Source organism: Limibacillus halophilus, from assembly GCF_014191775.1.
GTDB lineage: Bacteria > Pseudomonadota > Alphaproteobacteria > Kiloniellales > CECT-8803 > Limibacillus > Limibacillus halophilus.
Map to the genome: position 1 here is coordinate 1 of NZ_JACHXA010000012.1, position 53,116 is coordinate 53,116.

The 53,116-nt window shown below is 59.8% G+C and carries 49 protein-coding genes, 1 other RNA gene and 1 pseudogene; 22 read left to right on the forward strand and 29 right to left on the reverse strand.

The features are described from left to right. Positions 1-243 precede the first annotated feature (243 nt). Both FHR98_RS16065 and thyX read right to left on the reverse strand, forming a co-directional pair. Complete coding sequence (locus FHR98_RS16065; protein WP_183417761.1) at positions 244-666, reverse strand: SRPBCC family protein; 423 nt, start codon at positions 664-666, stop codon at positions 244-246. Between the two features lie 84 nt (positions 667-750). After that, positions 751-1,689: an FAD-dependent thymidylate synthase gene (thyX, locus tag FHR98_RS16070; protein WP_183417762.1), complete on the reverse strand. Its 939-nt coding sequence runs from the start codon at positions 1,687-1,689 to the stop codon at positions 751-753. A 166-nt stretch (positions 1,690-1,855) separates the two neighbouring features. Here thyX and ssrA point away from each other — a divergent pair. The 5 genes from ssrA to FHR98_RS16710 all read left to right on the forward strand — a co-directional run bounded on the left by ssrA (position 1,856) and on the right by FHR98_RS16710 (position 5,479). Beyond that, positions 1,856-2,233, forward strand: a transfer-messenger RNA (tmRNA) gene (ssrA, locus tag FHR98_RS16075). A 193-nt stretch (positions 2,234-2,426) separates the two neighbouring features. Further along, entirely contained in the window at positions 2,427-3,044 is a 618-nt protein-coding gene (locus tag FHR98_RS16080) for an SspB family protein (protein WP_183417763.1), read from the forward strand. Positions 3,045-3,066: 22 nt separating this feature from the next. After that, the gene (locus FHR98_RS16085) at positions 3,067-3,696 is read left to right on the forward strand and encodes an alpha/beta family hydrolase (RefSeq protein ID WP_183417764.1); all 630 of its coding nucleotides are present in this window, start codon (positions 3,067-3,069) and stop codon (positions 3,694-3,696) included. Between the two features lie 93 nt (positions 3,697-3,789). After that, positions 3,790-5,193, forward strand: coding sequence for a class II fumarate hydratase (gene fumC, locus FHR98_RS16090; RefSeq protein WP_183417765.1), 1,404 nt, complete (start codon positions 3,790-3,792; stop codon positions 5,191-5,193). 25 nt (positions 5,194-5,218) lie between these two features. Next, positions 5,219-5,479 carry a ribbon-helix-helix domain-containing protein gene (locus FHR98_RS16710; RefSeq protein ID WP_183417766.1) on the forward strand — a complete coding sequence of 87 codons (261 nt, stop codon included), beginning with the start codon at positions 5,219-5,221 and terminating at the stop codon, positions 5,477-5,479. Here FHR98_RS16710 and FHR98_RS16100 read toward each other — a convergent pair. Continuing rightward, the gene (locus tag FHR98_RS16100; RefSeq protein WP_183417767.1) at positions 5,466-9,479 is read right to left on the reverse strand and encodes an AsmA family protein; all 4,014 of its coding nucleotides are present in this window, start codon (positions 9,477-9,479) and stop codon (positions 5,466-5,468) included. The genes FHR98_RS16710 and FHR98_RS16100 overlap by 14 nt on opposite strands. A gap of 540 nt (positions 9,480-10,019) precedes the next feature. Between FHR98_RS16100 and FHR98_RS16105 the strand changes: the two genes are divergently transcribed. After that, positions 10,020-10,613 (forward strand): cell wall hydrolase, encoded by a 594-nt coding sequence (locus FHR98_RS16105; protein WP_183417768.1) that lies wholly within the window; start codon positions 10,020-10,022, stop codon positions 10,611-10,613. A gap of 48 nt (positions 10,614-10,661) precedes the next feature. Here FHR98_RS16105 and FHR98_RS16110 read toward each other — a convergent pair whose 3' ends face one another. The 4 genes and pseudogenes from FHR98_RS16110 to FHR98_RS16120 all read right to left on the reverse strand — a co-directional run bounded on the left by FHR98_RS16110 (position 10,662) and on the right by FHR98_RS16120 (position 13,372). Beyond that, positions 10,662-12,056, reverse strand: coding sequence for an FAD-binding oxidoreductase (locus tag FHR98_RS16110; RefSeq protein WP_183417769.1), 1,395 nt, complete (start codon positions 12,054-12,056; stop codon positions 10,662-10,664). 100 nt (positions 12,057-12,156) lie between these two features. Beyond that, entirely contained in the window at positions 12,157-12,612 is a 456-nt protein-coding gene (locus tag FHR98_RS16715; protein ID WP_246377951.1) for a DUF8757 domain-containing protein, read from the reverse strand. Between the two features lie 90 nt (positions 12,613-12,702). Continuing rightward, a pseudogene (locus FHR98_RS16870) lies at positions 12,703-12,942 on the reverse strand (DUF8758 domain-containing protein); the annotation flags it as partial. Beyond that, entirely contained in the window at positions 12,857-13,372 is a 516-nt protein-coding gene (locus FHR98_RS16120) for a DUF488 domain-containing protein (RefSeq protein WP_183417771.1), read from the reverse strand. The gene FHR98_RS16120 and the pseudogene FHR98_RS16870, both read right to left, overlap by 86 nt. A gap of 194 nt (positions 13,373-13,566) precedes the next feature. Between FHR98_RS16120 and FHR98_RS16125 the strand changes: the two genes are divergently transcribed. Continuing rightward, positions 13,567-14,310: a sulfite exporter TauE/SafE family protein gene (locus FHR98_RS16125; RefSeq protein WP_183417772.1), complete on the forward strand. Its 744-nt coding sequence runs from the start codon at positions 13,567-13,569 to the stop codon at positions 14,308-14,310. A 4-nt stretch (positions 14,311-14,314) separates the two neighbouring features. Here the strand turns inward: FHR98_RS16125 and FHR98_RS16130 are convergent, their stop codons facing one another. The 6 genes from FHR98_RS16130 to FHR98_RS16155 all read right to left on the reverse strand — a co-directional run bounded on the left by FHR98_RS16130 (position 14,315) and on the right by FHR98_RS16155 (position 19,550). After that, positions 14,315-14,722, reverse strand: coding sequence for a nuclear transport factor 2 family protein (locus FHR98_RS16130; RefSeq protein WP_183417773.1), 408 nt, complete (start codon positions 14,720-14,722; stop codon positions 14,315-14,317). A 73-nt stretch (positions 14,723-14,795) separates the two neighbouring features. Next, positions 14,796-15,809 (reverse strand): lipid A deacylase LpxR family protein, encoded by a 1,014-nt coding sequence (locus FHR98_RS16135; RefSeq protein ID WP_183417774.1) that lies wholly within the window; start codon positions 15,807-15,809, stop codon positions 14,796-14,798. Continuing rightward, positions 15,806-16,645, reverse strand: coding sequence for an HTD2 family dehydratase (locus FHR98_RS16140; RefSeq protein ID WP_183417775.1), 840 nt, complete (start codon positions 16,643-16,645; stop codon positions 15,806-15,808). The genes FHR98_RS16135 and FHR98_RS16140 overlap by 4 nt, the downstream gene beginning before the upstream one ends. Next, positions 16,642-17,259 (reverse strand): histidine phosphatase family protein, encoded by a 618-nt coding sequence (locus FHR98_RS16145; protein ID WP_183417776.1) that lies wholly within the window; start codon positions 17,257-17,259, stop codon positions 16,642-16,644. The genes FHR98_RS16140 and FHR98_RS16145 overlap by 4 nt, the downstream gene beginning before the upstream one ends. Further along, positions 17,256-18,380, reverse strand: coding sequence for a CaiB/BaiF CoA transferase family protein (locus FHR98_RS16150; RefSeq protein WP_183417777.1), 1,125 nt, complete (start codon positions 18,378-18,380; stop codon positions 17,256-17,258). The genes FHR98_RS16145 and FHR98_RS16150 overlap by 4 nt, the downstream gene beginning before the upstream one ends. Before the next feature lie 3 nt (positions 18,381-18,383). Next, the gene (locus tag FHR98_RS16155; RefSeq protein ID WP_183417778.1) at positions 18,384-19,550 is read right to left on the reverse strand and encodes an acyl-CoA dehydrogenase family protein; all 1,167 of its coding nucleotides are present in this window, start codon (positions 19,548-19,550) and stop codon (positions 18,384-18,386) included. Between the two features lie 118 nt (positions 19,551-19,668). Between FHR98_RS16155 and FHR98_RS16160 the strand changes: the two genes are divergently transcribed. The 4 genes from FHR98_RS16160 to FHR98_RS16175 all read left to right on the forward strand — a co-directional run bounded on the left by FHR98_RS16160 (position 19,669) and on the right by FHR98_RS16175 (position 23,043). Then, positions 19,669-20,769, forward strand: coding sequence for an aminotransferase class I/II-fold pyridoxal phosphate-dependent enzyme (locus tag FHR98_RS16160; protein WP_183417779.1), 1,101 nt, complete (start codon positions 19,669-19,671; stop codon positions 20,767-20,769). Between the two features lie 62 nt (positions 20,770-20,831). Then, the gene (locus tag FHR98_RS16165) at positions 20,832-21,533 is read left to right on the forward strand and encodes a class I SAM-dependent methyltransferase (protein WP_183417780.1); all 702 of its coding nucleotides are present in this window, start codon (positions 20,832-20,834) and stop codon (positions 21,531-21,533) included. A gap of 3 nt (positions 21,534-21,536) precedes the next feature. Further along, positions 21,537-21,851 (forward strand): hypothetical protein, encoded by a 315-nt coding sequence (locus FHR98_RS16170; protein WP_183417781.1) that lies wholly within the window; start codon positions 21,537-21,539, stop codon positions 21,849-21,851. Positions 21,852-21,924: 73 nt separating this feature from the next. Then, positions 21,925-23,043, forward strand: coding sequence for an aminotransferase class V-fold PLP-dependent enzyme (locus tag FHR98_RS16175; protein ID WP_183417782.1), 1,119 nt, complete (start codon positions 21,925-21,927; stop codon positions 23,041-23,043). Here the strand turns inward: FHR98_RS16175 and FHR98_RS16180 are convergent. Further along, entirely contained in the window at positions 23,040-24,425 is a 1,386-nt protein-coding gene (locus FHR98_RS16180; RefSeq protein ID WP_183417783.1) for a DUF8689 domain-containing protein, read from the reverse strand. The two genes, FHR98_RS16175 and FHR98_RS16180, sit on opposite strands and share 4 nt — an antisense overlap. A 186-nt stretch (positions 24,426-24,611) precedes the next feature. Beyond that, the gene (locus FHR98_RS16185) at positions 24,612-26,393 is read right to left on the reverse strand and encodes a gamma-glutamyltransferase family protein (protein WP_183417784.1); all 1,782 of its coding nucleotides are present in this window, start codon (positions 26,391-26,393) and stop codon (positions 24,612-24,614) included. Positions 26,394-26,553: 160 nt separating this feature from the next. On the opposite strand from FHR98_RS16185, the gene dgcN reads away from it, so the two are divergent. The 3 genes from dgcN to FHR98_RS16200 are packed head-to-tail and all read left to right on the forward strand — an operon-like array spanning position 26,554 to position 29,810. Beyond that, on the forward strand, positions 26,554-27,552 hold the full coding sequence (gene dgcN / locus FHR98_RS16190; protein WP_183417785.1) for an N-acetyltransferase DgcN: 999 nt from the start codon (positions 26,554-26,556) through the stop codon (positions 27,550-27,552). Positions 27,553-27,555: 3 nt separating this feature from the next. Then, positions 27,556-28,542 carry an N-acetyl-D-Glu racemase DgcA gene (gene dgcA / locus FHR98_RS16195; protein WP_183417786.1) on the forward strand — a complete coding sequence of 329 codons (987 nt, stop codon included), beginning with the start codon at positions 27,556-27,558 and terminating at the stop codon, positions 28,540-28,542. A gap of 47 nt (positions 28,543-28,589) precedes the next feature. Beyond that, entirely contained in the window at positions 28,590-29,810 is a 1,221-nt protein-coding gene (locus tag FHR98_RS16200) for a threonine synthase (RefSeq protein WP_183417787.1), read from the forward strand. Here FHR98_RS16200 and nhaA read toward each other — a convergent pair. Next, positions 29,807-31,015 carry a Na+/H+ antiporter NhaA gene (gene nhaA, locus FHR98_RS16205; RefSeq protein ID WP_322091273.1) on the reverse strand — a complete coding sequence of 403 codons (1,209 nt, stop codon included), beginning with the start codon at positions 31,013-31,015 and terminating at the stop codon, positions 29,807-29,809. The genes FHR98_RS16200 and nhaA overlap by 4 nt on opposite strands. A 136-nt stretch (positions 31,016-31,151) precedes the next feature. Between nhaA and FHR98_RS16210 the strand changes: the two genes are divergently transcribed. Together FHR98_RS16210 and FHR98_RS16215 are read left to right on the forward strand one after the other, a co-directional pair. Continuing rightward, positions 31,152-32,519, forward strand: a complete 1,368-nt coding sequence (locus FHR98_RS16210; RefSeq protein ID WP_221205942.1) for an MATE family efflux transporter — start codon at positions 31,152-31,154, stop codon at positions 32,517-32,519. 1 nt (position 32,520) lies between these two features. After that, positions 32,521-33,420 (forward strand): NAD-dependent epimerase/dehydratase family protein, encoded by a 900-nt coding sequence (locus tag FHR98_RS16215; protein ID WP_183417788.1) that lies wholly within the window; start codon positions 32,521-32,523, stop codon positions 33,418-33,420. 7 nt (positions 33,421-33,427) lie between these two features. Here FHR98_RS16215 and dusA read toward each other — a convergent pair whose 3' ends face one another. Continuing rightward, entirely contained in the window at positions 33,428-34,441 is a 1,014-nt protein-coding gene (gene dusA, locus FHR98_RS16220; protein ID WP_322091274.1) for a tRNA dihydrouridine(20/20a) synthase DusA, read from the reverse strand. 196 nt (positions 34,442-34,637) lie between these two features. On the opposite strand from dusA, the gene FHR98_RS16225 reads away from it, so the two are divergent. Further along, a complete protein-coding gene (locus FHR98_RS16225; RefSeq protein ID WP_183417790.1) occupies positions 34,638-35,030 on the forward strand; it encodes a GFA family protein in 393 nt (130 codons plus the stop codon). Positions 35,031-35,127: 97 nt separating this feature from the next. Here FHR98_RS16225 and FHR98_RS16230 read toward each other — a convergent pair whose 3' ends face one another. Continuing rightward, positions 35,128-36,039: a PLP-dependent cysteine synthase family protein gene (locus FHR98_RS16230; RefSeq protein ID WP_183417791.1), complete on the reverse strand. Its 912-nt coding sequence runs from the start codon at positions 36,037-36,039 to the stop codon at positions 35,128-35,130. A 123-nt stretch (positions 36,040-36,162) separates the two neighbouring features. On the opposite strand from FHR98_RS16230, the gene FHR98_RS16235 reads away from it, so the two are divergent. Beyond that, entirely contained in the window at positions 36,163-36,540 is a 378-nt protein-coding gene (locus tag FHR98_RS16235; RefSeq protein WP_183417792.1) for a winged helix-turn-helix transcriptional regulator, read from the forward strand. Between the two features lie 44 nt (positions 36,541-36,584). On the opposite strand, the gene FHR98_RS16240 is transcribed toward FHR98_RS16235, so the two are convergent. Then, positions 36,585-37,406 carry a sulfotransferase domain-containing protein gene (locus tag FHR98_RS16240; RefSeq protein WP_183417793.1) on the reverse strand — a complete coding sequence of 274 codons (822 nt, stop codon included), beginning with the start codon at positions 37,404-37,406 and terminating at the stop codon, positions 36,585-36,587. Positions 37,407-37,603: 197 nt separating this feature from the next. Between FHR98_RS16240 and FHR98_RS16245 the strand changes: the two genes are divergently transcribed. After that, on the forward strand, positions 37,604-38,086 hold the full coding sequence (locus tag FHR98_RS16245; protein WP_246377960.1) for a copper chaperone PCu(A)C: 483 nt from the start codon (positions 37,604-37,606) through the stop codon (positions 38,084-38,086). 31 nt (positions 38,087-38,117) lie between these two features. Here FHR98_RS16245 and hpnE read toward each other — a convergent pair whose 3' ends face one another. The 9 genes from hpnE to FHR98_RS16290 form a co-directional block, all read right to left on the reverse strand. Continuing rightward, entirely contained in the window at positions 38,118-39,368 is a 1,251-nt protein-coding gene (hpnE, locus tag FHR98_RS16250) for a hydroxysqualene dehydroxylase HpnE (protein WP_183417795.1), read from the reverse strand. Then, the gene (hpnD, locus tag FHR98_RS16255) at positions 39,365-40,210 is read right to left on the reverse strand and encodes a presqualene diphosphate synthase HpnD (RefSeq protein WP_183417796.1); all 846 of its coding nucleotides are present in this window, start codon (positions 40,208-40,210) and stop codon (positions 39,365-39,367) included. Before hpnD ends, hpnE begins: the two co-directional genes overlap by 4 nt. Beyond that, positions 40,207-41,061: a squalene/phytoene synthase family protein gene (locus FHR98_RS16260; RefSeq protein WP_246377962.1), complete on the reverse strand. Its 855-nt coding sequence runs from the start codon at positions 41,059-41,061 to the stop codon at positions 40,207-40,209. The genes hpnD and FHR98_RS16260 overlap by 4 nt, the downstream gene beginning before the upstream one ends. A 41-nt stretch (positions 41,062-41,102) precedes the next feature. Continuing rightward, positions 41,103-41,708 (reverse strand): YfbR-like 5'-deoxynucleotidase, encoded by a 606-nt coding sequence (locus tag FHR98_RS16265; RefSeq protein ID WP_322091275.1) that lies wholly within the window; start codon positions 41,706-41,708, stop codon positions 41,103-41,105. A gap of 2 nt (positions 41,709-41,710) precedes the next feature. Further along, positions 41,711-42,487, reverse strand: a complete 777-nt coding sequence (gene cysQ, locus FHR98_RS16270; RefSeq protein WP_183417798.1) for a 3'(2'),5'-bisphosphate nucleotidase CysQ — start codon at positions 42,485-42,487, stop codon at positions 41,711-41,713. Continuing rightward, the gene (locus FHR98_RS16275; RefSeq protein ID WP_183417799.1) at positions 42,484-44,838 is read right to left on the reverse strand and encodes a xanthine dehydrogenase family protein molybdopterin-binding subunit; all 2,355 of its coding nucleotides are present in this window, start codon (positions 44,836-44,838) and stop codon (positions 42,484-42,486) included. The genes cysQ and FHR98_RS16275 overlap by 4 nt, the downstream gene beginning before the upstream one ends. Positions 44,839-45,075: 237 nt before the next feature. Further along, on the reverse strand, positions 45,076-46,671 hold the full coding sequence (locus FHR98_RS16280) for a right-handed parallel beta-helix repeat-containing protein (protein WP_183417800.1): 1,596 nt from the start codon (positions 46,669-46,671) through the stop codon (positions 45,076-45,078). Between the two features lie 311 nt (positions 46,672-46,982). Continuing rightward, the gene (locus tag FHR98_RS16285; protein ID WP_183417801.1) at positions 46,983-48,116 is read right to left on the reverse strand and encodes a carboxylate-amine ligase; all 1,134 of its coding nucleotides are present in this window, start codon (positions 48,114-48,116) and stop codon (positions 46,983-46,985) included. Further along, a complete protein-coding gene (locus FHR98_RS16290) occupies positions 48,085-48,966 on the reverse strand; it encodes an N-formylglutamate amidohydrolase (RefSeq protein ID WP_183417802.1) in 882 nt (293 codons plus the stop codon). Before FHR98_RS16290 ends, FHR98_RS16285 begins: the two co-directional genes overlap by 32 nt. 104 nt (positions 48,967-49,070) lie before the next feature. On the opposite strand from FHR98_RS16290, the gene FHR98_RS16295 reads away from it, so the two are divergent. The 3 genes from FHR98_RS16295 to FHR98_RS16305 all read left to right on the forward strand — a co-directional run bounded on the left by FHR98_RS16295 (position 49,071) and on the right by FHR98_RS16305 (position 50,885). Continuing rightward, positions 49,071-50,075 (forward strand): 4-hydroxyproline epimerase, encoded by a 1,005-nt coding sequence (locus FHR98_RS16295; RefSeq protein WP_183417803.1) that lies wholly within the window; start codon positions 49,071-49,073, stop codon positions 50,073-50,075. A gap of 72 nt (positions 50,076-50,147) precedes the next feature. Continuing rightward, a complete protein-coding gene (locus FHR98_RS16300; RefSeq protein WP_183417804.1) occupies positions 50,148-50,450 on the forward strand; it encodes a DUF1244 domain-containing protein in 303 nt (100 codons plus the stop codon). 189 nt (positions 50,451-50,639) lie between these two features. Then, complete coding sequence (locus FHR98_RS16305; RefSeq protein ID WP_183417805.1) at positions 50,640-50,885, forward strand: DUF2312 domain-containing protein; 246 nt, start codon at positions 50,640-50,642, stop codon at positions 50,883-50,885. Positions 50,886-51,685: 800 nt separating this feature from the next. Here the strand turns inward: FHR98_RS16305 and FHR98_RS16310 are convergent. Continuing rightward, positions 51,686-53,116 (reverse strand): hypothetical protein (locus FHR98_RS16310; protein WP_183417806.1); only part of this gene is annotated, 1,431 nt, incomplete at its 5' end.

A 53,116-nucleotide genomic window follows, 5' to 3' on the forward strand; every position in this document is an offset into this window, starting at 1 on the left:
GGGGCCATAGCATAACGTCAAGCCTCCCTTATAGGCGTATTGCTGCCCCCTATATTCTAGCATTGATATGGCAAGAAAAAGGCGTGAAGGCGCGGATCGCACAGGGTTCGGCCAAGCTGATTGCCACCCGGCCACCACCTCTGACCTGGACGAACGGACCTTCGTCCAGGCGCTCCTCAACAAAGCCCTTGTTGATCCTTTATGGGGTCTTGCCTGTGCCAGCGCGGCTAGGGCCCTAAGACGTCAGCCTGCGCCGAACATCTTTCTGAGATTGGCAAAGCCCGCCTCATACACGCCGCGAACGGCCGCGACAGCATCGCCTTCCGCTGCGCCCTTGGCCTCAAAATCGCTTGACCATTCGACTTCGCAGCCACTGCCCTTGCTGTGTACCGTGATAGTCGCCTTGTAGTTAGCGATCGGCAGCGGCCCCGGCGAGAGTATCTCGTAACTATAACTGCGCGCACCGCCGTCATGGGTCGTCTGGCGCTCGACGATGGATCCGCCGCCGGCCAGCGCCAGATGACGGATTGTTTCACCATCCTTGGTTTCGATCTCACACTTTTCGACTGCGGGATGCCAATCCGGCACGCCATTGAATTGGCCGATCAATCCCCAAACGATATCGGCTGGCACCAATAGGGGCTGCTTCAGGTTTACACTTGCCATTGCTTGGTCCTCCCTTGGCTTTTCTATTTCACCAAGGGTGAGCCTCCTGGGCCCTGATGGCAAGCATCCTCGGCCACCTGGCCTTCAGACCTCGCGTCCCAAGGTCTGCATAAGCTCTCGCCACTCGCGCGGAGACAAACCGGTGTCGGCAGGGTCAACCGTCTCCCCCGCCAACAGGCGTTGCACGACGTCCAGGGCGCCTCGCGAAAAGGTCACTGCCCCGACCACGTAATCCTCGAAGGCTTCGTAACTTGCGGGGACCCAGCGCTTCAGCGTCTCCAGCATCGCCTCCGCATAAACCCGAATCTCATACTGAGCATGCGGGTCGGCACGCAGCGACAGGAAATGCAGCAGATTATGGAGATTCACCTTCCAGTACCACTGGGTGTAGAGGTTGAGCGTCAGATTCATACGCGCCAGTTCACGCGCCAAGCCCTGCCGGTTTGGATCGATCGTCTGGCCGTCCGATGTTTCGTTCAGCAACATCTGATAGTCGGCATAGCAGCGTTCGGCATCCTCGCGCAGAATACGCAGCGTTTCCTCGGCCTCCGCGCCCTCCAGAACGTCGCCGCGGCCTTGCCGATTGCTTGCCGACTGCGCGGCCAATTGCTCGCGCGGCGGGACATAGAATTCCTTGTCCAGGATCGAATAGCGCGCCGAGTATTCGTTCACGTTAGCGGTCCGATGCCGAATCCACTGCCGGGCAACGAAGATCGGCAGTTTGACATGATACTTGATCTCGCACATCTCGAAGGGCGTCGTATGCCGGTGGCGCAGAAGATAGCGGATCAACCCACGGTCCTCCCGCAATTGCTTGGTGCCCTTGCCGTAGGAAACGCGAGCGGCCTGCACGATGGCGGCATCATCGCCCATATAGTCGATAACCCTGACGAACCCATGGTCGAGAACGGGAATGGCGTCATAGAGAATTTCTTCCAACGCCGGGACGACAGCGCGGCGTGTGGCTTGAGTCTGCCCTTTAAGGGCTTCGATCTCCTGTTTCTGCTCCGGCGTGAGCGACATGGCGGGTTGCTGCCTCCTATATGCGAATCGACCGTCGTATCGTGGCGACGGTAGCGCCTGACGCGCCCTATCGCCAGCGCCTTGGACAAACTATTGAAAGCAAAGGCTCCCTGGTCGCCCTGCCGCTCTCCCCTGCCCCTACCTTCATCGGCAAACTAAAACCACACCCCTTTTGTTTGGACGGGACTCGGCCTATATTAGAGACGTCTCCTCGGAGACTATGGCGATAAACGCCGTTCGTAATAGGCAGAGCGGACCCGGGGGCAGTACCCGGCGCCTCCACCAGTTTCGTCCGCCCCAATGGTTTCTCGTTAGAGACAGGGGCGGACTTTAAGGGGGCGAACCAGGATCGACGCATGTTGAAAGGGACGATTTTCGCTCGGCATGGCACCACCGTTATCGGGCCATCGCAATAGTTGCCAACGACAACTTTGCTGAGGCTCGCGCAGCTGCTTAATGCAGCCTAGCGACCTGAACTGAATCCCTGCCGTTTTGCAACGTCAGGTGGGGTCTGTCGGGCACCTAGCAACAGAAGCCCGGCATTTCCTTTTCGCGAGCCCCGGTCCTTTTCGCAAACCCCGGCATTATCCCCCGACCGCCACCGCTGTTAACGTTGCTATCGGCAGCGAAATTCGGGAAATTCCGCAACGAACCTATCCCTTCCTCTCGCCTCGCGCTTACAAGCGTGCTACGGATTATGGTCAACGGTAAATTGAACAGTAACGACGACAGGTTCCATGGCCGACGACAACGACGACGACATTCTGAGATACGACATCATGGTAGAGCGGGCCCTGCGCGCGGTGGTTCGCGACGCACTGAAGGTTGCGGTCGAAAGCGGGTTACCGGGTGACCACCACTTCTACATCACCTTCCGGACCGACCATCCCTCGGTTGAAATCTCCGAGACCCTGCGCAGCCGCTACCCCGAGGAAATGACAGTTGTCGTCCAGCATCAGTTCTGGGATCTGGCGGTCGCGGACGAATACTTTGCTATCACACTCTCCTTCAACGGCAGACCGGAACGATTGGTCGTACCTTTCGAGGCAGTCAGCGCTTTTGCCGATCCTGCCGTTCGATTTGGACTGCAATTCGAGGCCCTTTTCAGCAGCAGCGAAGAAGAAGATAGCGACGACATCAAGAGCGCAAACGACCTGGATGGCCCGGTACCGGACGGCCTGGAGGAAATAGACTCCAGCGCCAAGACGTCGAGCCAACCCGACTCTCCCACGACCGCGACCAAGGCTTCGGGAAAAAAGCCCGCCCCTAGCGCGAAGCAAGCCGGGGACGATGACAAGGAACCTGGAGAGGGCGACAACGTCGTCACGCTCGACTCTTTCCGCAAGAACAAGTAGCCGCCGTCTGGCGGACGGAATTATGCCGGATCCAACACAAACCAAGACCGATGGGCCCGATGATGCACCCATCACGCTGCTGTTTGCCCATGGCGCCGGTGCGCCGATGGATGCGCCGTTCATGGAAAAAGTCGCAGCTACCCTGGGAAGGCAAGGCTGGCGGGTCAAGCGCTTTGAGTTTCCCTACATGGCCAGCATGCGAAACGGCGGTCCCAGGCGCCCGCCCGATCCGCTACCCCGGCTTTTGGATCGGTTTCGCGAGGAGATTGCAACCGAGACCGGCCGCCGCCTGGTGTTGGCCGGAAAATCCATGGGCGGTCGGATGGCCAGCATGGTGGCCGATGATTCCGAGGCTATCGGATGGCTTTGCTTCGGCTACCCCTTTCACCCGCCGGGCCGACCGGAGAAGACTCGCACGGACCACCTAGAGAGCCTCAAGACGCCAGGGCTGATTCTACAAGGAACACGCGACGCCCTAGGCAACCGCGAAGATGTCGCCGGTTACACCTTGGCTCCCGGCATCAAGATTCACTGGACCGAGGACGGCGATCACCATTTGGCCCCGCGCAAGGCAAGCGGTCGATCCCATGGGGAAGCGCTGGACGAGGCCATATTGGCTGCCGACGCTTTCTTGCGGGGGCTTTCCAGGTAACATAGACGTGCTATTACATGCTCGAACGCTGGGGGCGATGTCGGCCATGGCTGTTATTCACAGGATCATTTGACGCAACAGAAGGTAACCACGATGACGAACGAGGCAATACGCATGGAAAGCGATTCCATGGGTGACATCGAAGTTCAAGCCGACCGCTACTGGGGCGCCCAGACTCAGCGTTCCCTGCAGAACTTCAAGATTGGCGGCGAGAAGATGCCGCCCGCCCTCGTCGAAGCGCTGGGTATCCAGAAACTGGCGGCTGCCCGCGTCAACCGCGCGCTGGGTCAGATCGACAGCAAGATCGCTGAAGCCATCGAAGCGGCCGCTCAGGAAGTCGCCGACGGCAAGCTGCTGGATCATTTCCCCTTGGTCGTCTGGCAGACTGGATCGGGTACACAGTCGAACATGAACGCCAACGAGGTCATCGCCGGACGCGCAAACGAAATCCTTACCGGGAAGCGTGGCGGCAAGGAACCGGTGCATCCAAACGACCATTGCAATCGGGGGCAGTCGTCGAACGATACCTTCCCAACAGCAATGCATATCGCCGCGGTCCGCGAGATATCTAAAACGACCCTGCCCGGACTGTCCCGGTTGCAGGCGGCCCTCGCCGAGAAGGCAGCCAGCTTCAATGATATTATCAAGATCGGCCGCACCCACCTGATGGATGCAACGCCCCTTACGTTGGGTCAGGAATTCTCAGGATACGCCCAGCAATTGGCTTACGGTGTCAAGCGGATCGAGGGAACGCTGGAACGGCTCGGCGAACTCGCCCAAGGCGGAACCGCTGTCGGAACCGGACTGAATGCTGTCGAAGGCTTCGCCGAAGCATTCGCGGCTGAGGTTTCCAGCATTACCGGTTTATCCTTCACGACGGCACCCAACAAGTTCGAGGCACTGGCCGCTCATGATGCCATCGTCGAGGCCTCCGGCGCGCTGAACACTGTCGCGGTCTCGCTGATGAAGATCGCAAACGACATTCGGTTGCTGGGTTCCGGCCCGCGTTGCGGCCTGGGCGAGATCCTGCTACCCGCAAACGAGCCTGGCTCTTCGATCATGCCTGGCAAGGTCAATCCGACTCAGTGCGAGGCCATGACCATGGTTTGCACTCAGGTAATGGGAAATCATTCGACGATCACGATTGCCGGGTCGAACGGTCATTTCGAACTGAACGTCTTCAAGCCGGTAATGATCTACAACCTCCTGCAGTCTGCAAAATTGATCGGCGACGCCAGCGATTCCTTCCGCAGCAACTGCGTCGAGGGAATTGAAGCCGACGCGGCCCGCATCACGGCCCTGATGAACGAGTCCCTGATGCTGGTCACGGCATTGAACCCACATATTGGATACGACAACGCCGCCAAGATCGCCAAAAAGGCCTATGCCGAGAACAAAACCTTAAAGCAGGCCGGAATCGATCTTGGCCTACTGGACGAGAAGCAGTTCGACGCTTGGGTCAGCCCTGCCGACATGCTGGGCCCTCGCAAAGCCTAAAGGTTCTTCCAAGGAGAGCTGGACCGTGCCGCAAGCGCTTAGAAAACGCTCCGTCACCATCGCGGGTCACCGCACCAGCTTCTCGCTGGAGGACGCGTTCTGGCAGGAGTTGAAGGACTGGGCGAGCGAAGAAGACTGTTCCCTGAACGAACTGGTGGCCCAGATCGACGGCGCGCGCATCGACGACAACACAGATGAGGGTCGCGGTGTAAACCTCTCCAGCGCACTGCGTCTGGCGATCCTCGCCCGGCTTCGCGAACGGCTTGACCGCGCTACTTCTTCTTGAGGCTCTTGAGGATGCCCTTGACCAAGTCGTTCGTCTCTGGCTGATGCTCCTCTCCAGGAACCGGCGGTCGTGAAGGTGCCGGGGCGGGTGCCGGGGCCGGGGCGACCTGCTCAGTGGTCGTGGGGGCTGGTTTGGGCGTCGGTGTGGCCAGCGGGGTGGATTCCTGCTGTGGTTGCTGGGTCGGTACAACCGTCTTGCTGGCTGCGCCCGTCACTGGCTCGATTTTGCGAACCGTCGGTGCCGCTGTGGGTGCAGTCTGCTGAATTGGGGCCTGTTGGATTATCGGCGCCTGAGCCGGCGCCGGACTCGGAGCGGCCGTTGGCGCTGACGTCGGGGTGACCTGCGTACCGGGAATGAGCCCGGGCACCAGCTTTTGCAATTGTCCTTCAATCCCTTGCTGTATCTGCTGTTGAGGCGCTTGTGCGCCGCTCAACGCCTGCCCGCCGACCTTTAGGCTTGGTGAGTCCAATGGCCCCTTCGCTGTAACCGTGAGGAAGGGAACATCGCCGTCTTGCTGCCGGAACAGCTTGCTCTCCAAATCCAGAAGCCAGCGCGGTAAATCCGCCGTCATCCTCGCTCTGGCCGTCGCGCGATCACTTTCAAGCAGCAGATCGTCGGAAGTCACCACGCCCTGCTCGGTCACATGGGTTCCCGACAATCGCGCCTCGCGGCCGGCAAAAGCGGAAAACACACTGTTAGTCGCATCCGCCAGTCCCCGAACCTGCCCGACCTGCTGACCTAAGATGCCCACGAGCAGATTTGCCGCCTGCTCCTGCGTCTTCGCCTTCAACGTCACGCGCCCATCGATTCGTCCTCTGCCCGCCAGATTTGAGATCATGGCTCTTTGAGAAACGCCTTTGGTGTCCATAGTTCCCGTCAGGCTTACGGGCCCGGAAATCCGATCGAAATCAGCCAGGGCACGCAACGCGGCTTCGCTGTCGATATCCGTGAGGTCATAGTCACCTGAGATCGCCGGTGTGCCGTTGGCATCGACCACCCCGGTAAGGGAGACGCGGCCGCCAAAACTGCGGCCTGTAAGGCGCTCCAGGGTCAGGCGTCCAGCTTTGAGTGCCGCGCTCACTCGGGCATCACTCAGGCGGTAAGGCGCCAGCACCAGATAGTCGGCCGTCAAGGTCAGGCGGCCGTCATATGCCTGTAAGGCCGTCAAATCGATAGCCTCATCGGACCAGCGCTCTTGGCCTTCCTTCTTACTGTTGTCTACTTTACCGGTCGCGGCCCGGTCGGCATCGCTCCCTGAACCGCTCAGCGCGGATAGAACTGCGAGATCAAGTTCCCCCGCGTAGAGTTCGGCTTCCAAGGTCGGCCGATCGTCCATCATATAGACGAGCGAGCCCTTTACTTCATTGGCGCCCAGTTTCACCGATAGTTTGTCAGCCCGCCCTTCCCGGCTCGTCCCTCGTAGCGTCGATGCCAGGTCCAGCGGTAGCGCGATCCCGGCAGAAGAATCGGTCGCCGGGCTAAAGGACTGCACAAGCGCCCTGGCATCGGGATGATGCAATTCAACGGATTGCTCGAAAGCGATGGGATCGTTGCCAGGCTGCAGCACACCGCGAAGGCTATAGCGACCTTGCCCCAGGGTTCCTTGGAGCATGTTCTCGACGCGATCCCCGTTGCCTTTCAAACGTCCGGCAATCGTCAGCGCACCCGGGTTTGAATCGCTGGGCGCAGAAACGCCCAAGGCCGCCAACAACGAAAGCGGCTTAGGCGCGTTCAGGGTGATCTGCAAATCGACTTCAGGCGAGCCCGAAACCGGTAGGGTAAGCGGTCCCTTCAGCAGTGCCTCAACCTCTCCTAAGCTGACCCGGCTGTCGAGATCGAACCGACTGCTATCGCCTTTGGCCGAAGCCTCGAAACCCAACGCCCCCAACGCTCCCAGGGCGGGTCCGCCAGGTTGGAGCCGCGCCAATAGGCGCTCACCCGCCGGATGTTTTCCAGTCAGCGTCAAATCGAAGGTTGCGGGCTGCTTCAGGGGCGAGACCGCCCCACGCAAACTAAAACGGCCACCTAGCGATTCCAGCGTACCCTCCAGATCGAAGCGGCCCTCCTTGCTAGCAACACTGCCAACCAAATGGCTGTCCGCCAGGCGGTCGAGCAAGGGATGCTGCAAGGCGAAAAGTGACGCCAGTGCCGCCGGTTCCTGTGCCGTAAGTTCCAGGTCCAAGCGCCCGTTGGGATTCGTGGAAAGGTCCGAGAAAGTTCCGCTGGCTTCCAGCCGCGCATTCGCAATCTTGCCGACAAAAGCTCGGCGCAAGGTTACTTTGCCCGCCGCCAAGGTCCCGTCGAGATGGAGTTGCTCGGCCGTCTTGCCGCGATAAGTGATTTGCTGGGCGCGCAGGTCGAAATTCGCATCGACAGCCTCAAGCAAAGCAAACGGCGAGGGCCGCTCCTCGCTGCTTGAACTCCCTGAGGGTTCGTGAGCGCTGCCGTCGGCAGGAAAATAAGCGTCCAGATCGAGTTTATCGAGCGTCAGACCTGCCCCCAGCCCAAGGCGCGGCCCGGTCACCACGGCAATACCGCCGGTTACACGACTGACATCGACCTGCAGATCGATATCGGTGGCCGAGAAGCTGTCCGGCGCACCTTGCAGGTGCAATGTCAGGAGACTGCGGCGCAGACGGTCAGCAGGCACCTCGCCAATAGACACCCCCATCCAGGACAGAACCGAACGTAGATTGTCGGAGGCAAATTCCAGATCAACAGAGAACTGCGGCTTCCCTTCAACCGCCCGCAAGGTGCCGTTAGCGGAGAAATCCGAGCCTCCGGGTACCTGAGCCTGAAACCGCTCCAAGGTCATCAACCCGTCGGTCAGAGTACCGCCCAGGCGCAATTGCCGCACGACCTGACCGCGATAGATCAGCACTTCAGATGACAGGTCGAAGGAAAGGTTCATCTCCGATGGGAGAGAAAAGTCGGCCTCTCCGGGGTCGAGCGAATCGCCCGGGGTTGCCGTCGCCGTGTCCGAAAGAGCCAACAGGCCGTCTAGGTCGACCCTGGCAACCTGAAGATTGAGGTCGATATCGAGGGGGCTTGTGCCAAGGTTCGCCGAAAGCTGTCCCGCCCCCTTGATCTCGCCTAACGCCAACTCGGCATCGGAAAGACTAACCGCGCTGTCGTCGGCCGAGAGTGTCCCGGCCAGCGTGAAAGGCTGGCCAAGGAGAGGAGCGTTTCCCGACTGTCCCGAAACTCCGGCAATAAGCCTGTCCAGGCGGCCGGCCGTCATTTGCAGGTTTCCCTCCAGGCTCGGCTTGCCGGTCAACTCGATTACTTTACCGAGGAACTTTAACTCGGCGCCCTCGCGCGGAAGCGCCAGTTCCAACGCCAGGGGTGTTTCGGTTCCATCGATTCGCCCTGCGCGCAAATCGACCGCCAACGGCAGCCCACGGGCATCGAGGCTACCGTTGATTCGAAAGGGCCCGGTGAGCGACTCCGCGGAGAGCTCTACAGCGATTTTCTCCAAACGCTCTTCAACGCCTGCAGCCCCATCGCGGTAAACCAGAGCCGACTCCGCGATCAGCACCTTTTGCAACGTGACTTGAGAGAGAAGGCCTTCGCCGCCACCGGGCTCGACTGCGGACCCGTTTCCCTTGGACGCCCCGGTGAAAGCCCAGTTCACACGACCATCGGGTAACCGTTCCAAGAGTATCTCGGCTTTACGCACCTCGATCCGGCGTATCTCCAAGCGGCGCTCCAAGAGTGCCAGCGGGGCCACCTCAACCACCAGCCCCCCCAGCGTCAACATTTCCGCCTGGCTACCGCCTTCGATGTTGCTTATCGTCACACCTTCCACGGAAAAAGTCGTGCTCGGCACGATGCGCAGGCTTATGTCGCCGGCAATTCTAACTTCGCGGCCAGTCGCCTGCTCAATTTCCGCCACCAACTCACCGCGATAGGCGTTCCAATCGATGAAGCTCGGCGCCACGATTACGGCCGCAATCGCGAGAAACAGAAGACCCAACAGGCTGACTAAGACTCTCTTCACTTACGCTTGACTCCCTGTTCGCAGGAGGCGTCCGCCCCTCGCCAGAAGGCCAGACTATCGTTTTTTGTTTGTTCAGCATAATAGAAGGCCGCCCAGCGACCATAGCTCTTCTTAACCAACGCCAATTTTCCTACATTTTTAGCTAAATACATTATTTTGAAAAACTTGAAGCAATTTTTCACGGAGCAGGTCTAAAGGCTTGATCCCAGGTGCGATCTCAGTAACGCCACAAAAGAACCATAATTCCTACGGCATAACTGTGTCATAAATGCCACTGTACGATTACATAGCCTATTTCTTGGAATACTAACGAATTTATACAAATCATAAATACAGATCATAAAACAAGTACTACAAACAACAGACATCTATTGTTTGATATCTTCATGCGCCGCTCAGCTCATGACTGCCATGCAGGCGATTCTTCCTGGTTGACCACTGCAGGCAAATGAATATCTTAACGGGCAGTTAATCGCTGTCTTCCGCGCAGGGGACTTATCGGGGGCGGTTAGCTCAGTTGAAACAAGAACGAGAGTGGGAATGATGAAGAACAGTTTCATCGTTACACCGACCCGTGTTTCGAAAAGAATTCTAACGTGGGTTTTGGCCGTATTGGCCTTGAGCATCACAGCGCCTTTACCGCAGGCCTCGGCAAATCTCGCGCCGACCGTGGATAAAGAGCTGGAATGTTTGGCTTTGACGCTCTACCACGAAGCACGTGGAGAGCCGGACGAAGGGAAGATCGCGGTAGGTTACGTGGTGTTGAATCGCGTTGCCGACGAGCGCTATCCCGACAACATCTGCGGCGTCGTCAAGCAGGGCGGCCAAGAAGTCCTGAATCGCTGCCAGTTTAGCTGGTGGTGCGATGGGCAGAGCGACCACCCAGCCAACGCCAAGGCGTGGAAACGTTCCGTGGCGCTGGCGCGCGCCATTTTCTGGGGCTACGCCAAGGACCCGACGCAAGGCGCCGTCAGCTATCACGCGACCTACGTCAAGCCGAGCTGGCGCAAGAAGCTGGTTCAAACGGTGAAGATCGGGCAGCACATCTTCTATTCGACGCCCGAGGCCGCCGCCGATAAGAACATTGGACAGCCTTTGGCCAAGCCGGGCCTGCAGACAGCGAACAGCAACTGATTGTCGCGAAGGGCGACAATGCCCGTCGGCATTCTTGATTGCACTCAATCAGGCGCTGAAGATCTTCCCGGGGTTCATGATCCCCTGAGGGTCCAGCGCCTGTTTTAGTGTGCGCATGACGGCCACCGCTTCACCCTGCTCGGCCAGCAGGAAGCCTTTCTTGCCATAACCCACGCCGTGCTCGCCCGTGCAGGTGCCGCCCATGGCAATCGCCCGCATGACCATCCGCTCGTTATGTGCGCTCGCTCGCGCCAGTTCCTCGGCATTCTCCGGGTCGATCAGATAAACAAGATGGAAGTTCCCATCGCCGACATGTCCGACGATGGGCGCCAGCAAGCCGGACTCTTCGATATCCTTCTGGGTTTCTCTGATGCACTCGGCCAGACGCGAAATGGGTACGCAAACGTCGGTCGGCCATCCCCCTGCGCCCGGGCGCAGCGCCAAGGCGGCAAAATAGGCGTCGTGCCGGGCTTGCCATAATTTGTTGCGCGCCTCGGCAAGGGTTTCCCAACGGAATTCCCCGCCGCCGTTCTCGGCGGCGATGGCGCCGACCATCTCCGACTGCTCACGCGTACCTTGCTCAGTACCGTGGAACTCGAAGAAGAGCGTCGGCTGCGCCGGGTAATTCAAGGAAGAATAGCGATTGCAGGCATCCATCTGCACGGCGTCAAGCAACTCGATGCGTGCGACCGGCACCCCCATTTGAATGGTCGCGATCACGGTATCTACGGCCCCCTCCAGACTGTCGAAGGAGCAGACCGCCGCCGCTATCGCCTCGGGGATACCGTAGAGCCGCAGCTGGACCTCGGTGATGACGCCCAGTGTTCCCTCAGAGCCAACGAAGAGCCTGGTCAAATCGTATCCGGCCGATGACTTGCGTGCGCGTCCCCCGGTGCGCACGATCCGGCCATCGGGCAACACGACGGTCAGGCCAAGTACATTCTCCCGCATCGTGCCGTAGCGAACGGCGTTGGTACCCGAGGCGCGCGTGGCCGTCATACCGCCTAACGAGGCATCCGCGCCGGGATCGATCGGAAACATCAGCCCCTGGTCGCGCAAGTAGGTGTTCAATTGCTTGCGTGTTACCCCGGCTTGCACGCGGCAGTCCAAGTCGGCTTGATTGACCTCCAGGATTGCCTTCATCCCGGAGACGTCGATACAAACCCCGCCCGCCAGGGCCGCGATATGCCCCTCAAGCGAGGTGCCTGTCCCGAAGGCAACGACTGGTACGGCATGGCGGGCGCAGATCTTGACGATCTCCGCCACCTCCTCGGTGCTCTCGGCGAAAGCGACGGCATCTGGCGACGCGCCTTCATGATACGAGACATCCTTGCCGTGGTGTTCGCGCACTGCCGCGGCCGTCGACAGGCGCTCGCCCAGCAACGTTTTCAGTTCAGCAACCGCAGGTCCAGCGTCGCATTTTTTTAAAGCAGGCAAAGTCATGGGGCATCCTCCAACGATTGCTGTTAAGAATAGTCAAATTCGCGGGAAAATGATCAATTATTCTCAAAGGCTTTGACAGTTCTATAGAACCCAGTGAGTGCTAGATATCTAGATCAAGCTGCTCATTGTGATCTAATCGAATGACGCCGAGTAATTGCCAAGTCTGCGGGCGCTTTTTCTGATTGCCAATAGCGAATGCCATACCTCGCTGGGGATAGGCTTCATTGAAAGTTTCATTCATCCATTGAAGCGCCCTAGCTTCGCTAGTGCGGTTGCGTTCACGCCAGAACATCGCGTGCGCTTCCCAGTCGCCATTAGAATAGTTGTGCTTTCCATCGCTATCGTAAAACTCAAACCTGAAATCATATGGGCTTGGTTCCAACTCCGCCAACGACTTATCGAAGAGCTGCGTTTGCCTCGCAGCGCTACGAAACGCCTTTCTTTCATCTTCTAATCGTGTCACGGATTTTTTCTTGATAATAAAACGCGTATTTCGTGGGCGAAGAATTCCGAGCGACTGGTCGCTAGCAACAGCTTGTTGGATCGAATCTATCATAATCGGCTCCAACAACAGAGCCCGCTGCGCTAATGGTAGCTTTCCGACAATCGCGATCGAGTCCTCATATACGTGGCAGCTTTCGCGCCTCCTGTCATTAGTCGGCATTCGATATGAGAAATCGACCCGGTCCCAACGCGAGAAGCTCTGACTACCACTCAGGTGCCTAAACCTTACCGGATAAAGTCGCTTCCATTGCCGATCCAATGTTACACCTGCACAGCAAACCGTTTCTCCATAGGTTTTACTCGGCTGCGGAAGCGCTTTGACCAATACTATAACTTGAGACACTAATCGGGTTGCGGACATAACGTTCCGGATCGTCGGCATATAAGTTTAAGGTTGAAAAACCTTTGCGTGTAATTCTATCTGCAATTATAGATCGATGGCAAGTTTCCGGCGCGCGTTCAAAGCATAAAAGACATGTTGACCTATCTATAGAAACCCCCTCAAGCACCTTTATCGCTTCTACAGCGTCCGGTTGTTCAAGGTGCTTCTCATAAATCTCACGAAACTCGCCGTAGCGTCCTGCCCGGGCGGCAATTCTACCTGCTTTTGGATCTCCCAATTGCCTCAGAGGCAAATATTCAATGCCAACGCTCTCCACGGACGATCTAAGACTGTTTTTGGAAAACCCTTTTTTCCTCGAGACCGGCACCGCCCTTACATCTGCAAGAACCGTCACGCCCACATTCTTCAATGTTTTAAGAAACCGGGAAATATCGGTTCCTTCGTAGCCGATTGTAAACAATGTGTGCATCGAACTTTCCCAATTATATAACTTCCTAATTTTACATCTCATATCATGGCGGTAAATGTTTATTTCTTTTATGATTTCCCACTCACGACTTGGTCAACATGCTTCACACGCCAACAGAATGAAAGTTTGACGGCTAAGGTGAATGATCAAATCCAAGTGCAACACGACCCAACATCAAGTATGAAGATCTCTATATGCCTGATCTCTCGCCCTTCCTGACAAACCCTGAGTTTCCCCTGGCCATTGGATTTGTCGTTCTCGCGGGGCTGGTGCGCGGTTTTTCGGGATTCGGCTCGGCGATGGTTTTATCCCCGTCTCTAGCCTGGCTCTATGGCCCCCAGGTCGGCGTGCCGCTGCTGTTGTTGCTGGACTTGGTCGTCGCCTTGCAGATGATGCCCGAGGCGCTGCGGACCGGGCACAAGAGAACGCTCAGAACCTTGTGTCCAGCGGCGGTCGTCGGCTTGCCGATTGGGATTTGGGCACTCGATGTCATGCCGGCAGAGGTGCTTCAGCGCACCATCGCTGCTGTCGTACTCTTGGCCGTTGTGGTCATGGCAATGAAGCCGCGGCGAGAAATGCCCGGAACAGGCGGCGCCTTGATCGCCGGGGCATTGTCCGGAATCACCAACGGCGCTAGTGGCATGGCCGGCCCGCCCGTGATCCTGTTTTTCCTTTCCGGCGGTAACACACCGGCCACGATACGCGGCAGTCTCAGCCTATTCTTTCTCTTCACCGATTTAATCGGGTGCATCGGCTTGATCATTGTCGGGAAGCTGACCCTGCAGGTTGCCGCGCTTGCCGTCCTGATGGTCATTCCTCTGGCGATAGGGACGCTTCTCGGTACCGTTCTGTTCAATCGAGGGGCCTCTCCTGCTCTCTACAAAGGCCTTGCGTTGGTGATCGTCGGTGCCGTTGGTGTCATGGGGTTGATCCTTTGAGCCGTCATACACCCTCTTCTATCTGCCGTGCGTACTCCACCGCGTCGAAGTAACCCATGGATTGGGCGACCCGGCAATCCTCCGACAAGCGCCAGGCCTCCCAACCGCTGACACGCACGCGATTACCGGTTCCCCCAGATCCGCTGTTGATGCCTTCCAGCGTCCAGAGAAAGACCGCATCATTGCCTGCAAGCCTGATGTCGTCGAGATAGACCACGAGGTCTGGAAACGCGTCGTAAAAGCTCTGCGCAACCTCCGCAATAGCCGCCCGACCGATTGTAGGTTCACCGTGGTTGATCGTGATTCGGCCGCCTTCCTCATAAAACGATGCAACCGCAACAGGGTCGTGGGAACTCCAGGCTCCAGCGTAGCTTTCCGCCATTGTTCGAACCGCGTCCAATGTCAAAGGCATCGTTTTCTCCTCTGCTTTTTCAGCCGTGACTCGGCCCGGAAGTCCTGGGCCGTAATGTCTCCTTCTCGAGAGCCTAAAACTTGAAGGTGAGATTCAGGGAACCGAAGCGATCGGATTCTTCCTGTTCATCGAACTCCGGACTGCGCAAGACGAAGCTGTAGGACAGGCGCACTTGCTGAAATTCCAACGCCAGGCCCATCTGCAAATCGGCGACAAAGGGCTTCTTGTCTACCGAATGGCTGTCTCTAAAGGTATTGCCATCCAGGAAGATGTTGCGCAGTACATAACGGCCCTCCGTTCCGGCATAAAGATACCAGGAAAAGCCTCTTTGCGGCCTGAACAGAGTGGCGCCCACTTCACCGGGGCGATTGAAAAGCGGTCCGAAATCGCTGGGTAGATCGGCGCCCAGGCGCAAGGTTGCTCCACCCCCGGCGAAGGTATGGACGTTACCAGCAGCACCGGTGACATGCGGCATGACGTCGACGCCGATGTCCCAATCGGGTAGCAGCGCCTTGTGAAAGCGCCACTTCTGCTGATAGGCGACCAGTATGGCAGGTTCATTCTTGATTTGGTTGCCCCATCCCTTCGGTTCCCCCGCGCCCACCAGTTCATGCACGAAGGTCTGGGTTTCGTCACCCAAGGAATAGGGGCCGACCACACCCAGATCCAGCGTCAGACTGCGTAGTTGGTTCCGTGTTTCGGAGACCAGGGATATACCGCCGTGCAGCCAGCCACCGTAAGGGCGCTCGTCAGGGATCAGCGCCTCAACGCTGATATCCTCCGGCGTGAACATGGACTGCCCGACGTGCAAGGCAACGCGGCGCTTATCATCTTCTCCATGGCCGGGCAGGACATCCCAGAGCTCGATAGGCAACCCCAGGGTCTCGTTCTGAGGGGACAACAGGGAAGCCATGACGCCGTTGGTGTAATGCCGGTCTGTATCGGCAACGGTGTCATTCTCCCAAACCAAACTGAGGCCCCAACGGTCATCCGGCGGAATCGGCTCTTCCTGCGCTGCGGCCGGCCCGATCATCCCCAATAGGATGGCCACCGGTAAAAGAAGCCAGAATGGGCCGCAATCTTTCAAGATTCGCTCTCCGCTTCGGCTTCCATCGCGACGAGCCCTTCGGAATCGATGATCCACAAGCCTCCGTCCGCAGCGCCCGCGGCGGTGAATCCTTCGCCCGCGAAAATAGGGCGCAGTGCGCGAAACCGATACCCGGTGACCAGCGCACGCGGATTGTGGGCTCTAAAAAGCTCCAACGCCAACGTGGCCAGCAAGGGACCATGCACGACAAGCCCCGGATAACCTTCCTCGTCGCGGGCATAATCCGCATCGTAGTGGATGCGATGGCCATTAAAGGTCAAGGCGGAGTAGCGAAACAACAACACCGGGTCGACGCAAAACTCGCGCTGCCAGCGCGGCTCCGCCTGCGGCGGTTTGCCTGGCGGTCGTTCGAACGCTCCGGCGGCAGGTTGCCGGTAAACGATATCCTGCTCTTCCGTGACCGCGGCAATACCGTTGACGCTGATGGTATGGGTCGCGGTGACAAAAGTGAGCGGGCCGCTGCGGCCTTGCTTTTCCTCGATGCGGGTCACCTCGGAACGGCGTTCGGCCCTAACGCCCAGCGGTATAGGGCGATGAAAGATCAAACGGCCGCCGGCCCACATACGGCGCGCCTGTGCGACCGGCGGCAAAAAGCCACCGCGTTCGGGATGCCCATCCGGTCCCAACGCATGGTCGGGAGCGACCTTCCAGAAGTAAAGCCAGTGCCATAGCGGCGGCAGGGTATCGCCGATTTCAAAGGCGCGCTCCTCAAGATCAAGGCTCGCCTGCAGGGCACGCGCGCGCATCAGGTCCACGTGATCGGAGATTACTTCCGGCTTGGCGGTCCAGTTCCCTTGCTGCAGGGCTTCGGTCATGCGAGCGCTCCTTGCTCTGATCGGCTGGACAGGTCTTCTATCCGCCACTTTAGGCCATTGGCCCCATCCGTTGGCAAGTGAAGTCTAGCCAAGGCATTGGCGATGGGCCCCTCGTAGGTGAGGCCGGCGCCGCGTCGAACGGCCCAGTATACACCGCCGTGCGCAACGATGAGGGGTCTTGCGCCACGAATCTGGGCGTCTCGCAGGCAACTATTGATCGCCATCAAGGCACGGAAGACGAATGCCTCGAAGCATTCGGCACCCGCAGGCGTGTGATGGCCTGACTGCCAAGCCTCATACCATGATCCCGAACCTCGCTCCGTGATCTGACCCTCCATTTCCCCGAAGGAGGCCTCCCGCAGTTCGTCGACGCTTTGCATCGGAAGACCGAGTGTTTCATTGACGATTTCCGCCGTACGCCGCGCCCTCGCCAACGGCGAATGGTAAATCACCGTCACGCCACTGTGCGCCAGGGCATCACGTGCCGCTTCGGCCTGACCTATGCCCTTCGCGTTCAAAGCCACATCGGTTCGGCCCTGCAGGCGGTTCTCCTTGTTCCAGTCCGTCTCGCCATGCCGCAGATAAACGAAGGGATAGGGATGAAGACGGCTCATAGGGAAAACTCCCGGCGCAAGGCTTCGCCCTGCTCATCCAGCGCGGGCACCGGGCCCGGTTGCCGCAACCGTCCATCGAAACTTGCCGGCGGTGCCGGCATGGCGGCGGAACCGCCGGGCGTCTCCACTATCACTTCGCGAAGGGCCGGATGCCGCAGAAGGTCCGGCACCTCGCTCACCCGACCGAAGGCCACCTGTGCGGCTTCCAATGCGGCGGCAAGCTCCTCCAGGCCATAACAGGCAAAATGCTCGGCTATCAAAGCGTCCAATGCGGACCGGTTGGCCACCCGTTGCGCATTGCCCGCATAAGCGGGGTCTTTCAGCAAATCCGGCCGCTGCAGAACCTGCTCGCAGAGCCGCATCCATTCGCGCTCGTTCTGGATGGAGATGACGATCCACTTACCTTCTTGGCTCGCGAAGGCTCCGTAGGGTGCGATGGAGGGATGAGCCAGACCGACACGCTCGGGCGCCTTGCCGCCATACCTGCACTGCAGGAACGGCACTGTCATCCAATCAGCCATCGCAGCAAAAAGAGAAAGCGAAATCGCCTTGCCGCGGCCGGTCCTTCCCCGCTCTATGAGCGCCTCCAGAATTGCCTGATAGGCATACATGCCGGTGCCGACATCGACAACCGAAACACCGACCCTGCCGGGGCCTTCCGGGCGGCCCGTCACCGAAGCTAGACCACTCTCGGCCTGCACAAGCAGATCATAAGCCCGCATTGCGGCGTAGGGCCCTTCCTCGCCGTAGCCGGAAATCGAGCAGGTGATGAGGTTCGGGTAACGAGCCGTCAGGTCTTCAGCGCCGAAACCCAAACGCTCCGCCGCGCCCGGCCCCAGGTTCTGCAGAAAGACATCGGCCTTGGAAACAATGCGCTCCAGCAAGGCGCGGTCCGCATCGTCCTTGACGTTCAGCGCGATGGATTCCTTACCGCGATTGAGCCAGACAAAGTAGGTAGACTCACCCATAACGGCGTGATCGTAGCCGCGCGCGAAATCGCCTTCGGGACGCTCGACCTTGATCACCCGCGCGCCCGCCTCCGCCAGCTTGCACGAGCAGTAGGGCGCGGCGACGGCCTGCTCAAGAGCCACGACTAGAATGCCGGATAAGGGACCGGGCATGAATCAGTAACTCCGCGGCAAGCCGAGCACGTGCTCGGCGATGTAAGAGAGAATCAGATTGGTGGAGATCGGCGCCACTTGATAGAGGCGGGTTTCCCGGAATTTCCGTTCGACATCGTACTCCTCGGCAAAACCGAACCCGCCATGTGTCTGGATACAAGCCTCCGCCGCGGCCCAGGCAGCCTCGCTGGCAAGGAGTTTGGCCATGTTGGCCTCCGCTCCGCAGCGTTGGCCGCTGTCGAACATCCCTGCGGCCTTTCGCACCATAAGGTTGGCTGCCTCGGTTTGAGCATAGGCGCGGGCAATGGGAAACTGGACACCCTGGTTCTGTCCGATAGGCCGGCCGAAGACCTGACGCTCACCCGCGTAGGCGCTGGATTTTTCGATAAACCAGCGAGCATCCCCGATGCATTCGGCGGCGATCAGGATACGTTCCGCGTTCATGCCATCGAGAATATAGCGAAAGCCCTTGCCTTCCTCGCCGATCAGGTTCTCCGCCGGAACCTTGAGATCATCGAAGAATATCTCGGTCGAAGAATGATTCATCATGGTCCGCAGAGGCCTGATCTCCATCGCCTTACCACCATTCTGCTGTCGCGCTTCACGCAGATCGACCAGCAGCACCGAGAGCCCTTCTCCCTTCCTGGCAACGGCTTCCTTGGGTGTCGTGCGGGCTAGAAGCACCATCAGGTCGGAGTGCTCGGCTCGGCTGGTCCAGACCTTTTGACCACTGACGCGGTAGTAATCCCCATCGCGCCGAGCGCTTGTCCGTAGGCTCAGGGTATCGGTGCCAGACGTCGGCTCGGTCACGCCAAAGGCCTGCAAGCGCAATGCACCGCTGGCAATGTCCGGCAGCCACTTTTCCTTTTGTGCGTCCGAACCGTGTTTCAACAGTGTGCCCATGGTGTACATCTGAGCGTGGCAGGCGCTGGCGTTGCAGCCGCTCTTCTGGATTTCCTCCAGGATCGCCGCGCCCGCCGAAAGCGGGAGCCCGGAACCGCCATAGGCTTCCGGCACGAAACAGGCCAGCCAGCCCGCGTCGGTCAGCGCTTTGACGAAAGCCGTTGGATAGGCGCGCTCGCGGTCGAGTTCGCGCCAATAGCCACCCGGGAATTCCTGGCAGAGCTGCCTGACCGCCGCACGGATATCGCTATATTCTTCCTGAAGCATTCTCTCTCCTTGCCCCGGCACCGTTTCCTCTAGGAAACTGACAGGACATGAGACTGGAACCAAGCCCTCTCGTCTAGAGGCGGCGGGGCGTTTCGACAAGATACCGGAGAGTGCAACGATGTCTGCCCGTTTCTCGAAGATACTTTCCGCCCTGCCCGCCAGCACCCCCTTTGTCGGGCCGGAAACGCTGGAGCGTATGCGTGGCTCTCCATACGAGGTCCGGCTTGGAGCCAACGAGAGCGCCTTTGGACTGTCACCCAAGGCCATGGCCGTTTTGCGCAGCGAGGCCGACCGCGCTTCATGGTATTGCGACCCGGAACATTTCGATCTTCGCGAGTTACTGGCGGCCGAGTTCTCCATCGCCCGAGAAAACATCGTTGTCGGCGAGGGAATAGACGGTCTTCTCGGACTGACAGTGCGCGCTTATTGCGACCCGGGCGATGCGGTCGTTACCTCCCTGGGCGCCTACCCGACCTTCAACTACCACGTGGCCGGGTTCGGCGCGCGCTTGTTGACCACGCCCTACAGACCGGATTGCCACAATGACACCGCGGCGCTGGTTGATCTGGCCCGGCGCGAAAATGCCAAACTACTCTATCTTGCGAACCCGGATAATCCGACCGGTACGTTCCTGGGCCGCAGCGCTGTCGAGGAAATTCTCGAAGATTTGCCGCAGCATTGCCTCTTGCTCCTGGACGAAGCCTACTACGAATTTGCTCCGGATCAGGATCTACTGCCGGTCATTGCCGAAGATCCACGGCTCATTCGTTTCAGAACCTTCTCAAAGGCCCACGGCATGGCGGGACTGCGCATCGGCTATGCTATCGCCAGCCGGGATACCATCGCCGCTTTCGATAAAATTCGCCTGCACTTCGGCGTAGGCAGATTATCGCAACTGGCGGCGGCAGCCTCCCTTGGAGACAGGGCGTTCGTTGCCACGGTCATCGCCGACGTTGCCAAAGGCCGCGACGACTACGAAGCGCTGGCCCGCGATCTCAATATCCCCTCCATTCCCTCATTCACCAATTTCGTGGCCTTGGACGTCGGTAGTGAGGACCGATCGCAGCAGATGGTGCACAAGCTCCACGAGATGGGTGTTTTCGTTCGCCGCCCGGGTGTCCCCATTTTAGGACGCTTTGTCCGCCTGACGGTCGGCAAGACACCAGAACGTGTCGCCCTCAAGGAACGCTTCGCCGATGCTTTCCGGTCTTTAATCTGATGAACGTTTGACGCTAAGGTCACTGCGATCCCGCGTCACCTCAACACGGAGACCTGCAGCCTGTGACCGATCGACCCCGCAGCCGCCATACCGAAGTCCTGAAGCAGTTCGTGCAGCCGGAGGGAAAGCATGTGGCCGACGTCGGTTGCGGCGACGGCGGACTGGTCCGCTATCTTGCCCGCAAAGGGGCCAAGGCCGTGGGCATCGACCCTCAGCCAGGCCAGCTAGAACGTGCAAGAGCGGTCTCCCCCGCCGGTGATGAACAGTACCTGCAAGCTGGTGCGGAAGCGCTACCCTTCGAGGACGGCTCTCTGGATGCGGTGATATTCTTCAACTCGTTGCATCATCTGCCGCTCGAGCTTATGGACACCGGCTTGATGGAAGCCTGCCGTTGCCTGAAATCCGGCGGGACGCTCTATGTGCTGGAACCGCTGGCTGAAGGCCCGTGGTTCACCTTCATGCGACCGGTTGACGACGAAACCTTCGTGCGGGCCAAGGCGGAAGAGGCACTGCGCCGCGCCGCTGCTCTTCCCGGGTTCAAACTGACGGCGCGCAAAGAGTATGCCAGCGCGAACGACTATCGAAGCTTTGCCGACCTCAAGGTTGATATTCTGTCCATAGATCCGGCCCGTCAGGAAGCTTTTCAGCGCCACGAAACGCAGCTTCGCGCTGCTTTCGATACGGCGGCCGATGAAATACTTGAAGATGGGACGCACCGGTTCTGGTCGCCCTATCGCGCCACAGTCTTCCAAAGGGCGGCCTGAGCAATGGTGATCTACATCTCGGAATATGATTCCCCCGAAGACCCACAGGGAATTCTTAAGCAAACACTGGCGATGGGTTCTGAATTTCCAGGTCCCGCCGCAGATGTCTTCCTTGCCTGGACTTTGCGTTTAGGGCTGGACAGCAACGTTGCGGAAGCCGCGCGCGCCGTAATCCGCGACTATCACCTGGACACAGTGGAAGATCATGGCGGCGAGCACGCAAAGCTCGTCACGCTCATCCGCGAGGCCGCCAAGGGACAGACCGTGACGGCCAGGCGGCGTGGCGGCGCCAGGGGACGCAGCCGCTCGCAATCGTGACGGGGTTCCAGCGACACTTAATCTGACGCACTATACCGGGCGATTTCATCCTCCAAGATCGGCAAGAGGGACCATGCGAGAGCTTTTTGATATTCCGCGCGATGTTGCTTACTTCAACTGCGCCTACGTCTCACCTTTGATGAAAAGCGTCCGTTCCGCCATTGAAGCGGGGCTTCAGAGTGAAGTTCATCCCTGGGTCATCACGCCGGATCATTTCTTTGACCCACCGGACCGCCTGCGTCGCGGATTTGCCCGCCTGATCGGTGCAGGGGCTGCCGACATCGCGCTGATTCCCTCAGCCAGTTACGGCATCGCGACCGCCGCCGCCAACATCACCTTGAAGCGCGGCCAAAGTATCTTGCTGCTGGAGGATGAGTATCCCAGCAACGTCTATACCTGGAAACGCTTGGCTGAAGACCAAGGTGGCATCGTGCGCTTCGTTGCCCGGCCCGGCGACGGTGATTGGACCTCGGCGATCCTCGAGGCGCTGGACGGCGATGTCGGGCTGGCGAGCCTGGCGCACAATCACTGGATGGACGGCGCGTTGGTCGATTTGGAGCGGATCGGCAACGCCCTGCGCAAGCAAAACGCATTGCTCGTGGTCGATGCCAGCCAGTCGCTGGGCGCCATGCCCTTCGATGTGACGCGTATCCAACCCGATTTTCTCGTCACCAGCGGCTACAAGTGGATGCATTGCCCCTACAGCATCTCTTTCCTCTACGCAGCACCGCGCCATCACAACGGGCGGCCAATCGAAGAGAACCCGATGAACAGAAGGGATTCACGGGCCTTTGCACGGTTGGCGGATTATGTGGATGCCTACGATCCCGGTGCGGTGCGCTACGACGTTGGCGAGCGCGCTAACTTCACGTTGCTGCCCGGCGCTATCGCCGCGGTCGAGCAGCTCCTAGACTGGACGCCGGAGTGGATTCAAAGCGAGCTGCGCGCGAAGAACGCGCGCGTCGCTGCGATCGGTCAGGAAATGGGGTTGAAAGTGCTGCCCGAGGAACGGCGAGCCGGGCATTTCTTGGGTTTGGTATTCCCTGACGGGGTGCCCGACAGCACAGCGGCGCGTCTGGCGGCCGAGAAAATTTTTGTTTCTGTTCGCGGCCGGTCGGTCCGGGTAACACCCCATCTCTATAACGATGAGGAAGACCTGGAACGCTTGATAGCCGCCTTGAAAAGCCTTTAGTCGGCGTGCAGGTTGCTCAAGGCCCGTTCGATCAATTCCGGATCGCAGGCTTCCTCAATATCCTCATAACGGCAGGTTGCGATGACCTGATCGATGATGAACTTAGGCTGGTAGGCCGCTAAAGGCAGTCCACGTTCTTCGATGAAGGCCGCGACCTTGTGGATCGTATCCTCTTCCAGTGCGATGTCGGCCTGCTCTGCGGAACGCCTGAATATCTGAGCAAAATGCTCAAAGACGGGGGCTTCGATCTTCACTTTGTAGGGAATGCGCCGCAAAAACGCCGGATCCATCAGCTTCTTAGGCGTCAGGTTGGTCGAGAAAACCACCAACGCATCAAAAGGAATTTCGAAAGTCTTGCCCGTGTGAAGTTTCAAGTAGTCGATGCGTTTTTCCAGCGGCACGATCCAGCGATTGAGCAGATGTTCCGGCGCCACCAACTGCCGACCGAAATCGTCGATCATCATGATGCCGTTCAGCGCCTTCATATGCGACGGAGCCTCGTAGAATCCGCTTTTTTCGTTGAGTTGGAGATCCAGCATCTCAAGAGTCAACTCACCGCCGACGATGACCAATGGACGGCGAATACGCAGCCATCGCTTGTCAAAATCGTCCCGCTCGATGGCAAGCTTCTGCATGATCGACTTGGACTCAGGTTCCGGCTCATCCACCATCTTGTGAACCGAAGGATCGAAGTACTTGATGATCTCGCCATCGACTTCGATGCTGTAGGGAATCAGGATATCACTCTGGAACATCTTCCCCATGCGCTCGGCCAGCGAGGTCTTGCCGTTTCCCGCCGAGCCATAAAGCAGCAACGAACGGCCTGAATTCACGGCCGGGCCGAGCTGTGTAATCAGAGCATCCGGCACCACAAGATCGTCAAAGCATTCCGCAATTCGGGCGCGCGGAATGGCCTCGCCCATGATTGATTGTTCGATGACCTGCTCTCGAAAAGCATCGAGGGAAACCGGTGCCGGGCCGGCGTATTTGTTGTGTTCGTAGCTCTCAATGGCCGCCGAGCGACCGGCCGTGGTCAACGCAAAGCGAAACTGATCGGTGGCCCCACTTCCGGTCGAGCCCAATATCTCCACGAGCCCGATCGCCTTGAGATCGTCCATGACCTTGTCAACGATGGGATAGGCGAGCAGCAAGCGCTTGGAGATACTGGCGACAGTAGGTTGCTTGCCCAGCAACAGAGCCTTGAGAACAAGCGATTCAACCAGCGCCTTGCTAAGTCCGCTGTCCGCCAAGCTGCGTGGTTCCGATGGGATTTTCCGCGGCGCCGGCATCCGTGTCGGCTCACCCCCATTAGCATCCTGCCCAGGCTTTCGTCTGAGGCCCAAGCGTTGTTGGATGGCATCGCTCCTGCTACTACCGCTCATCTTACCAAACCTTGGTTACAGTGTTTTCGCTACCCATCTAACTTAGTGCAATATCTGCATTTACACATCCAAATGGGTAATTCCGTTAAACTAATTTAAAATTTTATCCTTACGAAATGCTTAACGCACAGCGGGAATACCTTACCATCGCAGGGATGATTCCTCCCCTCTTTTAGCGCCCGTCTTTTAGCGCCCGATTGCATAACCCTGCATAAACCGCGGGTTTGCGGCGGCTTTCAATAGCCGACCCTGCCGGGTTGCCGCCGAAAGACGCCCCAACGACCAGCCGTCGACGGTCGTCGCCCGATGGCCGCGCTGGCGCAGTTCCGCCACGGTCGCATCCGGGAAGCGATCCTCCAGTGTCAAAGACCCCAGATCGGCACTCCTCGGCCAGAAGGAAGAGGGCATGTGATCGGTCTGAAACATCGGGCAATCGATCGCTTCCTGAAGCCCCATACCGTGGTGAATATGCCGCAGCAGGAAAGTCAGCGGCCATTGATCCTGGTAATCCCCGCCGGGCGTCCCGAAGGCCATGTAGGGCTCGCCGTCGCGATAGGCCAGATTGACCGAAAGAGTCGTACGCGGTCGCTTACCCGGTGCAAGACTGGCCGGCACGCCCTCCTCCAGCCAAAACATCTGGGCGCGGCTGTTCAATCCGAAGCCCAGCGCCGGAATCACAGGGGAGGACTGCAACCATCCGCCCGACGGGGTCGCCGAGACCATGTTGCCCCAACGATCAATTACGTCGATATGGCAGGTATCGCCCTTGCTCTCGCCGTTCGTCTGGACAGTAGGCTCGCCCGCCCCCATGGCGTCGAAGTCGTCATCATCGTCCAGCTCCTTGCCCGTCACGATGCGCGCATCGAACCCGGCGATCGACCCTGGCCGAAGTTCGAGCGACGCATTGTCTCCAATCAGGTTGCGCCGCGCGTCGTTGTACTCTTTCGACAGCAGTGTCTCTAGCGGTACCTCAACAAAATTTGGGTCGCCGTAGTACGCCTCTCTGTCCGCGAAGGCGAGTTTTGCGCTTTCCACGACGAGATGCACGAAATCCGGCCCGGTCGGGTCCAGTTCCGTAAAATCGAACCCGGAAAGCAACGCTAGCTGTTGGAGGAAAACCGGCCCCTGGCTCCAGGGACCGCCTTTGAGCAGGCGGTAGCCGTGATAATCGAATCCCACGGGTTCTTCATAGGTTGCCTGCCAGCCCGCCATATCCGATGCAGTCAGGACACCACGATGGCGCTCACCGGAGGAATCCATGACGGCCTCGGCCTTGCAGAAGCGCTCCATCTCCTCGGCGACGAAGCCCTGATACCATGCCCGGCGCGCCGCCTCGATCTGCTGCTCACGGCTGCCCCCGGCGGCTTCCGCCTCCGCGATCAATCGCCGGTAGGTTCCGGCCAGGACCGGATTGCTGAAAAGGCTGCCGGGTTTCGGTACCGAGCCATTCGGCAGGTAGAGATCGGCCGAAGTGTGCCACTCATCGCGAAAGAGGCTCTCGACGCGCTCGATGGTCTGACAGATTAGCGGCACCAGTGCATAGCCATCTTGAGCATAGGCAATAGCATGCCCCAGCACGTCGGCCAGTGAGAGTGTGCCGTGGTCGCGCAGCATAATCATCCAGGCATCGAATGCGCCGGGAACGACTGTTGCCAGTAATCCACTGCCGGGAACCAAATCCAGGCCTTCGCTACGGTAGTGCGCAATAGTCGCACCCGCCGGGGCGGTTCCCTGGCCGCAGATCACCTGGGCGCGCTCGGTCTTGGCGGAATGGAAGATGATCGGGACCTCGCCACCGGGTCCGTTCAGATGAGGCTCCACCACTTGCAAGGCAAAACCCATGGCGACCGCGGCATCGAACGCATTGCCGCCGCGCTCTAAGATCGCCATCCCTGCGGCGCTTGCAAGCCAGTGGGTGCTCGCGGCGACGCCGTAAGTGCCTTTGATTTCCGGTCTCGTGGTGAACATTTGTGATTCGCTCCTAATCTTGCCGCTTGCAAAGCCTTATCAAAGGCCGTTAATGAGGCCGAGAATGGACCAGGAAAGCAAGCCCTGGAAAGCAGCGCAAAATTCACTAGTATGCCGGGCGGTAATTAACCCAAAGTCGTAGTTCGGAGACAAATAAGTCATGGCTATCCAGCACCCCTATCTGATGTTTCTCGGCGATTCGCCCGATCAACTGGCTGCAAAGGTCGCCCAGGGGGTCGCTCATTGGCGCCCGGAATGGTGTTTGGGACAGCTTCGCCTGGAAGGCTGCAAAGCCGATCTGAAGCTCCCGGACATGACCTTGGCCGACGCCAGGGAGAAGGGCGTCAAAACCGTGGTGGTCGGCGTCGCCAACCGGGGCGGCGTGATTGGCGCTTCCTGGGTCGAAGTGCTGGAACAGGCACTCGACATGGGGATGGATATCGCCGCCGGTCTGCATCAGAAGGTCGCGGACGTTCCACGCCTCGCCGAAGCCGCGGCGCGCAACGGCCGCAAGCTTTTCGACGTGCGCCACCCGACCCGCAGCTTCGACGTCGCCAGTGGTGTCAAACGAAGCGGTAAGCGTCTGCTGGCCGTCGGGACGGACTGTTCGGTGGGCAAAATGTATGCCTCTTTGGCCATTGAGCAAGAGATGCGCAAGCGCGGCATCAAAGCCGACTTCCGTGCTACCGGTCAGACGGGCATTTTCATCGCCGGTGATGGTGTTTCCGTCGATGCCGTTGTCTCCGACTTCATCTCTGGCGCGACCGAATGGCTGACGCCTGAGAACGCTCCGGATCATTGGGACATCGTTGAGGGTCAGGGATCGCTCTTCCATGCCTCTTTCGCGGGCGTGTCCCTGGGGCTTCTGCACGGTTCGCAGCCCGATGCACTGGTGCTGTGCCACGAGCCGACCCGCGCACACATGCGTGGGCTCCCGGGATACAAGCTGCCGAGCATTGAAGAGGCCATTGATCTGAACCTCCGCATGGCGCGGCTGACAAATCCGGATGTTCGCTTTGTGGGCGTGGCGATCAATACCTCTGGCTTAGGCGAAGACGAAGCCCTTGGCTACCTGCAGAAAGTCGAAGCCGAAACAGGATTGCCGACGACCGACCCGGTGCGACAGGGCGTCGCCCGCATCGTCGATAATCTGGCCTGAGCCATGGCGAGGCTGACCTTAGAGATCAAGCGCGAAGCCTGGCCGCTCAAAGGCGCCTTCACAATTTCGCGCGGTTCGCGCACGGAATCGGAGGTGGTGGTCGCCACCATCTCGGATGGCACCGTCACTGGGCGGGGCGAGTGCGTGCCCTATCGGCGCTATGGCGAGACTATCGAGGGTGTCATGCGGGACATCGAAGGGATGCGCCCAGCCTTGGAGCAAGGGCTGGACCGCAGGGGTCTTCAGTCCGCCTTACCCGCCGGTGCCGCCCGGAATGCGCTCGATTGTGCGTTCTGGGACCTGGAATCCAAGCTCGCTGGAAAACGCGCCTGGGACCTTGCCGGACTGCCGGAGCCGCTGAATGTTGTGACCGCCTACACCCTGTCACTCGATACGCCGGAAAAGATGGGCGAGGCCGCCCTGGCGGCTGCTTCCCGACCGCTGTTGAAGCTGAAACTGGCCGGGCCGGAAGACCTGGATCGCGTCGCCGCCGTGCGAAAGAACGCAGCAGACGCGCGTTTGATCGTCGATGCCAACGAAGGTTGGGACATCAATGCATATCGAACGCTGGCGCCAAAACTGGCCGATCTCGGCGTGACGATGATCGAACAGCCTTTGCCGGCAGGGGATGACGACGCGCTCTCTGGAGAAGCGCGGCCGGTGCCGCTCTGCGCCGATGAATCCTGCCATGATCGCAGCAGCCTGTCGAAGCTGACCGGCAAATACGATTTCATCAATATCAAGCTGGATAAGGCTGGAGGCTTGACCGAAGCCCTGGCCCTCAGGCAGGAAGCCGAAAAAGCCGGGTACCGCATCATGGTGGGTTGTATGATGGCAACTTCCTTGGCAATGGCGCCCGCCATGCTGGTTGCCCAAGGTGTTGAAGTCACAGATCTGGACGGCCCCTTGTGGATGGCTAAGGACCGAACAGACGCCTTGCAGTTCGAGGGTAGCCGCATGGTGCCGCCAAGCGCCAAACTTTGGGGCTGAATCCGGACATAAGCCGGGGTTGCGGCAGGATACGAAGGATTTAGGAAATGCAACTGGAAACGCCGACGTTCGTATCTCATCTCGAATGCTCCATGACCGGCAAGGTTTACGAAGCTGATCGGGTTCATGGCCTGTCCGAAGCAGGACGGCCTCTGTTGGTTCGCTACGACCTGGAGGAACTGGGTCGTTCGATCACGAAGACCGCGCTACGCGAACGCCGCGGCCATGGGTTCTGGCGCTACCGTGAATTCCTGCCCGTGCGCCGTGCGGCGAATGTTGTCAGTTTGGGTGAGGTCATCACGCCCTTGATCGCTCTTGACCGCCTGGGACAGCAACGCGGTCGGCTTTTGGTCAAGGACGAGGGCAGGCTTCCCACGGGCTCATTCAAGGCCAGAGGGCTGGCGCTTGCGGTGGCGATGGCCAAGGAACTGGGCTTGAAGCATCTGGCCATGCCGACGAACGGAAATGCCGGTGCCGCCATGGCCGCCTACGCCTCCCACGCGGGGTTGCGTTCAACAGTCTTTGCGCCAGCGGACACGCCCGAGATCAATCTACGGGAGATCGCCGCGCAAGGCGCCGATGTTTACCGGGTCAACGGTCTGATCAACGACTGCGGCAAGATCGTCGGCGAGGGCAAGGATAAGACCGGCTGGTTCGATCTTTCCACGCTGAAGGAGCCCTACCGGATCGAAGGTAAGAAGACCATGGGCCTGGAACTGGCCGAACAATTGGGTTGGAAGCTCCCGGATGTGATCTTTTATCCGACCGGCGGCGGCACCGGTTTGATCGGCATGTGGAAAGCTTTCCAGGAGTTGGCCGAAATCGGCTGGATCGGCGGCAAGCGCCCCCGCATGGTGGCCGTCCAGGCAACCGGCTGTGCCCCTATCGTCAAGGCATGGGAAGACGGCGTGGAACATGCGCCGCTCTGGGAGAACGCACATACGGTGGCGGCGGGAATTCGCGTCCCGGTCGCTGTCGGTGATTTTCTGATCCTGCGGGCCGTGCGTGAATCGGGCGGTTTCGCCATGGCGCTTGACGATGACGTCATCATGGAGGCCCGCGACCGCTGTGCGCGGGAAGAAGGACTGTTGCTTTGCCCTGAGGGCGCAGCGACGCTGGCTGCCTACGAGCGCTCACTCAGGGAAGGATTGGTGAAGCCGACCGACAAGGCGGTTCTCTTCAACTGCGCCACCGGCCTTAAGTATCCATTGCCCGAGGCGACGGCGAGCCTGGATCGCACCAAGCCGATCGACTACAGCCAGTTTTAATCGGAGCCGACCTCGGCCGGATTTGAGCGATCGGCAGCGGAGGATTCACCGCCGCGCGGCAACGTCCGCGCCAGAAGCAGATACCCCGCCAACCCCGAAATGAGCGATCCGCCCAAGACGCCGATACGCACGGGTGCGCCGTAGCCCTCGGCGGGAAATGCCAATGTTCCGATAAACAGGCTCATCGTAAAGCCGATACCGGCCAACAGCGCTGCACCATAGAAATGCGGCCAAGCCACGCTTTGCGGCAGTTTGCAAAGACCGGCGCGAATGGCCACCCAGGAAAAGCCGACGACGCCGATCTGCTTGCCGAAGAACAGGCCCAAAGCGATACCCATCGGGATCGGCGACAGAACATCGTCCATCGTGATGCCGCCCAGGAAGACACCAGCGTTGGCAAAGGCAAAAAGCGGCAGAATACCGTAGGCCACCCAGGGGTGGAGGGCGTGCTCAAGGTCATAAAGAGGTGTTTTTTCATTCGCTTTCAGCGGTATGCAGAAAGCCACGGCGACGCCCGCCAATGTGGCGTGCACGCCGGACTTCAATACGCAGACCCAAAGCGCAATTCCCAGAATCCAGTATAGCGACATGCGGGTCACGCCCATCAGATTCAATGTCACGAGCCCCACCAGGAAGAGCGCGCCAAAACCCAAAGATACGACGGACAGGTCGGCCGTGTAGAACAGCGCGATGATCACGATGGCTCCCAAGTCATCGATGATCGCCAGCGCCGTCAGGAACACCTTCAACGCCAGCGGAACACGGCTGCCCAATAACGCCAAAACACCCAGCGCAAATGCGATATCCGTAGCCGCCGGGATTGCCCAACCCAGACGGGCGACCGGGTCTCCACCATTGAAGATGAGATAAATCGCAGCCGGCACCACCATGCCGCCCAGCGCCGCGACCGCAGGCAACATAACCTGATCCCGGCGCGACAGTTCGCCAACCAAAACCTCGCGTTTGATTTCCAGTCCGACCAACAGGAAGAAGATCGCCATCAGGCCGTCGTTTACCCAGAGAAGCAGCGGCTTAGCTATCAGCAACGTGCCGATCTGAACCTTTACAGGGGTGTTGAGAAAATCCGCATAGACATCTCCCAGGCCACCATTGGCAAAGACCATTGCCAGAATTGCAGCGGCAACCAGAAACAACCCGGCGGTCGCTTCCATCTTCAAAAAATCGCGGATCAAGACCATTGGCACGGCATATCTTCCTCTGAGCTATTCAGTAGTAGCGACTATGACGGAGCGCGGTTTTATTACAAAGGCAATCTTGACCTAAAACCAACACTCTGCACTGTCTAGCCCCTGCGAGCTTGCGCTATACAACCGGGATATCATGAAACTGAGCGACGACAGCAGAATGTGGCACAAGCGTATCCTGACGCTGGCTGTGCCGATCATTCTCTCCAACATCTCCGTACCCCTGTTGGGTGCGGTGGACACCGCCGTGATGGGTCATCTGCCGGATCCCGCCTACATCGGCGCCGTTGCGGTAGGCGGAATCATCTTCAGTTTCCTCTATTGGGGATTCGGGTTTCTTCGCATGGGAACAACGGGTTTTGCAGCCCAGGCTTTCGGCGCGAAAGACAGCAATGAGCTCCGCGCCACGCTGGCAAGACCTATCTTGCTGGCGACGATTCTAGGCGTTGCCATCGTCGTCTTGCAGGTTGGTATCCGTCCCTTGGCCTTCACATTTATGTCCGCATCGGACCAAGTTGAAGCGCTGGCCGTCGTTTATTTCGACATTCGTATCTGGGGTGCGCCTGCGACACTCATCACCTACGCCCTGCTTGGTTGGCTTCTGGGTATTGGGAACGCGCGGGCGATACTTCTGCTGCAGGTCGTCCTCAACGGCCTCAACATAATCCTCAATTTGCTGTTCGTGCTGGGTTTTGGCATGACTGTCGACGGCGTGGCGCTGGCGACCCTGATTTCCGAATACGCGGCTCTGGCGCTGGGTCTGGTCATCGCGGCGCGGGCATTAAGTGCCTGGCCTGGAAACTGGAACCTGAAAAACCTCCTGAACCGCAAGCGACAGGGGGCATTGCTGCGGGTCAATGCCGATATTTTCCTGCGCACCTTCTGTCTACAGATTGCCTTTTTCAGCTTTACCTCGCAGAGCGGCAAGCTTGGCGAACTGCAACTCGCCGCCAACGCCATCCTTCTGCAGATGCATACCTTCATGGGCTACGCGGTAGACGGCTTCGCTCATGCGGTCGAAGTGCTGGCCGGCAATGCTATCGGCGCAAGGTCACGCGCGGCATTCCGCAGCGCTATCAAGACATCGACTATCTGGGCGGCGGGCTTCGCGCTGTTCTTCACGCTCCTTTTCGCCTTTACCGGCAAGTCGATCATCGCGCTTTACACTGATATCGAGCCTCTGCGCGAAACAGCGGCCTTGTATCTGCCCTGGGTCGTGGCCCTGCCGTTACTGTCGGTTTGGTCATATCAATTGGACGGCATTTTCATTGGTGCGACGCGGACCGGCGCGATGCGTAATGCAATGGTCCTTTCGCTTGGTATATTTATCCTCGCATCGTGGTTGCTCGTGCCAAACTACAACAATCACGGCCTCTGGCTTGCACTATCGCTTTTCATGGCCGGACGGGCTGTTACCCTGGGTGCGTTCTATCCGGCGCTGGTGCGTTCGATAAGCGAGCGAGATCAATCAACGTCTGAGCCCGCCTCAGCTGGGAGTGGTTGAAATGCGCGTGGCCGTTACAGGAGCCTCCGGGTTTGTCGGCGAAGCCCTGATCCGAGACCTGTTGGCGCGCGGACACGACCTCGCTTGCAGCTACGCCAGCCGTTCGCCCTTGGCCGCGGACGCACGCGTCTCTTGGCACCGCATCGAAGAACTCTCCGGCGATAGCGATTGGCGGTCTCTCGTAGCGGGCGCCGGGGTCGCGGTGCATCTAGCCGCCCGCGCCCATAGGGCAGATCAAAACCAAGCCGGACTTCGTCTGCAACGCCAAGCCAATGTCGAGGCAAGTTTGGCGCTAGCCCATCAAGCCAAGGCCGCTGGCGTGGCGCGCCTGGTATTTGTTTCCTCCATCGGCGCGGGTCTGGAGCGCACGCCCTACCAGATCGCCAAGCGAGAAGCCGAGCAGAAGTTAGCGGTGCTCTGTCGCGAGCTTTCCCTGGAACTGGTTGTACTGCGACCGCCTTTGGTCATTGGACCGCAGCCGCCCGGCAATCTGGCAACGCTGATGCGCTGGATCGACAAGGGGCGTCCTTTGCCCTTCGCCAGCGTTCAGAATGCCCGCAGCTTCATCGCCCGGGAAAATCTGGCCTCCGCGATCGCTGCCTGCCTCGATCACCCCAGCGCAGCCGGACGGCTCTTCGAGGTTGCGGACACCCCGCCCCTATCAACACCGGGGCTGATCAAGGCCCTGGCGCGGGCCATGGGCAAGCCTGCTCGGCTCTTTCCCATGCCGCCCGTGCTTCTGGGTGGCGTTCTTATGCTGCTGGGCCGCGGGGAGATGGCACAAAGTCTGTTGGGAAACCTGACTGCCAATCCGGCGGAGTTTCGCAACACTTTGGGCTGGAGGCCCACGGTATCTCTGGAAGCGGCGATCGAGGAAATGGCTCAGGCAAAGCTTGAGTAGAGACCGGTCAGGCCGCCGCCTTACGCGCCAGCAGTTCTTCGACCTGCTCGCAGGCGCGCGACACGACTTCGGGCCCGGCGCCCGGCTTATGGGCTTCCTCGCTTAAGACCCGCCGCCAGACACGCGCACCGGGCAGACCGTTGTAGAGCCCCAGAATATGCCGGGTGATGGATTTCAAGGGCACGCCGCGGCTCATCTGTCGCTCGATGTAGGGCAAGAGTTGCACAACAATCTCCCGCCGCTCCGGCACCGCGGCTTGGTCGCCGAAGAAGGCTCGATCCGCCGCCGCCATGATGTAGGGATTCTGATAGGCAGACCGGCCGATCATCACGCCGTCCACACCTTCGTCCAGATGCGCCGACGCTTCCTCCAGACTTTGAATACCGCCGTTGATCACGACAATCAGATCGGGGCGCTCCTGCTTCAAACGGTAGACGCTGCCGTAGATTAAAGGCGGCACCTCGCGGTTTTCCTTCGGGCTTAAGCCCTTTAGCCAGGCCTTGCGTGCATGGACGATGAAACAGTCCGCACCGCCTTCCTGGGAGACGATATCCACGAAGGCGCGCAAGTCCCCATAGTCGTCCATTTGGTCGATACCGATCCGGCACTTAACCGAAACCGGGATTTTCACCGCCTGGCGCATGGCCGCGACACCCGCCGCCACGACCGTCGGTTCGGCCATCAGGCAGGCACCGAAACGACCGTTCTGAACGCGGTCGCTGGGGCAACCAACGTTAAGGTTGATCTCGTCGTAACCGGCGGCTTCGCCCATGGCCGCCGCCTCGGCCAGCTCAGCCGGATCGCAGCCGCCGAGTTGCAACGCCACGGGATGCTCCGCCCTATCGAAGGCCAACAGGCGCTCACGCGGGCCGTGCAACAGGGCGCCGGTCGTCACCATCTCGGTATAGAGCAGCGTGCGCTTCGTCAGCAGCCTGAGGAAAAAACGATCATGCCGATCCGTCCAATCCATCATAGGCGCGACGCTCAGCCGCCGATCTATTGTAGTCTGTTGATTTCTCACAATAATTCTTGACGCCCTGAACTCTCACCAACTGCATTGATGCCGCTAAGGGGCAATTCTCTACCACGTCTGCCCCCTTCGAGTCATGGGCAGGCTTTCCCGCGACGCTTACGGCCGCGCCGAAAGCGGCGATTGCAAGGTATCTGCCGTTCGTTGTACCCCTTTTCTGACAGCTTGATCTCAGAGGAGACGCAGCATGGAAAGAGTCACCGGCGGTTGCCTCTGCGGCAAGGTCCGAATTGTAGCGTCGGGCCCGCCTTATCGGGTCGGTCTTTGTCACTGCCTCGACTGCCGCAAACATCACGGAGCGCTGTTTCACGCCTCGGCCATCTTTCCTCAGGATGCGGTGACGGTCGAGGGCGAAACACGCGACTACGCCGGACGGCATTTCTGCCCCGGCTGTGGCTCCTCCGTTTTCGCGCGCAGCGGCGACGAGGTCGAGGTGAATTTGGGGTCGCTCGATGCCCCCGACCAATTGAAACCCACTTACGAAAGCTGGATCGTTCGTCGCGAGTCCTGGCTGCCGCCCTTTCCGATTAAAAAACGATACGACCGCGACCGTGACAACACCGGCCGCTCCGAGGACTAGGCCGAAGAAAAAAAGGCGCCTAGCCCCCCGGTAACAGGACCGTGCCGTTCGGGGATACGGAGCACGCCAGGAAAGATTTTAGGACAGCGCCGGAAAATCACCTGTAAAGGTCGTTGTTCAAGTATCGCAGGCCGGTATCGATGACCACGGTCACAATCTTCTTTCCGGGTCCCAGTTCCCTGGCCCGCTGGAGGGCGGTCCAGATGTTGGCGCCTGAGGTTATGCCACCGAGCAGACCTTCGCACCGCGCCAAGGAACGCGCGCCCCAATAGGCGTCTTCATCTTTTACGGACACAACATGGTCAATCAGATCGCGCCGCAGAATCGACGGTACGAACGACAACCCGATTCCTTCGAGCTTGTGACTCCCGCTGGTGTCACCGCCCGATATATTGCGGACATGATAAGGTTCGATTGCGATGACCCGCGTTTTGGGGTTGTGGTCCTTCAGTATCTCCGCATTGCCGGAAATACAGCCGCCGCCGCCCGCTGCCATGACAAACTCGTCTATGGGACCGTCAATCTGCGAGATAATTTCACGCGCCATACCGTGATAACCCAGCTTATTGTCCAGGTTGTTCACCTGATCCGGCCAGAACGTGCCCGGCTTGTCCGCCAGATCCTTGGCGCGGGCGATCATCCGATTGATCACATCCGCGGTCAGAATACCCCCGTCCGCGTGAATGATTTCTACCTCCGCACCAAAGGCGCGCATGGTTTGCAGCTTCTCTTCGGAAAAGCCGTTTGAAGACACGAAACGGGCCTTATAGCCACGGGTTGCGCAAACCATCGCCAGGGAACTACCCGTACTGCCGCCGGTGTATTCGACGACGCATCCGCCTGGCTTCAGATCGCCACGCCGTTCTGCACCTTCAATCATCGACAGAGCCATTCTGTCTTTCATGCTGCCGGTCGGGTTGGCCCCCTCCCATTTCACAAATACATCCGCGCTGTCTGAACCAGGCAAATGGTTCAACTTGATCAATGGCGTGTTCCCGATCGCCCGCATCGATGTTCTCCGCAGTTGTGCGCCTAATGTCACTTGCATATTAAAAGTTACTGCCGACGTCAAACTTTCATTTTAAAAGTGACCACTGTATGAAGGAGCAGGTAAAAACTCTTGGAGCAGGATATGCCGCATCAGCATCATGACTTTCGCTCGCGCTGCTCAATTGCCCGAAGTTTGGAAATTCTGGGCGATAAATGGACTTTATTGGTCGTGCGCGACCTGTTGTGGCACGGGAAGCACACTTTCCGGGATCTGCAAGGCAGCGAGGAGCGCATGCCAACCAACCTGCTATCAGAACGCCTGAAGCGACTGATGGAATGGGGATTGGTACGGCGCGAACCCTACCAGGATCGGCCGCTTCGCTATTGCTACTATTTGACCGACAAGGGGATCGAGTTGGAACCCATCCTCTTGCAGATCATGAGCTGGGGACATTCTCATCTGGGAGGCGGGCTTTATGATCCAGCTCAGGACAAGACCGTGGCTGAAGCGCGCTTCTAGACGTTAGCGGACACTGGCCTCCGCCTGCCTTCAGGCCCGGGGCGTCAGCGCGAATAACCTAGCTTTTCCATCAGGGGGCCGAAGGTCGTCGTTATCGGCGCAAAGACGCCCTGGTCCTCAACCTCCTGCCATTGCTTGGCGCGGCCCTTTCTGAAAAACCCGCCCTCGCGTACGGCCTCCTTGAAGCCGCCACGCAATTCGGCCTCCTTCAGGGAAGAGAAGGAGGTTTCCTCGACCACCCGTGCGATCTCGGCCATGGAATGGGAAAACCCGAGCGTCCGGCTAATCGTCGCGATAGACTTGGCCGGATTGGTGTGCATGTCCTCGTAGCGAAGCAGCAACAATGGAAAGCGCTTTTGCTGGGTCCAGCTCTTCACATGCAGGCCCCAGCTGCCCAACATCTCTGCCTTACCCGGCTCGCCCTTCCTGGTGATGAACTTCTCGGGATTGCAGAGCGCTGCCACGGCATCCGCCAGGCCGCATTGAAAATGATAGGAATAGGAAATCGCCACGTCGCGCGGATCGCGCACGACGTAAATCGCCCCCTCGGTCATCTCACTGTCCGGAAAAGGCACGCCTCCAAAACGCGCGGCGATGTTATGGGTCTTCATGAAGACCCGGTCCCGCGTCGCCTCAGAAACCAGGAAAGCCTGGACATCGCGCCAGTATGCGCTGGCTGCCCCCTGCACACCCTCGGCCAGCGGCAGCTTGCGGTCCTTGATATAGCTGTTCGTCGCGCCGTTGAAGGACGGCGGCAAGAGATTCAAATCCAGCGCCTCGCCCTGCGACAACAAACGGTCGACAATGGTACGCAACCAAGTGTTTCCGCTCTTTGGATAACTCGCCAACCAAAGGATTTTCGCCATCGCCCCGACACCACCCGTCCAATTGCTGTCTTACTAACGTCCTGCCCTCCTTACCTCGCACAGAGCCTTGCCGCGAGGCAACCACCCAGATCATGCTTTGTAGTGAGGCCTGCGACGCTTATGACCTTTGCCCTACCGCACTCTGGACCTTATGCTGCGCCCACCACAACAACCCGGAGAGAATCCCCGTGAGACCGATGTTCAGCTTCTTTGCCGCCGTGCTCCTCCTTGCCGCCACGCAAGCCATGGCAAGTGATCTCTCCACCAACAACGCCTGGTCGCGGGTCACCATGGGTGCCGGACATACAGGAGCCGTCTTTTTGGAGATCACCAACCAGAGCCAGGAGCCGCGACGTCTGGTCTCGGCGGAAACGAGCCTTGCCGAGCGCGCAGAGGTGCACAGCAATGAAATGGTCGACGGCGTCATGAAAATGCGCCGCATGGAGGAAATCGAGATTCCAGCGGGCGAAACCGTGACCCTGGAGCCTGGTGGCCTGCATGTCATGCTTTTCGGGCTGACCCAGGCGCTTAAGGAAGGTGAGCACTTTGATGTCAAGCTGATGTTCGACGACGGCGCGGAGGTCACGGCGACCGTGATGGTCATGCCGATTGGCCACATGGGTGGCGCTATGGACGGCCATATGGGCAACCACTCCGGCTCCAGCCACACGACCAACTGACTCCCAGGACTCCAACCCCCGGCGGAAATCGTCACCTAGACAGGATTGCCGCTGCCGCCAGACGGCCAGACAAGACGGCGCTCTCGATCGTGGCTGGATAACCGGTATCGCACCAATCGCCGGCGATAAACAGGTTGGAGAACGCCGTGCGACTTGCGCGACGGCGCCCTGCCGCAGCCGGACTTTGCAAGGGAGTTGCGCGGCGTTCCTTGATGACCCGGAAAGGCGGCGTATCGATCTCGCCCAGTTGCAAGGCCGCTGCCACTTCGGGCCATAGCATTTGGGCCAGTGTCTCCGGTGCATCCGCCATCCAGCGCTCGCCATCGCTGATCGTTACGCTAACCACATCGCCGCGCCTGAAAATCCACTGAATCCTACCGCCCAGAACACCCAGGAAGGGCTCCAGGGTCTTGTGATCGACCGACTTGGGCAATCGGTAATGCAGATTGACGATGGCCTTGGTTTCCACTTGAGGGAGGAAGCGTTCCTGCAACGCATCGCAGCCCCAGGGCGGAATGGCCAGGACGACAGCCTCCCCCGGCTTCAAATCACTGCGCCCGGCGGCAAACTCGAGATGATCGACGCCTCCGGCCGACAGGCCGATATCCTTTAATCGATGATGATAAAGCGGCTGAATGTTTCTTTGCGCCAGAAACGCCAGGGCCGGCTCGACCAGCGCCGGGCCGAGGCCCTCGGCGGGCAGTAGCGGGCGACAGGCGGCTGCGCCCTTGAACAAGGTTTGTCGCAGTACCCGAGCGAGAAGGCTTGCCGACACCGCCTCCGGCGGGCCGTTCATCACAGCCAGGGTCAAGGGTTCGATCAAAGGGCGATACAGTGCGTGGTTGGATGACACGAGGTCCGTCACCACCGCCCCCTCGCGGACAAACAGAAATCGCAGCAGCGCCGACAGGTCGCGCGGGCGCACGCCGGGCAAGGCTTTGCAAATGCCCAGGGCGCCTTTCAGCCGGCCGGATTCCAAATTCAGGGCCCAACGGCGCGTGTCGGCAAGATCGACGAAGGGAAAGCGCGCCGGCAAATTCTCGCGCAGCCCGCGTCTTGCATCCAGAAGATCGAGATAAGCCAGGACCTCGCGGTTGGCACTGAGCAGCAGATGGTTACCGTTATCCAGAAGGCATTCGAGGGCTGGATCCCGATAGCTCCGACAGCGCCCGCCGGCGTGACCGGATTGCTCGTAAAGCAGAGGCTTCAGGCCCGCCGCCGCCAGTCGAACCGCCGCGCTCAATCCGGCCAATCCGCAACCGATGACATGTACCCTGCTCATCGCCGCAGCAGTTCCCGGCAAACAAGCCATAGCTTCTCTGGAGCGGAAAGGCGCACAGGTTCATGTGGCCGCCAGCCTTGGTTCGACAGCTTGACCAGCAAGCGGGCATAGAACGCTAGCATGATCCGTGGCGCCAACAAGGAGCGGCTGCCGCGCCGCTGAATCTCGCTGCGCGCTTCGGCAAAGTCCGCTTCGGCGTGCCTGGCCACCCGACCGCAAGCCAACGCCAGTTTGGGGTCGCGCAGGACCGCATCAGGAAGGGATGATTCGATCCCGGCCTCGGCCAGAATTTCGGCAGGCAGATAGAGTCTTCCCCGACGCGCATCCTCGGCCAAATCCCGCAAGATGTTGGTGAGTTGCAGGGCTTCGCCAAGCGCGATGGCCAAGCGGTCATCCGCCGTCGCCGGAAAACCCAAGATACGCAGGGTCAGCACACCGATCGAGCCGGCGACCCGGCGGCAGTACTGCGCGAGATCCTGCCAGGGAGGCGCGCAAACCGGCGTCGCCAGGTCCGACGCCATGCCCTCGATCAGGGCCAGAAACTCCGCTTTCGGCAGATCAAACTCCGCAATCGGACCCTGCAAGGCCTTGCCAATCAGTGTCTGTGGGCGTCCCGCATAAAGCGTTTCGATCTCCTCGCGCCAGGCGTCCAAACCCGCCAAACGCTCCTTTACAGGACCGTCGCCGTCGGCCACATCGTCAACGGCCCGGCTGAAGGCGTAAAGCGCATACATGCCGCGCCTGCGCGGGGCCGAGACAAGGCGCATGCCCCAGAAAAAGGAACTGCCGGAATCGCGCACGATTCGCAGTGCTTCCCTCTCCGCTGCCGCCGCGTCCATCATGTCGTCTCCCTTCGCGGACCCATTGCGGCAATGAAGCCGGATAGGGCCGCAACCAGGAAATCGAACCGGGACAGCCGGATCGACCGGGCCAAAGGATCGCGCTTGCGCAGGCGTAACAGCAATTTTACGGCAAGGGCTTGTGTGGTGGCCGCCTGAAAAGCCAGGCGCCGGTCTTTAATACAGCGAGCGAGCGGCGCTGATTTGGACAGCAGTCGCCCCGTTTCATCAAGACAACGGTCCAACACTTGGCGCAATCCCGGTGAACTGGCTTCTGCTTCCAGGTCCCCGATATCGCAGCCGCATTCGGCCATCCAATTCCCCGGTAGATAACAGCGGGTAAGGGCTTGCCAGTCCGACTTGCAATCTTGCAAATGGTTGAGGATCTGCAGCCCGCTGCAAAGCGCATCACTCTGCGCTTCAAGCGCTGCATCCTCGCCGTGAAGCGCAAGCAGAAAGCGGCCCACCGGATTCGCTGAGTGTCGGCAGTAGGCTCGCAGATCACTCCAGGTTGCGATCTCCACACCCTCCGCATCTTGACGAAAGGCAGTCAGCAACTGACCGGCGAGATCGAGCGGCAACGCCCGGTTCATCAGTTCTCTCCGGAGTGCGAGTGCAGGCTGAATCGGTCCCGTTCCTTCCAACAATCCTTTCTCGAAGGCAGCGAGATCAGCAAGCTTGCGCTCGGCCGGGATGTCTGGCGCATCAGCCACATCGTCGGCTGCGCGGGCGAAAGCGTAGTAAGCCAACACCGTGTCGCGCTTGTCGCGCGCCAACAGGCGCGACGCCACTGGGAAGTTCTCCTGTGACGCTGTCTTACCCTGGAGTGGTTCATTGGGTTCCCGCTGTTTCATGGCAGCCACGCTAACCGATCCCAAAGACCCTGTCGCGCGCCTCAGGATGGTGTAAGCGCTCTGAAGCGCTTGAGGAACCGGGCCCGCGCCTGATCCGGTTTCAAAGGAGCAAGACGAAGGTCCTGCACGTGGCTTCCCGGCTGCCCAAAAAACTTCCGTGCCTCCTTATCGCCGAACCCGGCAAGCTGTGTGGCTTCCAGGTAGGCCGCGACGTGATCGGCGCGCTTGATCACCCGCTGAGCCTCCTTGCTCAATTGCGGCGGCAGCCCGAAGCGAATATGAATCGCCTCCATCAGGCGGTTCTCGAAGGCCTTGTAGTCGAAACCGACCGCCGCCTTGAAGGGCGAGATCAAGTCGCCGACGACATACTCCGATGCATCGTGCAGTAGAGCCGCCAGCAACCACTTATTGGGTGCCTGAGGGCGCAGGCGTGAGACAACTTCCTCTACCAACAGACTGTGCTGTGCGACCGAAAAAGACCAATCTCCCACGGTCTGTCCGTTCCAGCGGGCGACACGAGAGAGACCCAGCGCTATGTCCTCGATCTCGACATCCAGCGGGGTTGGGTCAAGTAGGTCAAGACGGCGACCCGACAACATTCGCTGCCATGCCCGGGGAGCGGTTTTGCTTTCACGACGAACCGCCACGCTCAAAGCCCCCCATAGGCGACGAAGGCGGGATTCTCGAACCCCGCCTTGCCATAGACGAAAGCGGCGCCGTCGCTGCGCTCAACGCGTCCCCCGGCGGCCAGCAGGACCGCATGGCCCGCGGCGGTATCCCACTCCATCGTGCGCCCGAAGCGGGGATAGAGGTCGGCCTGTCCACTGGCGATCAGGCAGAACTTCAACGATGAACCCGCGGACACCCGCTCGGCGACCTTGAACCGCGACAGGAAGTGATCCAGTTCGCCGCCGCTGCCGTGGCGGCGGCTGGCAATAACGGTTATGGCGTCCATCTGCGCCGAGCGTACGCGTACGGATACGGCATCGGTCCCTTGATCTCGAAATGCTGCACTTCCCGGTCCGGCACCGGTCCAGGTTCTATCCAGTGCCGGCGCATGCACGACACCCAACACCGGCAAACCGCTTTCTATCAGGGCGATGTTGACGGTGAACTCGCCGTTTCGGCTGAGGAATTCCTTGGTGCCATCCAGCGGATCGACCAACCAGAAAAGGCCGCCCGAAAGATCCGGCAGGCGTTCAGGTGCGAAACTTTCCTCGGTAATGATCGGAATCTCTGGGGTCAGGTTGCCCAACGCCGAGAGGATCAATGCGTCGGCCGCCTCATCTGCCGCCGTGACCGGCGACGCATCGTCTTTCTGCCTTTCGGCGGTACGACTCTCGTCACGATAGATATCCAGGATCGCCCGCCCGGCATCCTCGGCGATCGCGGTTACTTTGGGCAACAAGGCCGCTATGTCGTTCACTCGGCGGCCTCCCCTTTTTGATCGCCTAGCCCGTTGGCTAGCCGCCAAAGTTTTTCCGGCGTTACAGGCATGTCCAGATGCCGCACGCCCAATGGCTTCAAGGCGTCGACCAACGCGTTGACAATCGCTGGCGGCGCGCCGATGGCCCCTGCCTCGCCCGCGCCCTTGATCCCGAAAGGATTGGTTGCGCAGGGAATATCCTGGATAAATTCCAAGTCGATCCGGGGCATGTCGTCGGCGCGCGGCATGCCGTAATCCATAAAGGAGCCGGTCAACAACTGCCCGCTCTCGGGATCGTAGGCCGTGACCTCCAGCAATGCCTGCCCCAAGCCTTGCGCCAAGCCGCCATGAACCTGTCCGGCGACCAGCAATGGATTGACGATAGTGCCAAAATCGTCGACGACCGTGTAACGATCGATGATCAAACGGCCGGTCTCTGGATCGATCTCCAGTTCGCAAACATGGCAGCCGTTGGGGTAGGTTAGCGGCGGGTTCTTAGCAATATGGGCTTCCAGAACCTCGCCGCGCAGTGCCTCCGGCAAGCTTTCGGACTGCGCATAGACCTTCCGCGCTATCTCGGCCAACCCCACGTGACGGTCGGTGCCGACGATGGCGAACTTGGCATCCGCAAGCTCGATATCCTCGGGCGCGGCTTCCAGAAGAAATCCGGCGATGCGACGCAAGCGCTCAATAACCTTTTCGCTAGCGCCTTCAATCGCCAAGCGCCCCATCAAAAGGGATCGGGATCCACCCGTGCCGGAGCCCTGGGACAGTTCATCGCTGTCGCCCTGGCGCAGCCGTACCATAGCCGGGTCTATGCCGATCTGTTCTGCCATGATCTGGGCATAGGCCGTCGCGTGCCCCTGGCCATTCGTCTGCGTTCCGACGAAAACCGTCATGCCGCCGTCTTCATCCAGGCGAACCCTGGCTTCCTCCTCGCCGATACCCGCGCAGGCCTCGATATAACAACCGATGCCGATACCGCGATACCGTCCTGCCTTGGCCGCAGCCTCCTTGCGAGAAACCGACCCCGACCAATCCGCTTTCTCCAAGGCGCGCTCCATGACCCGCGTGAAATCCCCGGAATCATAGGTAATTCCGGTTGCGGTATCGAAGGGCATGGCCGTCTTAGGAATGAAATTGCGGCGTCGAAATTCCTCCGGCGTCAGGCCTATTTCGGTAGCGGCATAGTCAGCCAAACGCTCCAGCAGATACGCCGCTTCGGGACGCCCGGCCCCCCGATAAGCGTCAACCGGAACCGTGTGGGTCAGAACGCACTTCACTTCACAATAAACAGCCTCCAGGCCATAAAGACCGGAGAGCATTTTCGCGCCGGCGGCCGTTGGAATATAGGGCCCGAAGTTGGATAGATACCCACCCAGGTTCGCCAGGGTCGATACATGCAGGGCCTTCATCCGCCCCTGAGCGTCGAGGCCCACGCGGACTTTGCTAAGGTGATCGCGCCCCTGGCTGTCGGACTGGAAGGATTCGCTTCGCGTGCCGTTCCATACCACCGGCAGGCCGAGATCGCGTGCCGCAAACAACACCAGCACCTGTTCGGCATAGAGAAAAATCTTCATGCCGAAGCCGCCGCCGACGTCCGGTGTCAAAACACGGAACCGGTCACGCGGAAGCTTGAAAATCTTGTCCGCCAACTGATCACGCAGCTTGAAAACGCCCTGGGTCGACGTGGTCAAGGTGAAACGGCCGCTGGCTGGGTCGTATTCCCCAATGGCGTTCCGGGGTTCAAGCGAATTGACGACGATCCTGCTGTTGACCAGCGAAAGCTCAACGACCCGTTCGGCGGACTCCAGCAAAGCCTCGGTCTTTGCCGCATCACCGATGTCCCAATCGAAGCACACATTTCCCGGCACCTCGTCGAAAACCTGCGGCGCGCCTGGGGCGATGGCTGCTTCCAGGTCCACCACGGCTTCCAGATCATCAAAGTCGACCATGATGGCTTCGGCGGCATCTTGTGCCTGCTCCAAGGTCTCGGCGACCACGAAAGCAACGGGATCGCCGACGTGGCGCACCTTACCGCGCGCCAGCACGGGATGGCCGGGCGTAATGGCTTGCTTGCCACCCTTTCCGGGGAAGAGCGTCAAACAGGGGATATCACCAATCCCGGCGGCATCGAGTTCAGCGTGGGTATAGACGGCGCGCACGCCGGGGAAGGCCCGTGCATCCTCGCAATCGATCGATGCCAGCACCGCATGCGCATGCGGACTGCGCAGCACGACCGCTTGAAGCGCCCCTTCCGGACGCTGATCGTCGGTATAGCTTCCCTCGCCGGTCAAGAGCCGTTGGTCTTCAAAGCGCCTCAGCGGCTGGCCCACCCCGAATTTTTTCATGCTCTCTCCTCTAAAAGCCAGTTGGCCACTTCCACGCGGGAAGCCATGCTTACAAGGCTGGAAACCCTGCGACCTTCGCTCGCCGCGATCTTAGGGAGAGAGTTGCCGGGCAACAAGGCATCATGGCCGCCATTTGCGATCACGACCGTGCGCCGGACGGGTGCGGCGACCAAAGCTTGTCGCCGTCTACTACGCCCTGGTCTTGTCGACGGTGCCCTGAGGGAGGAACTGCTTTTACTAGTCGAGCGAAGGCCGCGCCTGCCCTCGGCGCTCCAACGCTTCCGCGCGGTCCGAGGCCAAATCTTGGGCACTCACCCGCCCTGTGGAGGCCACGCCGAACGATGCCGGATCGCGCGGTTCCAGCAGGCAGACGGCGAAGGTTGATTCCTGACACTTCAAGGTGGAATCGCCGACAGGAAAGGCCCCGTCGCTGAAACCGATGAACGACCGCCCATCGGCAATCGCATTTCCGAGGAACGTGGTATTGCGCCCGATCAACTCAAGGCTCGCGTTGTGGCTAACCTGGGCATCGCCTTCCACCATGGCTTCATTCAGCACCACGGTAGCGGAATGATCCGCCTCGATCGCCATGCGGTCGAAAGGTCCCTCCGGCCAGGGAAAAGCATGGCCCGGTTCGTAGGCAAGATAGAAATCGATGTCGTCAGGGAGAATCGGCAGGGCATTGTGCCGTCCGCCTTGCGTGACCGACAGAGCCGCATGGTTGTTGTCGTAGATGCGGGCGAGGCTCGTGACGCTATCCCCGCCGACGTTACGAAGGCCGACGCCGTTCTTACCCTCTCCAAAGCCATTATTGTAGATGTCAATGATGTCGCCACGGTAGCGCCCCCCATGGTGCACTGCGACTCCATCGCCACCATTGTCGCCATAGATGCTCAGGAAATCATTGAAGATTGCAGCATCCGACACTCTGAGCCCGGCATCGCCGTTGTTTGCCGAATAGCAGCCAATACAATTGGCCAAAGTTGATCCGCTGACCCAAATCCCGCTTTCCGAGTTCTCTCTGATTGCCGGTGTAAACCCCACAAGCACCGTTGCGCCCGAGGCAAAGACACCGAACTCGTACCCCTCAACGAATATTGCATCTAGCAGCGCTGAGGAATCTATGAGGTTAACACCAACGCCTTCGCCCTCTGCCGACGGGCCGTTAAATGCCAGACCGTGCAGCGTGATGCCGGTCGAATTCCTTATGGTGACGCCCCTGCCTGTCAGAGTCGGCATGAAGCCATCTGGCAGGTAGGGATTCACAGCCGTTACGGTCAGGTGTGACTTGTCCCTGATTACAAACGAGGCCGCAGCACCGCTGCAGTCGCTCAAGATGTAGATGATCGTGTGCTGGCCGGGCGTATCGGCGTCTATCGCATCTTGCGGATCCTCGCCCGCCGCGCAGTCAACTTCGACTTCAACAACCGGCAGGTCCGGCGGCGGCGTGAAAGCGGAGATGACCTCCGGCGCTAAGTCGGCCAGCCCAATCGTGCCGTCGGCGATCTTGTCGCCGCCGATATCGCCCCTCAGTTTCCAATGGGGAATATCGCCCCGCAGCTTGGCCGCCGGGATGTCGCCCCGAAGTTTGGCTGCCGGGATGTCGCCCCGAAGTTTGGCCGCCGGGATGTCGCCGATCAACTTCCAAGGCGGAATAGAATTGTTCTCAAGATGGCTTCCACCATTTAAGGAGCCCGGAACCACTTCGGAGCCCTCGACGCAAGCTAGGCAATCGAGGTCTGAGGCCGTTTGTGCCCGGGAACCAAATGGCAGGAAACCTACAACCACGGCGAGGCATAAAAAAGCCGCCGAGAGTTTCGAGCTCCAGTTCATGCCGCACCCCTTTTCCTCCGCGCCACCGAGATCATTCCGAACGGAAGACACTCGTTAAATTGGCTTTCGTCTTTGTCATCCCGCACCGATCATCGCCTCATGGCTCACTCGGCCTACCATCTTTTACTTTTTTAGATCGCTGATGGATGGATGAACGTACTAGCGGGCGAGAGGTGGCTTTATGATCATGCAGGGACGAGGACTGTGTCATGCATCAATTTGTATCTAATTGTAGGACTGTGACGAGAGCCGCCGGAATACAGCGCTTTAACGATAGCCCCCTGCGCTTGAATTCGCGGTCTCGCGGGCCATTACAGGCCCGCCACGGTCTCTTCCATGAGGAAATCCACCACTGACTTCAGTGCGTCTTCCTTGCTCGCTCCTTGATCCAGCGCGCGGTGGTAAAGTGCGAGCTGCCGGTGTGCCGATGTCTTTCGCTGGATGATCTCGCGGGCCCGCTCCACCTCCTCCAGACAATCGAGTGCCAGGGCGTCCTCGCGCACCAGATCGAGTATCTCTTCCAACAGATCGGGATAGGGCACGATCACGCCCTTGCCGAAATCGATCAGCCCCTCGTCCACGCCATAGCGTTGGGCGCGCCAGCGGTTCTCCTGCACCAGCATCAATCCATAGCGTCGCCAACGTTGATTGCTGCGTTTGAGCCGGTAGAGCATCCGCAGCAAGCACAGATAGAGCGCTGCCACCGTGATGCCGTCCTCCAGGCGCGTACAGACATCGGGGATGCGCAATTCAAGCGTGGGGAAACGCTGGCTCGGCCGCACATCCCACCAAAGCTTGCTGGCATCCTCGATCACACCGGCGGCGATCAGCACATCGATATGCCGCTTGAACTCTCCATAGCTATCGAAGCTCTCCGGCAAACCGGTACGCGGGAGCTCGTCGAACACGGCGATACGATAGGACTTGAGGCCGCTTTCCTGTCCCCGCCAGAAGGGCGAGGAAGTCGAAAGCGCCAGAAGGTGCGGCAGAAAATAGGTGATCTGGCCCATCAGGTCACAGCGCAACTCGTCATCATCCAAGCCGACATGAACATGCATGCCGCAGATCACCAGACGGCGCGCCACACCCTGCATATCACGGGCCAGTATGTTATAACGTTCTTTATCTGTATGTTGCTGCACGTCCCACGCGGCGAAAGGGTGGGTCGAGGCGGCGATCGGGGCCAATCCGTGCCGCCCGGCGGTTTCGGCCACCACGCGGCGCAACTGCGCGACTTCCTTGGCGGCTTGCTTGATATTGTCGCACTTGCGTGTGCCGATTTCGATCTGCGCCTGCAAAAATTCAGGCGTCACCTGCCCTTCAGGCAAGGCAGCCACGCATTCATCGATCAGGGTTTTGGGAACGCTCTGGCACAGATCGCGCGTGCTCTTGTCGACAAGGAGATACTCCTCCTCAATCCCTACCGTGAAGCTGGGTTCCGTCACGCTGCCGCTCCTCGTTCCAGTTCCGGTCCAGGTCCGCCTTTGCAAGGATGGACGAAAGTGTCTCTGCCAGCAAGCTGGCCCAGTATTCCTGACCGGCGGGCGTATCGATCAGATCCTGGCGAATTTCAAAGAGGATGTTGGCAAGCCCGCGCGGTTCGGCATGGCGATGCACGGTGCAGCCGTGGCCGTCCTGCCCAGAATAAGGGACGTTGTCACCAACGATCAGACCGCGACCGCGTAAGTCTTCGAAGGCCAGATTCGGCAAGCGCGGATCGTCGTTCCATAGAATGCAGGCCTCCCAGGGGCGACGCTCGCTTCGGATCATGGGCGTCATGGAATGCAGCGATACGAAGGCTGGGCGAGGCCCCGTCTCCAGCATCCGGTCGAGCTGGCTGGCGATTGCCGCATGATAGGGGTCGTAGAAGGTCGCCTTGCGCAGCGCCAGTTCGGCGGCGGTGAGCGATTGGTTAGCCGCGATGATTGTGCCGTCGCTGACCGCCGCGGCCAGGGTCGGATCGTCGGGTGGGCGATTGGGATCGGCGATCAGCCGAGAGAAGTGGCTGAGGATTGCAGGGACATCGAGGAGAGCCGAGAGCCGCTCCGCGACCCCGGCAATGCCGATGTCGTAGGCGATATGGCGGCTAATCTCGTCGGGCGGCAAGCCAAGTCCGTCCAGCGCGCGCGGCACGAAGTTCGTTGCATGGTCGCAAACCAGCAAGGCCCTCCGTCCACGGCCTTCCGGGTTGAGCAAGCGGAAGGGCGCGGGTTCATCCGGTGCCAAAAGCGGCGACGGCCCTGCGTGCTCTTGGCTCTTGAAGCGCGGCATTTCCTGGGTCAAATTCTCGGACATGGGGATGCGACTATAACCTCCCCGGCAACAAGCATTCAACGTTCGGCTCCGGCTTTGGTCAGCATTGGCCGCACCGCAGCTGGGCGCTCATCGAAGGACAGATCATGAAGGGCCATCACACCTTCTTCTGCATAGACGGACATACCTGCGGCAACCCGGTCAGGCTCGTGGCGGGCGGCGGGCCGCTTTTGCAGGGCGCCAGCATGAGCGAGCGACGCCAGGACTTCCTCAAGCACTTCGACTGGATTCGCACCGGCTTGATGTTCGAGCCGCGCGGACACGACATGATGTCCGGCTCCATCCTCTATCCGGCGACGCGCGAGGATTGCGACATCGGCGTCCTCTATATCGAGACCAGCGGTTGCCTGCCGATGTGCGGGCACGGCACCATCGGCACCGTCACCTTCGCCATCGAGCGTGGTTTGGCGACCCCGCGCGAACCCGGGCTGCTACGCCTGGAAACGCCGGCGGGCCGGGTGGATGCCTACTACACGCAAAACGGCGCGCATGTGGATTCGGTCCGCATCGTCAATATCGGCTCCTATCTGGCGGCCGAAGGCGTCACGGTCGACTGCCCGGAGCTAGGGCGCCTGACGGTCGATATCTCTTACGGCGGCAATTTTTACGCCATCGTCGAGCCGCAGGAGAATTACCAGGACATGGCCCAGCTTTCGCCGGGCGATATCCAGCGCCTCTCCCCGCAGTTGCGGCGCATTCTAAACGAGACACTGGAAGTGGTTCACCCGGAGAACGAAACCATCCGGGGCGTCAGCCACATCCTCTGGACCGGCGCGCCCACGGTCGCGGGCGCCGACGCGCGCAATGCGGTTTTCTATGGCGACAAGGCCATCGACCGCAGCCCCTGTGGCACCGGAACCTCGGCCCGCATGGCCCAGCTTGCCGCCAAGGGCCGTTTGAAGGTCGGCGACAGTTTCGTTCACGAATCGATCATCGGCTCGCTATTCAAGGGCCGGGTCGAGAGCGAAACGACGGTCGGTAACAAGCCGGGCATCATTCCTTCGATCGAGGGTTGGGCGCGCATCACCGGCTTCAACACGATCTTCATCGACGAGCGCGACCCCTTTGCCGAGGGCTTCCTCGTGGTTTAATGGGATGACAGGCCTCGCAAGGGTACCTACATAGAAACCATGAGCCGAGACTTGATCATTCAGGAGGCAAACATGAGCGACGATAAAACGATCCAGGCGGAAGCCGCGGCGTTTCGCAGGTTGGTCGAACACCTTCGCAAGCGCACCGACGTGCAGAACATCGACCTGATGAACCAAGCCGGTTTCTGCCGCAACTGCCTGTCGAAATGGTATCACGCCGCGCTCACGGATCTCGGCGCGGAACAGGAGTACGAGGAAAGCCGTTCGGAGATTTACGGCATGCCCTACAACGAATGGAAGAAGCGCTACCACACCGAGCCGACCGCCGAGCAACAGGCGGAGTTCCTGCGTAGCCAATCCCAAGCCAATCACTAACCCGTAATCCGGTCATTCGGGGGTATCCGAGGGGGTATCCGAGGGTGCATCCGGGGGCGCTTGCCAGTGGCTTTGCCGCGGGCTAGTCTCCCCGCCCGCAGCAAAGCTTCCGGCCTCGTTCTGAACAGCGGAGGCCGGACGGCGATCAGTACTGATTTGTCAGACCAACAGATTTGAAGGAGTGCCAGCATGGCGGATGTCGCCGGCGTGACGGGTGAGCAGCTAAAATCCTACATCGAGCGCATCGAGCGCCTTGAAGAAGAGAAGAAAGCGCTGGCTGAAGACGTCAAGGAAGTCTATGCCGAAGCCAAAGGCAACGGTTTCGATACCAAGGTCATGCGCAAGCTGATCAGCCTCCGGAAGATGAACGCCAGCGACCGCGCTGAGCAGGAAGAACTCCTCGATCTCTACAAAACCGCCATCGGCATGGCGTAACGCCGGACGACCTCCGCGCCTCTTGTCGGTTCCCTGTCGGGGCTTCGCCCCTCCGCGCCTCTTGTCGGTTCCCTGTCGGGGCTCACGCCCCTCCGCGCCTCTTGTTGGTTCCCTGTCGGGGCTCACGCCCCTCCGCGCCTTTTGTTGGCCGCCCTCACCCTTCGAGAGGAGGCTCCGCCTCTCCTCAGGGTGAGGGTTATGGCGACGGGTTGAAGACCCCTCATCCTGAGGAGGTAACGCAGTCACCGTCTCGAAGGATGAGGGCGAGGCGTTTCACCTCTATACAACCTCTTGCTGTTTACGCGTCCGCGCACTATCTTACTAGTGGTTGCCAGGACGTCAGGAAAATCGCTAGGTCCTGGGGGTTATCCTGCCTTAGCAGCAGTGAAACCGTATGTGGGAGGTAGGCGACCCACCCTGGCAACCACCTGTTCGATCTCTTGATTTAGATTACATACACCCTTAAATTGATATTGTGATCGTCGTGACGTCAGGGAATACGCTTGATCCTGGGCGCCGTTGGCTTTGGCCCGTGGCGGTATGTGGGAGATGGGCGACCCACCGCGATGATCACACCCATAGCCCTCTGAAGACATACAACCTCTTGCTGTTTAAGCGCCATCGCACTATCTTACCAGTGGTTGCCAGGACGTCAGGGAATACGCTTTGTCCTGGGGGTTGTCCTGCCTTAGCAGCAGCGAAACCGTATGTGGGAGATGGGCGACCCACCCTGGCAACCACCTCTTTTCATAGGGCCCGTTTCTAACAAGCCGCCGGTCCAGGAAACTGGATTTATCCGGTCAATCCAAGCCACCTTGAATGATGTCAAAGAGGCCCTCATCCGTAAGGCTGTCCGATGGTACCCTGCCCGCACTGATGACCGTGGGCTGTACGGTTCTTCCGTTCCTCGTCTTAGTTGAGAATTCGATATCCACGACGAATTTCGCGGACTTGCTGTCTTCGCCCGGTATCTCAACGACATAAAGCAAGCGATTGTTGCCGTTCCGCGCTTTATCTGCCTTGTCGAACAGCACGGCCTTTGGGTTGGCCAGGGCGTCGGGCATCTTCCGGATCATCTCTTGGGGCAGGGCCCTTCCACCGGCAGTCTTGGAGTCACGAAGCATGCGTAAGATTCGCTGATCTGAAGCAACGATGGCGTCGGTCGTAATCTCGATGCCCTTTTCTTCCAGGAAGCCCTTGACTTCCGGGCTCAGCCGGCCCGCCGGGACGACGCGGGCCTTGCTGCTGGCGCGGCCGGTCTCGATCATCTCCCCCGCCCAGTCGGAAAATTCCTTTGCATGACGCTCGGGGTTTCGCGTCGCCTGTCGGGCGGCAATGCCAAGGAAGGAAGAGGCCAGGCCCTTGACGCCCAACCCGGCGATCTTTGCGGCCTTGCCTGCGACCGGCACGGTCCCCAGGCCATCCAACAGTGTCATGGCGCCGTTGAAGGCGGCTCCCAGCATGTCGCCTTCTTCCAGCGACTTGGCGGTCGCCTCGAAGGACTCCACCGCATCCTCGGCGCTGCGTAGTTCGCCGATGCCAGGCAGCAGATCGAGGATCAGACCGCCCAGGGCGTCAGCCCCCTCCAGACGGCGGAATTCTGGCTCCGGCGGGGCGACGCCTTGCGCCTCCAGGTCCTGCAGCAAGGCATCGAGGCCTTCGTCGTGCTGCTTTTCCAGGGCCACCAGGGCCTGGGTGTCGGGGATCGGCTGATTGAGAAGGCGCTGGCGTTCCTCCTGAAAGGACTGACTGCTCGCCTCGGCCTTCACGGCCTCCAGATCCGCCTGGGCCGGGGCCTCGTTGCGCACCGCATCGAAGTCTGCCGGCGGATCGGCTTTTACTGGATCATCCTGCGGTTTGGCTGCTGCTTGGCTGGGGCTACCGGCGCCGCTGCTGCCAGCGTCGCCCCCCTTCGAGACGAGGCTTCGCCTCTCCTCAGGGTGAGGGTTATGGCGACGGGTTGAAGACCCCTCATCCGGAGGAGGTGACGCAGTCACCGTCTCGAAGGATGGCGAGGGCACGCTCTCCTCGCGGATGGCCTTCTCGCCCGCCAGGGCGGCCATCATGGCCTTGGCCTCCTCGGCGCGGGTGGCGATCAGCTTGGCGGTCAAGGGGTCATCGGCGTTGGCGCTCTGTTCGGCCAGCGTGGTCTCGGCCGCCGAGATCAGGCCTTCGGCCTCCAGCAGGTCATCCTCGTCGGTATCGGGCAGCCGGGCATTCAGGAACGCCAG

Bases quoted from the DNA above. Each gene is read 5' to 3' on its own strand.
- FHR98_RS16065 (WP_183417761.1), bottom strand. From the start codon at position 666: ATGGCAAGTGTAAACCTGAAGCAGCCCCTATTGGTGCCAGCCGATATC.
- thyX (WP_183417762.1), bottom strand. From the start codon at position 1,689: ATGTCGCTCACGCCGGAGCAGAAACAGGAGATCGAAGCCCTTAAAGGG.
- FHR98_RS16080 (WP_183417763.1), top strand. From the start codon at position 2,427: ATGGCCGACGACAACGACGACGACATTCTGAGATACGACATCATGGTA.
- FHR98_RS16085 (WP_183417764.1), top strand. From the start codon at position 3,067: ATGCCGGATCCAACACAAACCAAGACCGATGGGCCCGATGATGCACCC.
- fumC (WP_183417765.1), top strand. From the start codon at position 3,790: ATGACGAACGAGGCAATACGCATGGAAAGCGATTCCATGGGTGACATC.
- FHR98_RS16105 (WP_183417768.1), top strand. From the start codon at position 10,020: ATGATGAAGAACAGTTTCATCGTTACACCGACCCGTGTTTCGAAAAGA.
- FHR98_RS16110 (WP_183417769.1), bottom strand. From the start codon at position 12,056: ATGACTTTGCCTGCTTTAAAAAAATGCGACGCTGGACCTGCGGTTGCT.
- FHR98_RS16715 (WP_246377951.1), bottom strand. From the start codon at position 12,612: ATGATAGATTCGATCCAACAAGCTGTTGCTAGCGACCAGTCGCTCGGA.
- FHR98_RS16120 (WP_183417771.1), bottom strand. From the start codon at position 13,372: ATGCACACATTGTTTACAATCGGCTACGAAGGAACCGATATTTCCCGG.
- FHR98_RS16125 (WP_183417772.1), top strand. From the start codon at position 13,567: ATGCCTGATCTCTCGCCCTTCCTGACAAACCCTGAGTTTCCCCTGGCC.
- FHR98_RS16130 (WP_183417773.1), bottom strand. From the start codon at position 14,722: ATGCCTTTGACATTGGACGCGGTTCGAACAATGGCGGAAAGCTACGCT.
- FHR98_RS16140 (WP_183417775.1), bottom strand. From the start codon at position 16,645: ATGACCGAAGCCCTGCAGCAAGGGAACTGGACCGCCAAGCCGGAAGTA.
- FHR98_RS16145 (WP_183417776.1), bottom strand. From the start codon at position 17,259: ATGAGCCGTCTTCATCCCTATCCCTTCGTTTATCTGCGGCATGGCGAG.
- FHR98_RS16150 (WP_183417777.1), bottom strand. From the start codon at position 18,380: ATGCCCGGTCCCTTATCCGGCATTCTAGTCGTGGCTCTTGAGCAGGCC.
- FHR98_RS16155 (WP_183417778.1), bottom strand. From the start codon at position 19,550: ATGCTTCAGGAAGAATATAGCGATATCCGTGCGGCGGTCAGGCAGCTC.
- FHR98_RS16160 (WP_183417779.1), top strand. From the start codon at position 19,669: ATGTCTGCCCGTTTCTCGAAGATACTTTCCGCCCTGCCCGCCAGCACC.
- FHR98_RS16170 (WP_183417781.1), top strand. From the start codon at position 21,537: ATGGTGATCTACATCTCGGAATATGATTCCCCCGAAGACCCACAGGGA.
- FHR98_RS16175 (WP_183417782.1), top strand. From the start codon at position 21,925: ATGCGAGAGCTTTTTGATATTCCGCGCGATGTTGCTTACTTCAACTGC.
- FHR98_RS16180 (WP_183417783.1), bottom strand. From the start codon at position 24,425: ATGAGCGGTAGTAGCAGGAGCGATGCCATCCAACAACGCTTGGGCCTC.
- FHR98_RS16185 (WP_183417784.1), bottom strand. From the start codon at position 26,393: ATGTTCACCACGAGACCGGAAATCAAAGGCACTTACGGCGTCGCCGCG.
- dgcN (WP_183417785.1), top strand. From the start codon at position 26,554: ATGGCTATCCAGCACCCCTATCTGATGTTTCTCGGCGATTCGCCCGAT.
- dgcA (WP_183417786.1), top strand. From the start codon at position 27,556: ATGGCGAGGCTGACCTTAGAGATCAAGCGCGAAGCCTGGCCGCTCAAA.
- FHR98_RS16200 (WP_183417787.1), top strand. From the start codon at position 28,590: ATGCAACTGGAAACGCCGACGTTCGTATCTCATCTCGAATGCTCCATG.
- FHR98_RS16210 (WP_221205942.1), top strand. From the start codon at position 31,152: ATGAAACTGAGCGACGACAGCAGAATGTGGCACAAGCGTATCCTGACG.
- FHR98_RS16215 (WP_183417788.1), top strand. From the start codon at position 32,521: ATGCGCGTGGCCGTTACAGGAGCCTCCGGGTTTGTCGGCGAAGCCCTG.
- FHR98_RS16225 (WP_183417790.1), top strand. From the start codon at position 34,638: ATGGAAAGAGTCACCGGCGGTTGCCTCTGCGGCAAGGTCCGAATTGTA.
- FHR98_RS16230 (WP_183417791.1), bottom strand. From the start codon at position 36,039: ATGCGGGCGATCGGGAACACGCCATTGATCAAGTTGAACCATTTGCCT.
- FHR98_RS16235 (WP_183417792.1), top strand. From the start codon at position 36,163: ATGCCGCATCAGCATCATGACTTTCGCTCGCGCTGCTCAATTGCCCGA.
- FHR98_RS16240 (WP_183417793.1), bottom strand. From the start codon at position 37,406: ATGGCGAAAATCCTTTGGTTGGCGAGTTATCCAAAGAGCGGAAACACT.
- FHR98_RS16245 (WP_246377960.1), top strand. From the start codon at position 37,604: ATGTTCAGCTTCTTTGCCGCCGTGCTCCTCCTTGCCGCCACGCAAGCC.
- hpnE (WP_183417795.1), bottom strand. From the start codon at position 39,368: ATGAGCAGGGTACATGTCATCGGTTGCGGATTGGCCGGATTGAGCGCG.
- hpnD (WP_183417796.1), bottom strand. From the start codon at position 40,210: ATGATGGACGCGGCGGCAGCGGAGAGGGAAGCACTGCGAATCGTGCGC.
- FHR98_RS16260 (WP_246377962.1), bottom strand. From the start codon at position 41,061: ATGAAACAGCGGGAACCCAATGAACCACTCCAGGGTAAGACAGCGTCA.
- FHR98_RS16275 (WP_183417799.1), bottom strand. From the start codon at position 44,838: ATGAAAAAATTCGGGGTGGGCCAGCCGCTGAGGCGCTTTGAAGACCAA.
- FHR98_RS16280 (WP_183417800.1), bottom strand. From the start codon at position 46,671: ATGAACTGGAGCTCGAAACTCTCGGCGGCTTTTTTATGCCTCGCCGTG.
- FHR98_RS16290 (WP_183417802.1), bottom strand. From the start codon at position 48,966: ATGTCCGAGAATTTGACCCAGGAAATGCCGCGCTTCAAGAGCCAAGAG.
- FHR98_RS16295 (WP_183417803.1), top strand. From the start codon at position 49,071: ATGAAGGGCCATCACACCTTCTTCTGCATAGACGGACATACCTGCGGC.
- FHR98_RS16300 (WP_183417804.1), top strand. From the start codon at position 50,148: ATGAGCGACGATAAAACGATCCAGGCGGAAGCCGCGGCGTTTCGCAGG.
- FHR98_RS16305 (WP_183417805.1), top strand. From the start codon at position 50,640: ATGGCGGATGTCGCCGGCGTGACGGGTGAGCAGCTAAAATCCTACATC.